44 protein-coding genes and 3 pseudogenes (1 of these 47 only partly in view) are annotated in these 48,595 nt (G+C 42.9%); 26 read left to right on the top strand and 21 right to left on the bottom strand.

Annotated elements, in window-relative coordinates:
- The 17 genes and pseudogenes from BHV72_RS19350 to BHV72_RS19270 form a co-directional block, all read right to left on the bottom strand.
- Positions 1-90, bottom strand: a pseudogene (locus tag BHV72_RS19350) (50S ribosomal protein L20); the annotation flags it as partial.
- A 99-nt stretch (positions 91-189) separates the two neighbouring features.
- Positions 190-387, bottom strand: coding sequence for a 50S ribosomal protein L35 (rpmI, locus tag BHV72_RS19345; protein ID WP_004326827.1), 198 nt, complete (start codon positions 385-387; stop codon positions 190-192).
- Positions 388-455: 68 nt separating this feature from the next.
- Positions 456-1,058, bottom strand: coding sequence for a translation initiation factor IF-3 (infC, locus tag BHV72_RS19340; protein ID WP_005677896.1), 603 nt, complete (start codon positions 1,056-1,058; stop codon positions 456-458).
- A 50-nt stretch (positions 1,059-1,108) separates the two neighbouring features.
- Complete coding sequence (gene thrS, locus BHV72_RS19335; protein WP_005677895.1) at positions 1,109-3,049, bottom strand: threonine--tRNA ligase; 1,941 nt, start codon at positions 3,047-3,049, stop codon at positions 1,109-1,111.
- Positions 3,050-3,131: 82 nt separating this feature from the next.
- Positions 3,132-5,165, bottom strand: coding sequence for a tetratricopeptide repeat protein (locus BHV72_RS19330; RefSeq protein WP_032837645.1), 2,034 nt, complete (start codon positions 5,163-5,165; stop codon positions 3,132-3,134).
- A 76-nt stretch (positions 5,166-5,241) separates the two neighbouring features.
- Positions 5,242-5,796 (bottom strand): peptide deformylase, encoded by a 555-nt coding sequence (def, locus tag BHV72_RS19325; RefSeq protein ID WP_005677893.1) that lies wholly within the window; start codon positions 5,794-5,796, stop codon positions 5,242-5,244.
- 44 nt (positions 5,797-5,840) lie between these two features.
- Positions 5,841-6,257 carry a Holliday junction resolvase RuvX gene (gene ruvX / locus BHV72_RS19320; protein ID WP_005677892.1) on the bottom strand — a complete coding sequence of 139 codons (417 nt, stop codon included), beginning with the start codon at positions 6,255-6,257 and terminating at the stop codon, positions 5,841-5,843.
- Positions 6,258-6,331: 74 nt separating this feature from the next.
- Entirely contained in the window at positions 6,332-7,474 is a 1,143-nt protein-coding gene (locus tag BHV72_RS19315) for an OmpA family protein (RefSeq protein ID WP_286857651.1), read from the bottom strand.
- A gap of 316 nt (positions 7,475-7,790) precedes the next feature.
- Positions 7,791-8,759, bottom strand: a complete 969-nt coding sequence (locus BHV72_RS19310; RefSeq protein WP_005680643.1) for a PCMD domain-containing protein — start codon at positions 8,757-8,759, stop codon at positions 7,791-7,793.
- 18 nt (positions 8,760-8,777) lie between these two features.
- Positions 8,778-9,884 (bottom strand): cholesterol-responsive sulfotransferase, encoded by a 1,107-nt coding sequence (locus BHV72_RS19305; protein WP_005680642.1) that lies wholly within the window; start codon positions 9,882-9,884, stop codon positions 8,778-8,780.
- 6 nt (positions 9,885-9,890) lie between these two features.
- On the bottom strand, positions 9,891-11,351 hold the full coding sequence (cysN, locus tag BHV72_RS19300) for a sulfate adenylyltransferase subunit CysN (RefSeq protein WP_005677887.1): 1,461 nt from the start codon (positions 11,349-11,351) through the stop codon (positions 9,891-9,893).
- A 12-nt stretch (positions 11,352-11,363) separates the two neighbouring features.
- Complete coding sequence (gene cysD, locus BHV72_RS19295; RefSeq protein WP_005677885.1) at positions 11,364-12,272, bottom strand: sulfate adenylyltransferase subunit CysD; 909 nt, start codon at positions 12,270-12,272, stop codon at positions 11,364-11,366.
- 27 nt (positions 12,273-12,299) lie between these two features.
- The gene (gene cysC / locus BHV72_RS19290) at positions 12,300-12,908 is read right to left on the bottom strand and encodes an adenylyl-sulfate kinase (protein ID WP_286857643.1); all 609 of its coding nucleotides are present in this window, start codon (positions 12,906-12,908) and stop codon (positions 12,300-12,302) included.
- A 16-nt stretch (positions 12,909-12,924) separates the two neighbouring features.
- Entirely contained in the window at positions 12,925-14,478 is a 1,554-nt protein-coding gene (locus BHV72_RS19285; protein WP_005677882.1) for an SLC13 family permease, read from the bottom strand.
- Positions 14,479-14,489: 11 nt separating this feature from the next.
- On the bottom strand, positions 14,490-15,314 hold the full coding sequence (gene cysQ, locus BHV72_RS19280; protein ID WP_182316913.1) for a 3'(2'),5'-bisphosphate nucleotidase CysQ: 825 nt from the start codon (positions 15,312-15,314) through the stop codon (positions 14,490-14,492).
- Positions 15,315-15,565: 251 nt separating this feature from the next.
- Positions 15,566-16,060 carry an SPOR domain-containing protein gene (locus tag BHV72_RS19275; protein WP_005680639.1) on the bottom strand — a complete coding sequence of 165 codons (495 nt, stop codon included), beginning with the start codon at positions 16,058-16,060 and terminating at the stop codon, positions 15,566-15,568.
- 115 nt (positions 16,061-16,175) lie between these two features.
- Positions 16,176-16,949: an SDR family oxidoreductase gene (locus BHV72_RS19270; protein ID WP_005677877.1), complete on the bottom strand. Its 774-nt coding sequence runs from the start codon at positions 16,947-16,949 to the stop codon at positions 16,176-16,178.
- Between the two features lie 200 nt (positions 16,950-17,149).
- Between BHV72_RS19270 and BHV72_RS19265 the strand changes: the two genes are divergently transcribed.
- From BHV72_RS19265 to BHV72_RS19255, 3 genes are read left to right on the top strand one after another with little or no spacing between them, the layout of a single operon-like run.
- Positions 17,150-17,359 carry a YtxH domain-containing protein gene (locus BHV72_RS19265; RefSeq protein ID WP_005677876.1) on the top strand — a complete coding sequence of 70 codons (210 nt, stop codon included), beginning with the start codon at positions 17,150-17,152 and terminating at the stop codon, positions 17,357-17,359.
- 32 nt (positions 17,360-17,391) lie between these two features.
- Positions 17,392-17,754: a phage holin family protein gene (locus BHV72_RS19260; RefSeq protein ID WP_005677875.1), complete on the top strand. Its 363-nt coding sequence runs from the start codon at positions 17,392-17,394 to the stop codon at positions 17,752-17,754.
- 3 nt (positions 17,755-17,757) lie between these two features.
- Complete coding sequence (locus BHV72_RS19255) at positions 17,758-18,015, top strand: hypothetical protein (RefSeq protein ID WP_005677874.1); 258 nt, start codon at positions 17,758-17,760, stop codon at positions 18,013-18,015.
- A gap of 564 nt (positions 18,016-18,579) precedes the next feature.
- Here the strand turns inward: BHV72_RS19255 and BHV72_RS19250 are convergent.
- Positions 18,580-19,510 (bottom strand): annotated as a pseudogene (locus BHV72_RS19250) (type I phosphomannose isomerase catalytic subunit).
- Between the two features lie 255 nt (positions 19,511-19,765).
- Here BHV72_RS19250 and BHV72_RS19245 point away from each other — a divergent pair.
- From BHV72_RS19245 to galK, 3 genes are read left to right on the top strand one after another with little or no spacing between them, the layout of a single operon-like run.
- The gene (locus BHV72_RS19245) at positions 19,766-20,863 is read left to right on the top strand and encodes an aldose epimerase family protein (RefSeq protein WP_005677872.1); all 1,098 of its coding nucleotides are present in this window, start codon (positions 19,766-19,768) and stop codon (positions 20,861-20,863) included.
- A gap of 51 nt (positions 20,864-20,914) precedes the next feature.
- The gene (locus BHV72_RS19240) at positions 20,915-22,225 is read left to right on the top strand and encodes a sugar MFS transporter (protein ID WP_005677870.1); all 1,311 of its coding nucleotides are present in this window, start codon (positions 20,915-20,917) and stop codon (positions 22,223-22,225) included.
- A 45-nt stretch (positions 22,226-22,270) separates the two neighbouring features.
- Positions 22,271-23,425, top strand: coding sequence for a galactokinase (galK, locus tag BHV72_RS19235; protein WP_005677869.1), 1,155 nt, complete (start codon positions 22,271-22,273; stop codon positions 23,423-23,425).
- 109 nt (positions 23,426-23,534) lie between these two features.
- Here the strand turns inward: galK and BHV72_RS19230 are convergent, their stop codons facing one another.
- A complete protein-coding gene (locus tag BHV72_RS19230) occupies positions 23,535-25,517 on the bottom strand; it encodes an alpha-L-arabinofuranosidase family protein (RefSeq protein ID WP_005677868.1) in 1,983 nt (660 codons plus the stop codon).
- A gap of 290 nt (positions 25,518-25,807) precedes the next feature.
- Between BHV72_RS19230 and BHV72_RS19225 the strand changes: the two genes are divergently transcribed.
- From BHV72_RS19225 to rpiB, 10 genes and pseudogenes are all read left to right on the top strand, one after another.
- On the top strand, positions 25,808-26,017 hold the full coding sequence (locus tag BHV72_RS19225; RefSeq protein ID WP_122133951.1) for a hypothetical protein: 210 nt from the start codon (positions 25,808-25,810) through the stop codon (positions 26,015-26,017).
- A gap of 25 nt (positions 26,018-26,042) precedes the next feature.
- Positions 26,043-27,737: a sodium:solute symporter gene (locus tag BHV72_RS19220; protein ID WP_005680632.1), complete on the top strand. Its 1,695-nt coding sequence runs from the start codon at positions 26,043-26,045 to the stop codon at positions 27,735-27,737.
- Positions 27,738-27,765: 28 nt separating this feature from the next.
- Positions 27,766-28,443, top strand: a complete 678-nt coding sequence (locus tag BHV72_RS19215; protein WP_005677865.1) for an NUDIX hydrolase — start codon at positions 27,766-27,768, stop codon at positions 28,441-28,443.
- Between the two features lie 5 nt (positions 28,444-28,448).
- Positions 28,449-29,132, top strand: coding sequence for an L-ribulose-5-phosphate 4-epimerase (locus BHV72_RS19210; protein WP_005677864.1), 684 nt, complete (start codon positions 28,449-28,451; stop codon positions 29,130-29,132).
- A gap of 36 nt (positions 29,133-29,168) precedes the next feature.
- On the top strand, positions 29,169-30,695 hold the full coding sequence (araA, locus tag BHV72_RS19205; RefSeq protein ID WP_122133950.1) for an L-arabinose isomerase: 1,527 nt from the start codon (positions 29,169-29,171) through the stop codon (positions 30,693-30,695).
- Positions 30,696-30,716: 21 nt separating this feature from the next.
- Complete coding sequence (locus BHV72_RS19200; RefSeq protein ID WP_122133949.1) at positions 30,717-32,315, top strand: xylulokinase; 1,599 nt, start codon at positions 30,717-30,719, stop codon at positions 32,313-32,315.
- Between the two features lie 148 nt (positions 32,316-32,463).
- Positions 32,464-34,866 carry a beta-L-arabinofuranosidase gene (locus BHV72_RS19195; RefSeq protein WP_286857627.1) on the top strand — a complete coding sequence of 801 codons (2,403 nt, stop codon included), beginning with the start codon at positions 32,464-32,466 and terminating at the stop codon, positions 34,864-34,866.
- A 6-nt stretch (positions 34,867-34,872) separates the two neighbouring features.
- A pseudogene (locus BHV72_RS19685) lies at positions 34,873-35,124 on the top strand (alpha-L-arabinofuranosidase C-terminal domain-containing protein); the annotation flags it as partial.
- Between the two features lie 142 nt (positions 35,125-35,266).
- Positions 35,267-37,276 carry a transketolase family protein gene (locus BHV72_RS19185; protein ID WP_005677861.1) on the top strand — a complete coding sequence of 670 codons (2,010 nt, stop codon included), beginning with the start codon at positions 35,267-35,269 and terminating at the stop codon, positions 37,274-37,276.
- Positions 37,276-37,710, top strand: a complete 435-nt coding sequence (rpiB, locus tag BHV72_RS19180) for a ribose 5-phosphate isomerase B (RefSeq protein WP_005677860.1) — start codon at positions 37,276-37,278, stop codon at positions 37,708-37,710. The genes BHV72_RS19185 and rpiB overlap by 1 nt, the downstream gene beginning before the upstream one ends.
- A 623-nt stretch (positions 37,711-38,333) precedes the next feature.
- On the opposite strand, the gene BHV72_RS19175 is transcribed toward rpiB, so the two are convergent.
- Positions 38,334-38,813 (bottom strand): DUF456 domain-containing protein, encoded by a 480-nt coding sequence (locus BHV72_RS19175; RefSeq protein WP_005677859.1) that lies wholly within the window; start codon positions 38,811-38,813, stop codon positions 38,334-38,336.
- A gap of 288 nt (positions 38,814-39,101) precedes the next feature.
- Here BHV72_RS19175 and BHV72_RS19170 point away from each other — a divergent pair, with 288 nt between their 5' ends.
- From BHV72_RS19170 to BHV72_RS19125, 10 genes are all read left to right on the top strand, one after another.
- Positions 39,102-39,383 carry a tetratricopeptide repeat protein gene (locus BHV72_RS19170; RefSeq protein WP_122133948.1) on the top strand — a complete coding sequence of 94 codons (282 nt, stop codon included), beginning with the start codon at positions 39,102-39,104 and terminating at the stop codon, positions 39,381-39,383.
- Between the two features lie 53 nt (positions 39,384-39,436).
- Positions 39,437-39,664, top strand: coding sequence for a 4Fe-4S dicluster domain-containing protein (locus BHV72_RS19165; RefSeq protein WP_004297419.1), 228 nt, complete (start codon positions 39,437-39,439; stop codon positions 39,662-39,664).
- An 11-nt stretch (positions 39,665-39,675) separates the two neighbouring features.
- The gene (locus tag BHV72_RS19160; RefSeq protein ID WP_005677854.1) at positions 39,676-40,758 is read left to right on the top strand and encodes a 3-methyl-2-oxobutanoate dehydrogenase subunit VorB; all 1,083 of its coding nucleotides are present in this window, start codon (positions 39,676-39,678) and stop codon (positions 40,756-40,758) included.
- Between the two features lie 196 nt (positions 40,759-40,954).
- The gene (locus BHV72_RS19155) at positions 40,955-41,704 is read left to right on the top strand and encodes a thiamine pyrophosphate-dependent enzyme (RefSeq protein WP_286857544.1); all 750 of its coding nucleotides are present in this window, start codon (positions 40,955-40,957) and stop codon (positions 41,702-41,704) included.
- Between the two features lie 20 nt (positions 41,705-41,724).
- On the top strand, positions 41,725-42,267 hold the full coding sequence (locus tag BHV72_RS19150; RefSeq protein ID WP_005677849.1) for a 2-oxoacid:ferredoxin oxidoreductase subunit gamma family protein: 543 nt from the start codon (positions 41,725-41,727) through the stop codon (positions 42,265-42,267).
- A gap of 79 nt (positions 42,268-42,346) precedes the next feature.
- The gene (locus BHV72_RS19145; RefSeq protein WP_122133947.1) at positions 42,347-44,398 is read left to right on the top strand and encodes a putative porin; all 2,052 of its coding nucleotides are present in this window, start codon (positions 42,347-42,349) and stop codon (positions 44,396-44,398) included.
- 17 nt (positions 44,399-44,415) lie between these two features.
- Entirely contained in the window at positions 44,416-45,252 is an 837-nt protein-coding gene (locus tag BHV72_RS19140; protein WP_005677846.1) for a transporter substrate-binding domain-containing protein, read from the top strand.
- Between the two features lie 69 nt (positions 45,253-45,321).
- Positions 45,322-46,308 (top strand): Gfo/Idh/MocA family protein, encoded by a 987-nt coding sequence (locus tag BHV72_RS19135; protein WP_005677845.1) that lies wholly within the window; start codon positions 45,322-45,324, stop codon positions 46,306-46,308.
- A 194-nt stretch (positions 46,309-46,502) separates the two neighbouring features.
- Complete coding sequence (locus BHV72_RS19130; RefSeq protein WP_122133946.1) at positions 46,503-46,973, top strand: nucleoside deaminase; 471 nt, start codon at positions 46,503-46,505, stop codon at positions 46,971-46,973.
- A 40-nt stretch (positions 46,974-47,013) separates the two neighbouring features.
- On the top strand, positions 47,014-47,823 hold the full coding sequence (locus BHV72_RS19125) for a hypothetical protein (protein WP_005677843.1): 810 nt from the start codon (positions 47,014-47,016) through the stop codon (positions 47,821-47,823).
- A gap of 120 nt (positions 47,824-47,943) precedes the next feature.
- Here the strand turns inward: BHV72_RS19125 and BHV72_RS19120 are convergent, their stop codons facing one another.
- Positions 47,944-48,595, bottom strand: partial view of an OmpP1/FadL family transporter gene (locus BHV72_RS19120; protein ID WP_022043364.1) — the 3' portion only. The gene runs 998 nt beyond the window's last position; 652 of the gene's 1,650 nt are visible here — the last part of the coding sequence; the start codon falls outside the window, past its right edge; it ends in the stop codon at positions 47,944-47,946.

Genomic DNA, 48,595 nt, shown 5'->3' with positions numbered 1-48,595 from the left:
ATTCTTTCTTGCACCAAAGTAACCTCTGGTCAATTTCAAAATTTTCTTTCTTCTTGCTTTTGAAGCAACATGATTTACTGATCTTGGCATAGTTTTACTGTTTTTGAATGTTAGCGCCGCTACTTCACGCAGCGAACTTCAAGCTAATGCATTCGGTTAATACTTTAATAATACTTTGTACGCTTTTGATTACTTCATTGCTAAGAGTTCCTTAACCTGGCTTACATTTGTTGTATCAACAGTTGTAGAGTAGCACAGATTTCTTTTTCTCTTTTTGGTTTTCTTAGTCAAAATGTGACTGTGAAAAGCGTGCTTTCTTTTGATTTTACCTGTTCCGGTAAGGGTAAACCTTTTTTTAGAACCGGAGTTAGTCTTCATCTTTGGCATCTTACTTGTTTTTAAATTATTAAATATATAATGGTAACGCACTATACCTGCGCGTTACGCACCTTTTCTTATTCCGCGTCCGTTTTCGGCATTTCCGCTTTCTGTGCAGGAGCAGCAGGTTTCGCAACAACAGGCTTTTTCGGAGCTTCTTTCTTTTTCGGTGAAAGCTGAATAGTCATACGCTTTCCTTCGAGTACCGGCATTTGATCTACTTTCGCATAATCTTCCAAGTCATTGGCAAAACGAAGTAGCAAAACTTCACCTTGTTCCTTAAAAAGAATAGAACGGCCCTTGAAGAACACGTATGCTTTTACCTTATCTCCGTCTTCCAAAAATCCCTTGGCATGCTTCAACTTGAAGTTATAATCATGGTCATCTGTCTGAGGTCCGAAACGGATTTCCTTTACATTGACCTTCACCTGCTTCGCTTTCTGTTCCTTCTGACGTTTCTTTAACTGATAAAGAAATTTAGAATAATCAATAACACGACAAACAGGGGGTTGAGCATTAGGAGAAATTTCCACTAAATCCAACTCTTTCTCTTCAGCCAGTTTCAAGGCCTGAAAGATAGGATATACTTTTGGTTCAATATCGTCGCCCACAATGCGGACTTCTTTGGCACGAATCTGTTCGTTGATTCTGTATTGCCCTTTTAGAGTGTCATTCTTCATTAAAAACGTTTACTTCCTAGTTTGATATTTATCATGAAACGGCTGCAAAGTTACCATTTATTTATCATATTCTGAACTTCTTCGTTCAAAATTTTAGCAAATTCTTCAAATTTCATGGTTCCCTTGTCACCTTCGCCCTGTCTACGAACAGAAACTTCTCCGTTTTCTGCTTCTTTTTCGCCTACAATCAGCATATAAGGGATGCGTTTCATCTCATTATCACGGATCTTACGCCCGATTTTCTCATTACGATCATCTACAATCGCGCGAATCTCGTGTGTTTTCAAATACATCTTTACCTGCTCTGCATAATCGTTGAACTTTTCACTAATCGGCAGAATAACTACCTGTTCAGGAGTCAGCCACAACGGGAACTTACCGGCAGTATGCTCAATCAATACAGCAACGAAACGTTCCATAGAGCCAAACGGAGCGCGATGAATCATAACCGGACGGTGCTTCTGGTTATCAGAACCCATATATTCCAGTTCGAAGCGTTCCGGCAAGTTATAATCTACCTGAATAGTCCCTAACTGCCAACGACGCCCAATCGCATCTTTTACCATAAAGTCGAGCTTAGGGCCATAGAAAGCAGCTTCACCATATTCAATCTTGGCAGGTAATCCTTTTTCTTCACAAGCTTCAATAATAGCTTGTTCCGCCTTCTCCCAATTATCATCGCTACCGATATATTTCTCACGGTTCACTTTATCACGCAGTGATATCTGAGCTTCAAAATTCTGGAAGTTCATAGAACGGAATACAATAGAGATAATATCCATCACACGGAGGAATTCATCTTTCACCTGGTCCGGACGGCAGAAAATATGCGCATCATCCTGTGTAAAACTACGCACACGAGTCAATCCATGCAACTCACCACTCTGCTCATAACGGCAAACAGTACCAAATTCAGCAATACGCAACGGAAGATCCTTGTAAGAGCGCGGGAAGTTCTTATAAATCTCGCAGTGATGCGGGCAGTTCATCGGTTTCAGGAAATATTCCTCACCTTCTTCCGGAGTATGGATAGGCTGGAATGCATCCTTACCATATTTAGCATAGTGGCCGGATGTCACATACAATAGCTTATTACCAATCGGTGGAGTTATTACTTCCTGATAGTCATAACGAGTCTGAATGCGACGTAAGAAATCTTGCAGACGTAAACGCAATGCAGTACCCTTCGGGAGCCACATCGGGAGCCCCTTACCTACCGTTTCAGAGAACATGAACAATTGCATTTCCTTACCAATCTTACGGTGGTCGCGTTTCTTGGCTTCTTCCAGTAATGCCAAATACTCATCCAGCATTTTCTTTTTCGGGAATGTGATGCCATAAATACGAGTCAGCATCTTACGGTCTTCATGTCCACGCCAATAAGCACCCGCTACCGAAGTCAACTTGATAGCCTTAATCGGAGCAGTCGTCATCAAGTGAGGGCCACGGCAAAGGTCAGTAAATGCACCTTGTGTATAAGTAGTGATATGACCGTCTTCCAATTCGGAAATCAATTCACATTTATATGTTTCGCCACGGTCGCCAAACATTTTCAAAGCATCCGTTTTTGCAATGCTTTTTCTAACAACCGCCTCTTTCTTTGCAGACAGTTCTAACATTTTAGCTTCAATAGCAGGAAGATCGCTTTCCTTAATCACCGCTTCTCCCGGATCCACATCATAGTAGAATCCATTTTCGATAGCCGGTCCGATACCGAACTGGATGCCCGGATAAAGTTCCTGTAATGCTTCGGCCAACAAGTGAGCACTTGTGTGCCAGAATGCATGTTTACCTTCTTCATCATCCCATTTATAAAGTACAAAATCAGCATCTTCATTAATAGGACGTCCTAAATCATAAGTCTCGCCGTTCACGCCACATGCCAGTACATCCTGTGCCAAGCGCGAGCTGATACTTTCAGCAATCTGTAAACCGTTTACTCCTTCGTTGTACTCACGAACAGAGCCATCGGGAAATGTTATTTTTATCATAATATGATTATGTTATATTTTCACAATTTGAACGCAAAAGTAACTAAATCTTTTGAGTTTTCTATTTTTTATCAAAAAAATGTTATTCCGTTTGATCTGTAAAACGTTTGATTACATTATAAGCGGAAACGATACCCAATTCTCCGGCTTTGCTCAAATCAGAAATACCCAGTTTATTATTACCCAAGAAGATATGAGTAAGTCCGCGGTTGAAATAAGCGTCAGCAAAATCAGGATTCAGTTCAATAGCCTTATTATAATCTGCAATAGCCGACCGATAATCCTTCAGCATGGCAGACACATTGGCACGATTATAATATGCATAAACAAAATCCGGAGCAAGATTAATCACCTTATCCAAATCTTTTCTTACCACCTCATAATCTACCGCAGTTATCTCTTTACGTGCATTATCACCAGGAACATCTGTATCGGCAGTTTGTTCAGCCTTCTGATATTCCAACTGCTTGCAACGGATAAGCGCACGCATAAAATATGCAGGGAAGAAATCACCGTCCAACAAGATTGTCTGTGTCAAATCGGAAACCGCACTTGAGAAATCCTGTACCAAATAAAAATCAATTGCACGGGCAAAACGTTTTGAAGCATTCTTCTCATCATCCACGATAGCTGATGTATGCGTATCAATCAAAGCAAAATGGAATTTCACTTGTTCTTCTGTCAACGGAGCTTCCATATTCGTAATACGAAGACGCTTTGGAAGTACACCCGAGCGATTCAGCTCTTCCACATATTTGTGGAAATTCACCGACCGTTTCACATCACTCATCTTCTCATAATAAGTCAAAGCGAACATAGGCTCCAGTGTAATATTCACATTCTTATCCTGCACACGTCCACGATAATCACTTGTATAGCGCTGTTCAGCTTCAGAATCATCAGCTATCACTATCTTCCGATAGTTATTCATATTCTTATCTGATTTCTTACGGGTTCTATCTTTATCATCCCCTTCACTGTCCTGATCCGGATTCTGGTTTTGGGCTACATCTTTATTCGTCACTCCGTTCTGTTTATCCAGTTGAGCCTTCAAGAGTTTAAATTCATCCTGTTCAGCACCCTTCCGGTCCCCTATTTTCTTTCGGGCTTCAGCACGCTGATAATATCCGGCAAGGAAATTCGGGTGTTGGTTGATAACAGTTGAATAATCCTGTATAGCTCCACGATAATCTCCCGTCTGTGCACGAAGCAGACCACGATTAAAGATTGCCATCATATTATCCGGCTCCATTTTTATAACAAAGTCGAAATCTTCAATAGCACGGTTATCATCTCCTACCCTTGCACGCAACAAACCACGGTTATAGTGCCCGATAAAATTATTCGGATCAATATCCAATGCCAAGTCATAATCGCTCATGGCTCCCCTCAGGTTATTCTGATGAAATCTGGCCAATGCGCGATTAATATAATTCCCGGCATTCTTAGCACTCAAATGAATAGCACGATCGAAATCAGATTCCGCTTCCCCGTATTTTGACTGTTGCAACTTGACGATCGCTCTTGCTGCCCATGCGTCCGGATCGTATTTATCCAGTTCAAGAGCTTTATTGAAATCATTCAATGCGGCAATAGTGTCTTTTTGCTGTAAAGAGACCTCTCCTCTCATCAGGTAAGCGCGAGTATAACGCGGAGATACTTTCAGCAAACTCTCCAAATCTTCTTTTGCCGAATCATAATCTTTCTTCTGAATATGTGATAATGTCAGATTATGCCACAAAGTAATGTTCTCCGGATCATAATGCAGCGCTTTCTGATAGTCTTCAATAGCACCGTCAAATTTACTCTGCCGGATTCTCGCCAGACCACGAATCTGATAAGCACCAACCACAAACGGATTACGTTGAATAGCCGCGTCACAATCCGCTTCCGCTCCCTGAAAATCTTCCAGATTCAGCTTGGCCAGTGCTCTGAAGAAATAAGGTTCATACAGATAAGGCTTAGCATTAATTACCTGGTTAAAGTACTGGATAGAAAGTACATAGTCCTCAAAATAAAGAGCGTTCCGGGCTATGGTCATCACCCGGTCCGTATTTATCTGAGCACACACCAATGTGGGGAACAGCATTAAAACTGTTAGTATTTTTTTAATCATCGACATTTTCTACTTGTAAACGAAGCAAAAATAATGCTTTTCGCTTACTTAACAGGGATATAAACGTTTTTTATCTTTATTTCACCTGTTTCATCTTATAGGAACTACGTGCTTTCCCTTTCAACATCGTATTCAATTTGCCTTTTATCATTTGTTTACGAAGTGCAGAGATATGGTCGATAAACATTTTACCGTCCAAATGGTCGAATTCATGTTGCATCACACGTGCCAGATAACCTTCCACTTCTTCTTCATGCTCCACAAAATCCTCGTCCATATATTTCACACGAATTTTATTTCCTCTTTTCACGGTCTCATGAATACCGGGAAGACTCAGGCAGCCTTCTTCCATACTCACTTCCTCACCTCCTATTTCCAAAATATGAGGATTAATATAAGCTTTATTAAAACCTTTAAATTCCGGATAATCTTCTGAAAGCGGGTCCAATGTAATCGTAACCACACGAATGGGTAAACCGATCTGCGGAGCAGCCAATCCTACGCCATCGGCATGCACCATTGTTTCAAACATGTTCGCTATCAATTCTTTCAGATTCGGATAATCCGGGGTAATGTCCTCTGCCACCTTTCTCAATACAGGCTGGCCATATACATAAATAGGTAAAATCATATTTTTATACTCTACTAAAAATTAAGTTATTCTATGTTCTTCTACTAAAAACGTTTACTCTCCAAATATGTTTGCAAAATAATAGTCGCACTTATTTCATCCACCAACGCTTTATTCTGGCGATCTTTTTTCTTCAGCCCTGCTTCCTGCATTGTGCGATGCGCCAGAACCGATGTAAAACGTTCATCCACATATTCAACCGGAATATCCGGGAAGCGTTTTTTCAATGAACGAACAAAGGGTTCTATGTTTTTCATATTTTCCGAAACCTCATTGTTCATTTGCCTGGGTAAACCGACAATGATCCGTTCTACCGGCTCTTTTGCGATATAATCACCGATAAAATTCAGAAGTTCATGCGTCGGCACTGTTGTCAGGCCATTGGCAATCAACTGCATCGTATCGCTGACAGCTATCCCCGTACGCTTTCTTCCATAATCTATTGCTACTATCCTGCTCATGGGGCACAAAAATACAAAAAAAGACGCTTCCTATGAAAGGAAACGTCTCTTTTATTCTATTATTTAGATGTATATTATTCTTCAACAATAGCTACACGGCTCAGTTTAGCGTCATCATAGAACATATTACCTACGCCACCCTTGTAGTCAACCTTCAACTGAGAAGCAGGAACTCCGAATTCGTTAACCATCAGGTCGCGAACAGCTTCAGCTCTCTTCTTACTCAACTTCATGTTGTATTCAGCAGAACCAGTACCCTTGTCAGCATATCCTGTTACAGTAAATGTCTTGTCAGGATTAGCCTTGATACCCTTAGCCATAGCTTCGATATTCATGTATTCTCTCTTGCTGATATTGCTCTTTCCGATGTTGAATACAACAACAAGACGTGGAACAAATCCGCCTTCTTTCTTAACGATAACTTCCGGTTTCTTGTTACGTGCTTCAACCAAGTCACGTTTCAGAGATTCATTTTCACCTTTCAAAGCATTTACTCTGTCTCTCATGTCATTCAACTGACTTTCCGGAACCATTGGTACAGTAGGAACAGCATTCCAGCCGCGTTTCTTGAACTTATAAGTAACACCTACTGTCACGCCGCCCATTCCTTCTTTGCTAGCGCCACCAAATGCATTTTTCATCAAAAGGCCACGCAATTCTACATTAAGGTCTAAAGCAGGAGACAAGCGGAAACGGTTGATCAAACCGGCATTTATACCCAAATTCTTCTCACGAGGTTCTGACCATGACACAGCCAAACCAGCTCCTACATAAGGAATAAATGAATAAATACGATCTTCATTGTATCCGCACAACATGTTAGAAAGGTTGAACAGAACATCACCATGGAAATTAGCCATATTCCATTTCTGTTTGTAATATCCGTTAGAATATGTACCACCTTTTGCATACATAGCGTCAGCAGAAGGAGCTGCTCCCTTAGCTTGAAGACCATTGTATGCAAGACGCAATCCGATTCCCGGAGTAAACCACTTACCTACGGCAATATCAAGTGCCGGAGCAAGACGTTTTCCGAAATCAGCTTTACCGTCATTGTCGCCAAAATACATTTGTGCGCCAATACCACCACTAATAAACCAGTTAGCACCGAAGCGATTTGTTTCTACGGTATAGCTCTTCGCTGCATTTTCTTTTTCCTGAGCAGGCAGACATACAGAAGCCGCTGCCAATAAAATAAACAATAAACCCTTTTTCATCTCAATTTATTTTAGTAAATAATATATTTCTATATTTTGTCTTACAGGAAATCAACCGACTCCCAAACGTCTCATGCCTGACAAAGAGACAATAAGCAACTTCCTTTTCTTGAAATTTAATGCAAATATAGATATTTAATATAACACAAGCAAAAAAACGCGTAAAAAATCATTCCCACACAAAAAAATAAGGAATGATAAAAGTGTTATATAACTCCGAAAGAAGACGAAAGGCATTTATTACCAAAGAATTAAAACAAAAAAAATAGCCGGCGATAATTGCATCACCAGCTATTTTATTTCTTTAATATTATATCTAATAAACCAGTTTCACATTATCAACCCATAATGAATTACCCGGCGAACCGATATAAGCTCCTCCATGACTGGACGTAAACTGTATATATATATGTGTAGGCACATCATCTTCATTTCCCCAGGCAACTTCATGAATAGGAACGCTTTCCCCTTTACTGTTTACCGTATAGTTTTCGGTAACTTGTAATCGCATCATATGCGCTTTATATTCAGGGCGCCCTGTAATATCACCATACATAATCTCATACGAAGCATTATTTTTCCAGTCGGTAGAATGATAATAATAAGTCACCATAGTCCCTATCCGTTTGGCATAAACATTTCCGTTCGCATCTTCCCAACGTTTTTGCAAAAACAGAATAGCTGCCGGATAATCTTTTCCGGGCACATCCGTAATCTTACTGAAACCGGTAGCACGGATACGATTCTCCCTGTCCGACATCTTCACTTTATAATCAAATTGAAGTGCCACCGGTTTTTTAGTAAACGGCACGCCACATTGCAACATCTTCTGCGGATTCTTAGTACCCTTAATAGGTTCATGCACCGTCCCTGTAAAAATAGAACCTGCCGCCAACACAGTGATATTAACAAGCCCCAACACTTTCACACTTTCCATGCGTGTATCCAGACGTGCACAATACCCTTCTCCCCTTTTTTCCGGGAAAACAGACGTATTTGTTTTTGTAATTCCCGCTACCTTTGCCATTACATTCGAAGTACCCCACGGTGAACCACCCATGTTTTTATAAACCTGATCTCCTTGAATTACAGCCGTCGGTGCAATCTCATACACATTCTTCGTATTTCCTCCGATAATTCCCGATTCCTTTATCTGCCGGTCTACCCATTGGTCCATATCTCCAAAAGGAAACATTTCCACTTTATGCTGTGCCAGCAAAGACAAGGAAGAAATAAATGCGACAAAAGTTGTCACCACCAGGCGATGAACGATTTTCTGAATCATTAATACCTTTCCTTTCTTTTATAAATTATAATCCCATTGTTTCAAAGCAAAACCCCAGTTTTCTTCTACCAATCGAATTGTCCGGTCATCATATTTATATTTATTCTTTTTATATCCTTTCTTACCGCCGACATATTTTTCAATATCTCCACGCGCTTCGGCAAATCCGGGAATAGAGAGTGACTTATAAATATCCTCCGTCATTCCCATTGCATCGGCTTCGAAATCCTCAAACTTCACTTCCCTCAGATTACCCTCAGGAATAAACTGCTTGTCCGATTCATATTTATGATAGAGTTTCGCATAGATAGAAAGGATATTTTCCTCTAATTGTTCATTTCCGATATCCTGCAATTTTAACGGTTGGATCGTATTTGTAAAGAAACTGCGTGTAGATTCAAATACCGTATACGGATTGCGCATCAGATAAATAAACTTGGCATTCGGGAACATTTTCACCAGTTCCCTCACTCTACCGGTATGAGGCGGATTCTTGCTAAGGAATTGCGTGCCATGAGTATTCCACAAAGAAATCTTTATCAGCTTCGTAAATACTTCTTCAAACACCTTCAACTCCGCATCCGAGATATTGTCAAACAACAGATACTTGTCAGCATATTCCTGTTGATATTTCGGCAAGAACCAAAAATTATAATAAGTATAAGGCATCATGTTTGCCAGTGCAAATTCTTCTTCCTGCGGCAGGTCTACTGCCAGCTCCATGTTGTCCGTCGGACGTTTATCCGGCATCAGCCAACTCATATTCTTCTTGAAGAAAGGCTGTCCCCACATCATCAAATGAGGAAACACGGTCTGATAGGTCGTATTATAGCCAAAATGCTTATCACAGGAGAATACATTGTGCACAAAAGTAGTTCCGCTCCGCCAGTGCCCCAAAATAAACACCGGATCATGCTCCAGCGGTTGATTCGCCAACAACTTCTCATAACGTTTGTCCTGCAATGAGGCCAATGGAGAAAGCAATCGGCATACAGCCTTTGTCAATCGGTACTTACCCTTATAGGCTGCATCAATTTCACGACCGGCAGTAATTGCTTTAAAAGTTTTCCAGTCGGCACCTACCAATGTATTGATCGGAAGTTTATTAAATTCGAGTAATCCCATACTTTCTTATTTTATTATTTTCACGGCAAAACCCTGGCGTTCCAGTTCTTTCACCGCCTTTTCTACTGCTTCATAATGTTCGGGGGCGATTCCCAACTTCGACAGATCCAATACAGGAATATCATCCGTATTGCTCATATCCTTCATTTCCACCCGATCGATAATCATACCTACCGCAGAAGTATTGTTGGTAATCGGGTCGATCAGGATAAATGAGCCACATGATTTATTCTTCTTATAAGGATCAAAGAACAACTCTTTCGCGGTTGTCAGCACCACGCAGGCAATCTGATTCAATTGCAAAGGCAGAGTCTCTTTTGTCAACTGTCCATTGTCCGGCGACAGATGTTCCATTGTGTTCACATCCACCTTATACTTAATCGTATCAATGCGCGTACGACTCAGATTTGTTGTCTGTTTGATAAAGAACGATTTATTTATATCCATTGGCTCCTCATCCATCCATACCAACATTGCTTCAAAGTTACGGTCAACAATCGGCAAGTTATCGGGATGTACCAGCATTTCACCACGGGATACATCAATTTCATCTTCCAGTGTCAGTGTAACCGACTGTGGAGGGAAAGCATAGTCCAACTCACCGTCATAAGTCACGATACTCTTCACTTTGGACGTCTTTCCTGAAGGCAACGCCATTACCGTATCCCCCTTACGAACAATACCCGAAGCCACCTTACCACAAAAACCTCTAAAATCCAAATTCGGACGCAGCACATACTGCACCGGGAAACGAAAATCCTCCAAATTATGGTCATTGTCAATATGAACAGTTTCAAGGAAATCAAGTAAAGAAGTCCCCTTGTACCACGGAGTACGCTCCGACTTATCCACTACATTATCACCGTCCAATGCGGAAAGCGGAATACAGTTTACATCAGGGATTCCCAGTGGAGATACAAATTTCTTATACTCCGCAACAATCTCATTGAAACGCTCTTCCGAAAAATCCACCAAGTCCATTTTATTGACCGCCAATACCACATGTTTGATACCCAGTAAAGACACCAGGAAAGTATGGCGGCGAGTCTGTGTAATCACTCCTGTGCGTGCATCCACCAGAATAATTGCCAGATTTGCCGTAGAGCCACCGGTAATCATATTACGGGTGTACTGCTCATGTCCCGGAGTGTCCGCAATGATAAATTTACGTCCATTGGTGGAGAAGTAGCGATAAGCCACATCAATTGTAATACCTTGTTCGCGTTCAGCCTTCAATCCATCGAGCAGCAATGCATAGTCGATATGCTCACCTGCATTTCCTACACGTTTACTGTCGCGTTCCAGTGCATCCAACTGGTCCTCATACAATTTCTTGCTGTCAAACAGCAAGCGACCGATCAATGTCGATTTTCCATCATCCACCGAACCGGCTGTCAACAGCCTCAGCAAGTCTTTCTGTTCATCTTTGTCCAGAAAAGCCTTTATATCTAATTTATTATCTGCCATCACTAATTACAATTAAAAGTATCCTTCACGTTTCTTCTGTTCCATACTCGCGTCCTGATCAAAGTCAATCACACGAGTCGTCCGTTCACTCTTGGTAGTAGTCATCATCTCCTCCACGATTTCTTCAATCGTAGCGGCACCACTTTCCACAGCACCCGTCAGCGGCCAACAACCTAATGTACGGAAGCGAACCATCTTCATTTCAATCCGGTCGCGATATTTTTCCGGCAGACGATCATCATCCGCCATTATCAGGTTGCCATCCATTTGCACCACCGGACGTTCTTTCGCATAATATAACGGAACAATCGGAATATTCTCCAAACGGATATACTGCCATATATCCAATTCCGTCCAGTTACTCAACGGGAACACACGGATACTTTCTCCTTTATGTACGCGGGCATTATAAATATCCCACAATTCCGGACGTTGATTTTTCGGGTCCCACTGGTGAAACTTATCCCGGAAAGAGAAGATACGTTCTTTCGCACGCGATTTTTCCTCATCACGGCGTGCACCGCCAAAAGCAGCGTCAAACTTATACTTATCCAGTGCATGAAGCAACGCCTGTGTTTTCATCAAGTCCGTATGCACTTTACTTCCATGTGTAAAAGGTCCTACCCCTGCATGAAAAGCCTCCATATTACTTTCTACGATCAGGTTCCATCCATATTTCTTCGCATACTCATCACGGAACTGAATCATCTCCTTGAATTTCCATTTCGAATCAATATGCATCAACGGGAATGGTACTTTACCCGGATAAAACGCTTTTTCAGCCAAGCGTACCATTACAGAAGAATCCTTTCCAATACTATAAAGCATCACCGGATTCTCAAATTCCGCCGCCACTTCGCGGATGATATGAATAGACTCGGCTTCGAGTTCTTTCAAGTGGCTTAATTTATATTCTTCCATTACTAAAATAATGATTTTATTCTTCTACTAAACACTTCTTTTTACTTTGGGCAAAACCAGCTCCAACAAGCAATTCACCGATTCTTCCAGTGTCAGTTTGGAAGTATCCAATGACAATGCCGGATGTTCGGGAACCTCAAACGGTGCAGAAATTCCGGTAAAATTCCGAATTTCCCCCTTACGTGCCTTGGCATAAAGCCCTTTCACATCTCGTTTCTCGCACTCCTCCAACGGGGTACTCACAAAAATCTCCAGAAAGTCATCCTTACCGATAATATTTGTAGCCATTTCCCGGATATCGTTATTAGGACTGATGAATGCCGCAATTGTAATAATGCCACTATCCAAAAAGAGCTTTGAGACCTCAGCTATGCGACGGATATTCTCCACCCGGTCAGTTTCGGAAAATCCGAGGTTATTATTGATACCACTACGAATATTATCCCCGTCAAGGATACGGCAAAGCAATCCTCGCTTATGAAGTTCACGCTCCAGTGCGATAGCAATCGTACTTTTGCCCGATCCGCTCAATCCGGTAAACCAGATCATCACACTATGTTGCCCCAAAAGTTCCTCTTTGTCCTGCCGTGTCATCATGCGGTCAAATATAGGATATATATGATTCTTTTCTTCCATTTATAAATTCGTTTTATTAAAAGTTCCAGATCATCGGAATCAGAATAACAGAGATTATAAAGGTTATGATATTGAGCGGCAAACCGATACGAACAAAGTCCATAAATTTATAGTTGCCGATACCTTGCACAATCAGATTAGTCTGATAACCGATAGGTGTAGAGAAACTGGCTGAAGCAGCCATACAGATCACAACAAAGAAAGGCGTCGGACTGACTCCCAACTGCGCTGCAATCGACAGGGCCAATGGGAATGCCAATGCTGCCGCCGCATTATTCGTAATCAACTCCGTAAACAGGTTCGTGATGATAAACAACATGGCAAGCAACACGTGCGGACCGTAATCATCGCTCAACCCGATAATGAACTTCGCAACACTATCAGCCACTCCCGAATTCACCATAGCCTTACTGATTGCAAATGCACAAGCAATCGTAATCAAGATATCCCACGAAATGTATTTTGTATATTTACGGGCAGGAAACAGGTTCGTCCACGCCATAACAATGGTGGTGATAGACACAAAAAAGAACATATCCAGTTTGATATCCGGAAACATCTCTTTTGTCACCGGCAATTCACCGATCGTAGCACCGACAATCATCAGCACCAATAAAATCAGAGCTAGCCAGCGTTTTTTCTTTCCTGCGGTATCAGGGTCATTTCCGTTTGTCAGCAACACAAACACAGAAGACTCCCCCCATGTAGGAATAAAGGTATCATCAGCCATTACAACAAGCGTATCTCCTTCACGTAGCACCACTTCATTCAGATTAGTTACGAACCGCTGTCCGCTACGTGTCTTGATCTCCTTTACTTCCGCTCCATAATGACGCTGGAAATTAAAATCACTCAACTTCTTATTGATACCGGGGAAACGTGCCCCTAACACCGCTTCCACCCGATGCAATTTCTCCCCCTCTTCCATTTCCTCATCCGGCACAGCCGTATCAGGACGAGCATCCGGCAAAAGTCGTTTGGAGAAAAGGAAAAGATAAACAATTCCGGCAACAGCAATAAAAATGCCGACCTTTCCCAGTTCAAACATGGAGAAACCTTCAAAACCGGCTTCTAAAATCATTCCGTGCACTACCAGATTGGTAGAAGTACCGATCAACGTACAAATACCACCAAGAATAGTCACATAAGAAAGAGGAATCAGGAATTTTGTTGCCGGGAGATTAACCGATTTCGCCCAATGTTTGATAATCGGGGCGAAGATAACCACAACAGGAGTATTATTCAGGAAAGCGGAAATGAAAGCCACCGAAGGTAAGATACGCAACTGTGCTTTAAACACCGACGTCTTGCCCTGTGGAAGCAATTTCTTTATCACTTGCCCTAATGTACCCGATTGGCGGATACCTTCACTTACCAGAAACAGTAGGGCAACGGTAATCATGCCCTTATTACTGAACCCTTCCAGCATTTCTTTCGGGGTCAGAATACCGGCACACAAAAACAAGACCACTACCGAAAAAAGTATCATGCCCGGACGCATTTTGTCAGCGACCAAAGCAGCTACCATTCCTAATAACGACAACAGTACAAATACAATTTCAAATGTCATATAAACATTAATTAGTGTTTTCTTTTTGGCTCGACGATAAACCACGGATTCAATAAATCCTCCTTGTTATATCGTAGAGGTTCGTCCTTTCCGGCTTGATACACTTCCATTCCGGCGGCACGCGCTATCGCATGTCCGGCAGCTGTATCCCACTCCATTGTCGGAGCGAAACGCGGATACACATCCGCACTACCTTCTGCAACCAGACAGATTTTAATGGAACTTCCACTTGATATCAGTTCGACACTGCCATGTTTCTTCTTCAAGTCAGCGATATATGTTTCCGTTTCAGGTGACAGGTGCGAACGTGAAGCAACAACAATAAAATGATCACGTACATCCTCTAAAGGCATCAGCTCCGACTCTTTTATCATCTGTTGTAATGTCGTCCCTTTCCCTACCGGAGCGACAATACCGGAGCACTTATAGGCTCCTATACCTTCCACAGCAAAGTAAAGCACTCTCTTTACAGGCACATAAATAACGCCTAACACAGGTACTGAATTCTGCACCAGGGCTATATTTACCGTAAATTCTCCATTGCGTTTAATAAATTCCTTTGTTCCATCCAGAGGGTCAACAATCCACAAAGTATCCCATTTGCGGCGAACCTCATAATCCAGATGCTTTCCTTCTTCACTAAGAACAGGAAAAGGAGTATCGTTCAAAATAGTCACAATCGCTTCGTGCGCTTTCCTGTCTGCTATTGTCAGAGGAGAATTATCAGCCTTTCTCTCTATCTCGAAGTCCGATGCCGGATCATCATAAATAGAAAGTATTTTTTCACCGGCTTTCAATGCTGCATCGATAGCAGCCATTACATATTTTTGTTCCATTTAATTCCTTTATTAACACCTCACTAATATCAAGGCTGTAAATCCTCTAAATTAAGAGTTGACAAAAGTAAAAACTTTCTTTGCTATAAAAGTTTCCCCACCTACATTTATAACTTCTTTTAGTAGAATGATAAAAATATCTAAACGAAACATCATTTTCTCTCTCAACAAAAAAGCAGTAACTTCCCAGTTACCGCCTTCTTATTCGGAAAAAACGTTGGTTCTTCCCAATATATATTACCAAAAAGAAATCAATATACACGATACAGCAACCAAGCGCCTTGGAAATCCGAACGATTCGGATACTTAGCCTTGAAAGCATCGCGAGCGTCAGCAGCAGCAGCCTTATCAGCAAATGAGCTAACTATTACACGATACATTGCCTTATCAGCGTTAAATGCGATTGTAGCCTGATAACCTTGTGCATCCAGCCAATCTTTCAATCCTTCGGCATTTGCTTTTACACCAAAGCTACCGGCCACTACACTATAATCTTTCAAACCGTCATTACCGGAAACAACTGTCACCTTTTCCTGACGTACACCCGATGTATCTGCTACTTTAGGTGTTGTCACAGGAGCTGCCACTACCGGAGTCACCTCAACCGGAGCTTCCACTTGCGGTTCTGCCAGTTCTTGCTGTTTTGCTTTCTCGTAAGCCTTCTTATAGGCGCTTTCGCTGGATTTACAAGATGCAAAAGCAAGCACCAAGCACACTCCCATTCCTAATACGACCAATTTTCTCATATTCCTATACTCTGTTTTAATTAATAATTCATGTTCTCGTCTATCAATATTCAGTTTCGGGCAACAAAATAATAGAAATTTTATCATCCGGCAAAGAAATCCGGCGAAAAAACGCTTATTCGGACTTTTTCTTATAAGAAATCGTTCCTGTTGCCTGATTAGTCGGCATTAAAAGCACTTCCGCAATCTGAATATGTTCGGGAGCCGAAGCAGCGAAGTAAACTGTCTCAGCCACATCCTCTCCGGTCAACGGGCGAATTCCTTTGTAGAAATTATCAGCCGCCTGCTTGTCACCCCGGTAACGCACCACCGAGAAGTTGGTTTCCACCATACCCGGTTTGATATTCGTCACTCTCAGCGGAGTATCCACCAGATCAATCCGAAGTCCGTCCGAAAGGGCCTTTACAGCAGCCTTAGTCGCACAGTACACACTTCCCCCGGGGTAAGCCGCATCACCTGCAATAGAACCGATATTGATCACATGCCCCCGCCCGCGTTCTATCATACCGGGAACCACAAGACGCGTCATCGTCAACAATCCCTTTATATTCGTGTCAATCATGATGTCCCACTCGTCCAGACTACCCTCGAACTCTTTATCCACTCCGATCACCAGTCCGGCATTGTTAATCAACAGATCAATCGTTTTCCAGTCCGCCGGCAAGTTTTCCAGTGCAGCCTTCACCTGTTCACGGTCACGTACATCACAAATAAGCGGCCTTGTCACCAGTTTAGGACACTCCATTTCCAACTCATATATCAGCTTCTCCAACTTTGAAGTATCACGGGCATTCAAAATCAAATTCCAACCTTCTTTGGCAAACTTACAGGCACAAGCTTTACCAATTCCGCTAGTTGCGCCAGTAATTAAAACAGTTTTTATTTCCATTATGTTTAAATTATAAATACTGAATGACAAAAGTACGCCTTAACTTCCATTGGTTAGTCTCCAAAGTCCGTTAAATAAGATTAAACCATAAAAGAAAAAAAGAAATATAAAACTATGCACTTTTTTTTAGTTTTACTGAACAACCTTAGAAGAAAAATGTTATATTTGTTGTATCATAATCATTTTAAACATTATACATTATGAAAGGATTGAATGTTTTAGCAGCTTTTTTGGGTGGTGCAGCCGTAGGCGCAGCCCTTGGTATTCTATTTGCTCCTGAAAAAGGAGAAGATACCCGTCACAAGATCGCCGAGATTCTTCGTAAAAAAGGGATTAAGCTCAACCGTAGTGAAATGGAAAATCTCGTGGACGAGATTGCAGCCGAAATGAAAGGAGAAATAGCAGAGTAAGTGAGTAACCAAGGATTTAAAACAGAGCGACCATGTTTGCAGACGATAAAAGTATTGAGAATTTTCAGCAGTTATTTTTCGAGTTCAAGAAATATTTAGAACTTCAAAAAGAATACACCAAATTAGAGTTAACGGAAAAACTGACTATCCTGTTTTCAACGTTAATCATGGTATTAGTACTTATCATCTTAGGCATGGTAGCCCTGTTTTACCTGCTTTTTGCTCTGGCTTATGTATTAGAACCATTGGTAGGCGGCCTCATGGCAAGTTTTGCCATTATAGCAGGCATCAACGTTCTGCTCATCGCTCTTGTTATTATTTTCCGCAAGCAACTCATCATATCTCCTATGGTGAACTTCCTTGCCAATTTATTTTTAACTGATTCAAATAAATAAATTATGAGTGCGCAAACACCACAGAAATTCACATTAGAAGAAATATCCCTACGCAAAAAGAAGCTTTTGAATGAGATACATGCCCAGAAAAAAGCAATGACAGCCACAACACGCGAGATATTTGCCCCCATTGCTCCGGCTAACAACAAGGCAGATGCTATCATGCGTTCATTCAATACGGGCATGGCTATATTCGACGGTGTGATGTTGGGGGTCAAAGTTATGAGGAAGGTGCGCACGTATTTCAGGAATTTAAGATAATTCGATCTTCTCATTAAGTAGAAGTATATACTTCAGTAACACATTTCAATGTGAGCGAGTACAGTAAGTACACTTTTTCAGGCTTTCCCCTACACACGCACACATGTTATAGTAATATAGAAAAAAACGAATAAAACGGCGGAAACTCATAACAACCGTTGTCTATTACCCTTCAAACAAGTTATTCCGAATTTTTAGCTATTATAGAAAATAGATACTTGACATAAGTATTTTGGAAACTGAACTTTAAATTACATTATTAGGTTCTTCTTCAAATTTAGTGGTAATTTGAAGAAGAACTCATTATTATATACATGCGTGTGTGTGTATGTGGAAAAGCCTGAAAAGGTGTATTTACTGTATTTATGTCTGCAAAATGAAGCGGCGTTATTTAACTGCTAAAGCATAGCTTTAGAGATTGTAAAGCTATGCTTTAGCAGTCATGAAGCACAGCTTTCTAAAATTCTTCCGAAATATGAGATATTATAAAAAAGGCTTCCAACCCGTGGAAGCCTTATGCTTGTCGAAGTAACAGCTTCATCTCAATGAAGCTGAAATATCCTTTTATACGTAAGTCTCCAGCAACTTCACGTTTGCACTTTCAGGAGTAATAGTAATATCCTGAGTGGTAGCGGGGAGCAAAATAGACTCTCCGGCATTTACTGTCAGTTCGTTGCCTTCATTGTCCACCATTTTGCATGAGCCTTCCATGCAAATAAAAATAACGAATGAATCGAGTTCCGAATAGTCACAACTGATTTCTTCGGTCATGTCATACAAAGAAGTGGTGAAATAAGGGCAGGCAACCAACTCTACCGGTTCATCCTTCAACGGTTCGTATTTGGTACGATAATCATCCAATACTTCGTAGTTGATAGCTTCACGGGCCAAATCGGTGTGGAGTTCACGTGTTTTGCCGTTCGCATCTTTACGGTTGAAGTCGTAGATACGGTAAGTGATGTCGGAAGTTTGCTGAATTTCAGCGATGAACGCCCCCGCACCAATGCTGTGTACACGTCCCGCAGGAAGGAAGAAAACATCTCCCGGATGAATCTCGTACTCTTGCAGCACATCGGTAATCGTATTGTTCAATACGCGTTCTTTATATTCTTTCGGAGTAATCTGTTCAGAAAATCCCGAACGCAATTTAGCTCCTTTGTCAGCATCTACCACATACCACATTTCTGTTTTACCCATTGAGTTGTGACGTTTTTTCGCAAGGTCATCGGCCGGGTGTACCTGAATGGACAAATCCTGCTTGGCATCAATAAACTTAATGAGTAATGGAAATTTGTTTCCGAAACGGGCATAATTCGCTTCACCTACCAGTTCCTCGCGATACCTTCTCACCATGTCGGCAAGGGTTAAACCTGCCGGAAATCTCCCAGCTTTCTCCTACTCCTTTCAAGTCTGAATTCAAATGCTTGAACGGAATAATTTTGTCGCCCCCCCAAAGCGTCTGCTTCAGAATTGGTTCGAATTTTAATGGATACATTTTTGTTTTTCTTGTTATAAACTTAGATTAAATTCGCTCGGATTGCATGAATCCGGGAGCAAACATACAAAAAATAGTTTAGTTTTAAGAAAAGGACGATAAAAATCTTTTTGAAAAAAAACATACCAAAAAGAATAGGAACATTAAAGTAATAACGCTAAACTTTCCTAAAGCACCTGCTATATTTAGTCCGAATAATTTGTGAGTAAGAAAGAATTTGCCTTTATTTGCAGGAAAATTTTAATAATACCAGACATGAATAACACATTCCCAACAGAGGGAAATCTTTCAGGGCTCAGCCGGAAAGATTTTCAAAAGGATATAAATGATAAAAAAACAGATTTATTTATCCTTAAAAACAAAAAGGGAATGGAAGTGGCCGTAACGAATTACGGGTGCGCCATTCTTTCGATTATGGTACCGGACAAAAACGGTAAGTATGCTAATGTGATTCTCGGACACGACAGCATTGACCATGTAATCAACAGCCCGGAACCTTTCCTGAGTACAACTATCGGACGTTATGGCAACCGTATCGCCAAAGGAAAATTCACTTTGTTCGGCGAAGAACATGAACTCACAATCAACAACGGCCCTAACTCCTTGCACGGAGGACCTACCGGTTTCCACGCCCGTGTATGGGACGCAATCCAGATTGATGAAAGCACCGTGCAATTCAATTATGTTTCTGCCGACGGCGAAGAGGGATTCCCCGGTAATCTGGAAGTAGAAATGACCTACCGACTGGAAAATGAAGTGAATGCACTGACTATCGAATACCGCGCCACTACTGACAAAGCAACGGTTGTAAACCTCACTAACCACGGTTTCTTCAACCTCGCCGGCATCTCCAATCCGACTCCTACCGTCAACAACAACATCGTTACTATCAACGCTGATTTCTATACACCTATCGATGAAGTTTCTATCCCAACCGGAGAAATCGCCAAAGTGGAAGGAACTCCTATGGACTTCCGCACTCCGCATACCGTAGGCGAACGTATCGACGATAAATTCCAGCAATTGATATTCGGTGCCGGATACGACCACTGCTACGTATTGAACAAAACAGAAAGCGGTTCGCTCGACCTCGCCGCTACCTGCAAAGATCCTGAAAGCGGCCGTATCATGGAAGTATACACTACCGAAGCAGGCGTGCAACTTTATACAGGCAACTGGCTGAACGGATTCGAAGGCGCACACGGCGCTACATTCCCGGCAAGAAGCGCTATCTGTTTTGAAGCACAATGTTTCCCGGATACTCCTAACAAACCGCATTTCCCGTCGGCTACCCTGCTGCCGGGTGATGAATACCAACAAATCACAGTTTACAAATTTGATGTAGAAGAATAACAACTAAAAAATAACTAACCTAATTTTATAAACTAACATTTTTTTTGAACCATGACACAAGAAAAAAAGAATGGAAAAATCATTGCAATCATTACGATGATTTTCCTTTTCGGTATGATTTCATTTGTTACCAACCTCGCTGCTCCTATGGGTATCGTGTTGAAAAACCAGTTCGACGTATCGAACGCACTAGGTATGCTAGGAAACTTCGGAAACTTCATCGCGTATGCAGTAATGGGTATTCCGAGCGGCATCTTGTTGCAACGCGTTGGATATAAGAAGACTGCACTGATCGCAGTAGCTATCGGTTTTGTAGGCGTAGGTATCCAGTTCTTATCCGGCCATTCAAGCCCGGAAATGGCTTTCGCCGTTTATTTGATCGGTGCATTCGTTGCAGGTTTCTCTATGTGTTTGCTCAACACTGTAGTAAACCCGATGTTGAACAAATTGGGTGGTGAAGGTAACAAAGGTAACCAACTTATCCAGGTGGGTGGCTCTTTCAACTCTGTAATGGCTACCATTACTCCGATGTTCGTTGGTATCCTGATCGCCGGTTCTATCGAAAAAGCTACTATTTCCCAGATTTTCCCTGTAATGTATACAGCAATGGCCGTGTTTGCTTTCGCATTCTTCGTACTTTTATTTGTACGTATTCCGGAACCGAATGCTGCTACCACAACAGAACCGATCAGCACATTGATGAAAGGTGCTTTGAAGTTCCGCCACTTTGTATTAGGTGCTATCGCTATCTTTGTATACGTAGGTATTGAAGTAGGCGTACCGGGTACTCTGAACCTGTTCCTTACCGACCCTGTAGAAAAAGGCGGTGCCGGCATTGCTTCTACTATCTCCGGTTTCGTGGTAGGAACTTATTGGTTCCTGATGTTGGTCGGTCGTCTGGCAGGTGCTTCACTTGGCGCTAAAATCTCCAGTAAAGCGATGCTTACTTTTACATCTGCTCTGGGATTAATTTTAGTATTCCTTGCTATCTTCTCCTCCACAGGAACATTGGTTAACTTGCCCGTACTCCAACAAGGTGAGACAGGCGGTTTGTCATTCGGTTTTGCCGAAGTTCCTATCAACGCAATGTACCTGGTATTAGTCGGTTTCTGTACTTCTATCATGTGGGGTGGTATCTTCAACCTTGCTGTAGAAGGATTGGGTAAATATCTTGCTGCTGCTTCCGGTCTGTTTATGGTACTGGTTTGCGGTGGAGGTATCCTGCCTGTACTTCAGGGCTGGGTAGCTGATGTTGCCGGTTTCATGCCAAGTTACTGGGTAATCATTGCTGCTTTGGCATATTTGCTGTACTACGGTCTGGTAGGTTGCAAAAATGTCAATAAAGATATTCCGGTAGAATAATCTATTACTGAACTCAATTTATTCACCTTATAAAATTAAATTATCATGGATATAGAACACGTAAGAAGTCGCTTCATTAAACATTTCGATGGTACTACAGGATTTATATATGCCTCTCCGGGACGTATTAACCTGATTGGCGAACACACTGACTACAACGGCGGATTCGTATTTCCGGGTGCAGTAGACAAAGGTATGATTGCCGAAATCAAACCGAACGGTACTGATAAAGTAAGAGCTTATTCTATCGACTTGAAAGATTATGTAGAATTCGGTCTGAACGAAGAAGACGCTCCACGCGCAAGCTGGGCAAGATATATCTTCGGTGTATGCCGTGAAATGATTAAACGCGGCGTAGACGTAAAAGGATTCAATACTGCTTTCTCCGGTGATGTGCCTCTGGGTGCAGGTATGTCTTCTTCTGCTGCCTTGGAAAGTACGTATGCTTTTGCATTGAACGAACTGTTCGGTGAAAACAAGATTGATAAGTTCGAACTGGCTAAAGTGGGTCAGGCTACTGAACACAATTACTGTGGTGTGAACTGCGGTATCATGGACCAGTTTGCTTCCGTATTCGGTAAAGCAGGCAGCTTGATCCGTCTGGATTGCCGTTCACTGGAATATCAGTATTTCCCATTCCACCCGGAAGGCTATCGTCTGGTTTTAATGGATTCAGTTGTTAAACACGAACTGGCTTCTTCTGCTTACAACAAACGCCGCCAGAGCTGCGAAGCTGCTGTTGCCGCTATCCAGAAGAAACATCCGCACGTTGAATTCCTGCGCGACTGTACTATGGAAATGTTGGAAGAAGCTAAGGCTGACATCAGCGATGAAGATTATATGCGTGCAGAATACGTAATCGAAGAAATCCAACGCGTACTCGATGTTTGCGATGCTCTGGAGAAAGATGATTACGAAACTGTAGGTCAGAAGATGTACGAAACTCATCACGGCATGAGCAAGCTGTACGAAGTAAGCTGTGAAGAACTCGACTTCCTGAACGACTGCGCTAAAGAATACGGTGTAACCGGTTCACGCGTTATGGGTGGCGGATTCGGCGGTTGTACTATCAACCTTGTTAAAGACGAATTGTATGACAACTTCGTTGAAAAGACAAAAGAAGCATTCAAAGCTAAATTCGGCAGAAGCCCGAAAGTGTATGACGTGGTAATCGGTGACGGTTCACGCAGATTGGAATAAGAAATTATCCGATATAAATAATCAAGAAGGGCGGTTTCCATTACGGAAGCCGCCCTTTCTTTTCAATTAACAATTAAGACTTAAATCTATTATCTAACAAACCTTATCGTCATTTCTTTGTAAATTTATAAACAGCAAAAGTATTCGGTTCCTGCTCGGTTGTAAACACATGACCTTCAACAGACACCGCAGTTTCTTGAGGAGTGATGGCAAAAGGTTGTTCAAGCGTATTATCCTTATCCAAATCAAGTGAACGAAGCTTGATGCAGCGGCCATTCGATAATACGTCTTGTTTCTTCAATCCGGCAAAGTTCAAAGAGATTGACTGGGCAGTATTTGAAGTATTGGCAACCTTTACAATCAGTTCATTCTTGTCCTTATCGTATACGGCACTGGCAAAAAGCCCATTCTGCCCTTCGGCTCCTGTCACACTTTTCTTGTTCATGGTAAGCGGAAGCACATTAGTTCCTTTATTTTGAGCATACAGTTGCTGTACATAGTAGCTTACAGTACGCACGGAATTCAGGTTGTCAAACCAGATCATATCCGGGCGCCACTGCCAACCTTCCACATGGGCGAAAAGAGGAGCATAGGTAGCCATATGCACAATATCTGCGTTACGCTCCAATCCGGTCATAAAAGCGGCTTCAAGCAGAGCAGCATTGAAATGATTCCATTTCTTGCCCTTTCCGTGGCAGGCATATTCGCCGGCAAAGACTTTCGGCCCCTTACGGTCGTAATTATCATAACGCGCCCCCTGAGCCAGAAACCAGCTTTCGGGCCGATAAAAATGTTCGTCTACCAAATCGGCTTTCAGACGCTTCATTTCAGGCCATAGGTAATCAAAGTCTTTTCCTTCGGAATTCGGGCCGGAACTTCCTACAATCTTGATTTCCGGATGAACTTTGCGAATAGCTTTGATAAACGGTTCGAGGCGTTCGGGGTACTCTTCTCCCCACTGTTCGTTCCCAATACCGATAAATTCCAGATTGAAAGGCGCCGGATGTCCCATATCGGCACGTACTTTTCCCCAAGTTGTATTTATATCACCATTGGCAAATTCTATAAGGTCGAGCGCATCCTGAATATAACTATCCAAGTCGCAAACAGCGACATGAGCCTTCGGGTCACTATTCTGATATTGACAGGACAATCCGCAATTCAAAATAGGAAGCGGTGCCGCCCCCATTTCTTCGGACAACAGGAAGTATTCATAAAATCCCAATCCGTAGCTTTGGTAATAATCAGGGAAGAAACGGTGGGTAAACGTATATTGCCAGCGATTCTCATTCAAAGGACGATTCTCTACCGGACCTACCGACTTCTTCCAGTCATAACGGGTTGCCAAATCCGTCCCTTCCACAATACAACCGCCGGGGAAACGGAAGACTCCCGGATGAATATCTGCCAACGCTTGGGCCAGATCTTTACGAAGTCCGTTTTCATGCCCTTTCCAGGTATCTACCGGAAAAAGAGAAATGTGTTCCAAATCTACGGTTCCTTTAGAGGTAAGGAAAATGCGGAGCACTGCTTTAGGATTTGTGGCACCGGGTTTCAGAATTATCTGATATTTTTTCCATTCTTTTGAATCAATCGCAAGACTCTGTGTGGCAAAAGCCTGGTGCTCGCCCATTGATTTGGTATCGACCAATTCAATACGTAATGTTGCTTTCGTACCTCCCTGTGGCAATCGTGCCCAGACGGAGAAACGATACTCCTCTCCTTCTTTGACGCCGACACCGAAGAAACCTTCGTTGTCAAGTCCGGTATGTTTATGCCCATGTCCCGGGTCGGAAAGGCGTACATAATGAGGATTGCGTTCAAAAGGGCCGTCATCCTGCAATGTTACTTTTCCATAAGTCTTCCACCCCATTAGGTGTTGGGGGAACTCGAATGAACGGTTCTTGACCAATTCGGCATAAAGTCCGCCGTCAGCAGCATAATTAATATCCTCAAAAAAGAGCCCGTACATGGTAGGTTGGATTTCTGCTCCCAACTTTCGGGTTTGAATCACCATTTCATTGGTTTGCGCATGAAGTGCCATTCCGGCAGACAAGGCTAATACAGCCAAGATTTCTGTGTATCTTCTCATGGTTCTTAATAAAAAAAATTATATCTAGTTATGAATGCAAAGATAATCAGAATCCTAATTCACTCTTTGCCCGATCCCACCATTAACAGGCGTTTATCAGTCAAAAAGGACCAATTTCCATTCATTTGCATGATTTCCCAGCTATGACACGTCATTTATAATACGAATTCATATAAAAATGTACCTTTTATGCTGCACAACATACAAGAGTGTATTTGATACACCAAAACAAAGTGTTACTTTTACACTCAAAACAAGATAAGTATCTCATTTACATTAAAAATAAAACCATGAAAAAACATTTCTTACTTGCAGGAATTGCCGTGCTAATGCTAGTTGCACGCAATAACAAGCCGGCTTCCGAGCTGACTTCCCCGGAAAGCGGTATCACAGTAGAAGTATACACCAACGAACCGGGTATTCAGGTCTATACAGACAATTTCCTCCCGGGACAAACTTATAACAGTGAATGTATTTTCAAATTTTCCGTAGAGAAATAATATTAACTTATAAATCAGATTTATTGTGGAAGCATTAGATTGGCTAGTAATCGGAGTCTTTTTTCTGGCTCTTATCGGTATTATAGTTTGGGTAGTCAGACAAAAGCAGAATGACTCTGCAGATTATTTTTTGGGTGGACGCGACGCAACATGGCTCGCGATCGGTGCCTCTATTTTCGCATCAAACATCGGTTCGGAACACTTGATCGGTCTGGCCGGAGCCGGAGCCTCAAGTGGTATGGCTATGGCACACTGGGAAATTCAAGGTTGGATGATTTTGATTCTGGGGTGGGTATTCGTTCCTTTCTACACACGAAGCATGGTATATACCATGCCGGAATTTCTGGAACGCCGTTACAATCCCCAATCACGTACAATCTTGTCGGTTATCTCTTTGGTTAGTTATGTATTGACTAAGGTAGCTGTTACGGTATATGCCGGAGGCCTGGTATTCCAACAGGTATTTGGTATCAAAGAATTGTGGGGTATCGACTTTTTCTGGATTGCTGCCATAGGGCTGGTGGTATTGACCGCACTCTATACGATCTTCGGAGGTATGAAATCGGTACTTTATACTTCCGTTCTTCAAACCCCTATCCTATTGTTGGGTTCATTAATCATACTTGTTCTCGGTTTTAAGGAATTAGGCGGTTGGGACGAAATGATGAGAGTTTGCGGAGCAGTTACCGTTAATGATTACGGTGATACAATGACAAACTTGATCCGTAGCAATGATGACGCGAATTTCCCCTGGCTGGGTGCTTTGATCGGTTCTGCCATTATCGGTTTCTGGTACTGGTGCACTGACCAGTTTATCGTACAACGCGTGCTCTCCGGAAAGAACGAAATGGAAGCCCGCCGTGGTACTATCTTCGGTGCTTACCTGAAACTGTTGCCTGTATTTCTGTTCCTGATTCCGGGTATGATTGCGTTCGCATTACACCAGAAATATATCGGTGCCGGTGGTGAAGGTTTTCTTCCGATGCTCGAAAACGGAACCGCAAATGCCGACGCTGCATTCCCGACATTGGTAGCCAAATTACTTCCTGCCGGTGTGAAAGGTCTGGTGGTATGTGGTATTCTGGCTGCTTTGATGAGTTCTCTGGCTTCTTTGTTCAATTCGTCAGCGATGTTGTTTACTATCGACTTCTACAAACGTTTCAGACCGCAGACTTCGGAAAAGAAACTGGTCGGTATCGGACAGGTTGCTACTGTGGTAATCGTTATCCTGGGTATCCTCTGGATTCCTATCATGCGTAGCGTAGGCGATGTACTTTATACCTACTTGCAAGACGTTCAATCAGTATTGGCTCCGGGCATTGCCGCAGCCTTCTTACTGGGCATCTGCTGGAAACGTACTTCTGCGCAAGGAGGTATGTGGGGATTGATTTCCGGTATGGTGATCGGTCTGACCCGTCTCGGTGCAAAGGTATATTACAGCAATGCAGGTGAAGTGGCAGATTCTACATTCAAATATTTGTTCTATGATATGAACTGGCTGTTCTTCTGCGGTTGGATGTTCCTGTTCTGCATTATCGTTGTGATTGTAGTCAGTCTGGCAACAGAAGCTCCCACTGCCGAAAAGATTCAGGGACTGGTATTCGGTACAGCTACTAAAGAACAAAAGGCTTCCACACGTGCAAGCTGGAATCACTGGGATATTATCCACACGGTGATCATCCTGGCTATCACGGGGGCATTCTACTGGTATTTCTGGTAATTAAATAAAAACTCATATCAACAAAACAATGAATAACTATTATAGCTCAAATCCGACCTTCTACATCGGTATCGACTGCATTATCTTTGGTTTTAGCGAAGGCGAAATAAGCCTGTTACTGCTGAAAAGAAACTTCGAACCGGCAATGGGCGAATGGTCATTAATGGGAGGATTCGTACAAAAAGACGAAAGCGTGGACGACGCAGCCAAGCGTGTATTGGCAGAACTTACGGGATTAGAGAATGTATATATGGAACAAGTGGGAACCTTCGGAGCCATTGACCGCGATCCGGGAGAACGGGTTATCTCTGTTGCTTACTATGCATTAATCAACATCAACGAGTATGACCGCAAACTGGTTCAGAAGCACAATGCCTACTGGGTGAACATCAACGAACTTCCGGAATTAATCTTCGACCACCCGCAAATGGTGGAGAAAGCACGGAAACTGATGCAACAGAAAGCATCGGTAGAGCCGATCGGGTTCAATCTGCTACCGAAACTCTTTACGTTATCCCAACTGCAAAGCTTATACGAGGCCATTTACGGCGAAGCAATGGACAAGCGAAATTTCCGCAAACGTGTTGCCGAAATGGATTATATAGAAAAGACTGATAAAATTGACAAACTGGGTTCCAAACGTGGTGCCGCCTTGTATAAGTTTAACAGCAGGGCATATCGCAAAGACCCGAAATTCAAATTATAATCAATATGCTGGAAGAACTAAAAGAAAAAGTATTTCATGCCAATCTTGAGTTGGTAAAGCATGGATTAGTCATCTTCACCTGGGGCAATGTTTCTGCTATCGACCGTGAAACGGGACTGGTAGTAATCAAGCCCAGTGGCGTAAGTTATGATGATATGAAAGCAGAAGATATGGTAGTAGTGGATTTGGAAGGCAAAGTCGTCGAAGGGCGGCTGAAGCCTTCCTCCGATACCCCTACTCACGTAGTACTTTACAAAGCATTCCCGGAAATCGGAGGAGTCGTACACACCCACTCTACTTATGCTACCGCATGGGCACAAGCCGGATGCGACATTCCGAATATAGGAACAACTCATGCCGATTATTTCCACGACGCTATCCCCTGTACGGCCGATATGACGGAAGCAGAAGTAAAAGGGGCCTACGAACTGGAAACCGGAAATGTTATTGTGAAACGTTTTGAAGGATTGAATCCCGTACATACACCGGGAGTACTGGTCAAAAACCACGGTCCTTTCTCCTGGGGAAAAAACGCACAGGATGCAGTACACAACGCGGTAGTTATGGAGCAAGTAGCCAAAATGGCAAGTATCGCTTATACCGTAAATCCGAATTTAACAATGAACCCGCTGCTGATAGAAAAGCATTTCAGCCGCAAGCATGGTCCGAATGCATATTACGGACAATAAACAACTAAAATTATAACTTAAAAATTAAATAGAGATATGAACGCATTTGATCAATATGAAGTATGGTTCGTAACAGGAGCACAGCTTTTGTACGGAGGTGACGCAGTAATCGCAGTAGACGCACATTCTAACGAAATGGTAAATGGATTGAATGAATCCGGTAAACTACCTGTAAAAGTAGTGTATAAAGGAACAGCCAATTCTTCTAAAGAAGTGGAGACTGTTTTCAAAGCAGCCAATAATGATGAAAAATGTATTGGTGTCATCACATGGATGCATACTTTCTCTCCGGCAAAAATGTGGATTCACGGTTTGCAACAGTTGAAGAAACCGTTGATGCACCTGCATACTCAGTTCAATAAGGAGATCCCCTGGGACACAATGGATATGGACTTCATGAACTTGAACCAATCGGCTCACGGTGACCGCGAATTCGGCCATATCTGCACCCGTATGCGTATCCGCCGTAAAGTGGTGGTAGGTTACTGGAAAGACGAAAACACGCTGCACAAGATCGCTGTCTGGATGCGTGTATGTGCAGGCTGGGCAGATTCACAGGACATGCTGATTATCCGTTTCGGCGACCAGATGAATAATGTGGCTGTAACCGACGGAGACAAGGTAGAAGCCGAGCAACGTATGGGTTATCACGTAGACTATTGTCCGGTAAGCGAACTAATGGAATACCACAAAGAAATCAAAGCCGCTGATGTGGATGCATTGGTAGCGACGTATTTCAAGGAATACGATCATGAATCTTCTCTGGAAGACAAATCGACGGAAGCTTATCAGAAAGTATGGAACGCCGCAAAAGCAGAATTAGCTCTCCGCGCTATCCTGAAAGCTAAAGGGGCCAAAGGCTTCACTACCAACTTTGACGACTTGGGCGACCTGGAACATAATGGTTTCGACCAAATCCCGGGACTGGCTTCTCAACGCCTTATGGCAGAAGGTTATGGATTCGGCGCTGAAGGTGACTGGAAATCGGCTGCTCTTTATCGTACCGTATGGGTGATGAATCAGGGACTTCCGAAGGGATGTTCTTTCCTCGAAGACTATACATTGAATTTCGACGGTGCTCAAAGTTCTATCCTGCAATCGCACATGTTGGAAGTTTGTCCGCTCATCGCAGCCAACAGACCGCGTCTGGAAGTACACTTCCTCGGCATAGGTATCCGCAAGAGCCAGACTGCCCGCCTTGTATTCACCTCAAAAGTAGGTACAGGATGTACTGCTACCGTAGTGGATCTGGGCAACCGTTTCCGCCTGATTGTAAACGATGTGGAATGCATCGAACCGAAACCGCTTCCTAAATTACCGGTTGCTTCCGCACTTTGGATTCCGATGCCCGACTTTGAAGTAGGTGCAGGTGCATGGATTCTCGCCGGTGGAACTCACCACTCTTGCTTCTCTTACGACCTGACAGCCGAATATTGGGAAGATTATGCTGAGATCGCAGGGATTGAAATGGTACATATCAACAAAGATACCACAATCAGCTTCTTCAAGAAAGAACTGCGCATGAATGAGGTTTATTATATGTTGAATAAAGCACTTTGCTAAACCTTAAATAGTGATTTCGACATGAAATTAGATGCTAAATCAACAATAGAAACAGGCAAAGCCATTCTGGGTATAGAGCTCGGTTCAACACGAATCAAAGCAGTTCTGATAGACCGGAAAAACAAGCCTATTGCCCAAGGCAGCCACACTTGGGAAAATCAGTTAGTCGACGGGCTTTGGACGTACAGTATTGAATCCATTTGGTCCGGATTGCAAGATTGCTACGCTGACCTTCGTTCGAATGTGAAGAAGTTATATGACGGCATAGAAATCGAGAGTCTGGCGGCTATCGGCGTCAGTGCCATGATGCATGGTTATATGCCATTCAACGAGAAAGAGGAAATTCTCGTGCCTTTCCGTACTTGGAGAAACACCAATACAGGCCGGGCGGCAGCAGAACTATCGGAGCTATTTGTCTATAACATCCCTCTGAGGTGGAGCATTTCCCACTTGTACCAAGCTATCCTGAACAACGAAACGCATGTCAAAGACATCAAATTCCTGACAACCCTTGCAGGTTATGTACATTGGCAAATAACAGGTGAAAAAGTATTGGGCATAGGAGATGCATCGGGAATGCTCCCCATAGACCCGGCTACCAACAACTATTCTGCTGAAATGGTGGAGAAGTTCGACAATCTGATTGCTCCTAAAGAATATAACTGGAAACTTGAGGATATTTTGCCCAAAGTACTGTCGGCAGGCGAAAACGCCGGTGTCCTTACACCGGAAGGCAGCAGAAAGCTCGACGTATCCGGCCATTTGAAGGCAGGAATACCGGTCTGTCCGCCGGAAGGAGATGCCGGTACCGGCATGGTTGCAACCAATGCAGTCAAGCAGCGTACCGGAAACGTATCGGCAGGTACTTCCTCATTTTCCATGATTGTATTGGAGAAAGAGTTGTCAAAACCCTACGAAATGATCGACATGGTTACAACTCCTGACGGAAGCCTCGTAGCCATGGTACACTGCAACAACTGTACATCCGACCTCAACGCATGGGTCAACCTGTTCAAAGAATATCAGGAACTCCTGGGTATCCCCGTAAATATGGATGAGATTTACAGCAAGCTCTACAATATTGCCCTCACAGGTGATACTGACTGCGGAGGTCTCCTCTCATACAATTACATTTCAGGAGAACCTGTAACGGGACTTGCCGAGGGAAGACCATTGTTTATACGTTCGGCAAATGATAAGTTCAGCCTGGCAAACTTTATGCGGACTCATTTATATGCCTCGGTCGGAGTTCTCAAGATTGGCAACGATATCCTGTTCAACGATGAAAAAGTCAAAGTAGACAGAATTACAGGACACGGAGGACTATTCAGAACAAAGGGAGTAGGCCAAAGAATACTTGCGGCAGCTATCAATTCACCGATTTCAGTCATGGAAACAGCCGGTGAAGGCGGCGCCTGGGGTATTGCCCTATTGGGTTCTTACCTTGTGAACAATGATAAGAAACAATCCCTTGCCGATTTTCTGGATGAAAATGTATTTGCCGGCGACGCGGGTATCGAGGTATCACCTACGCCCGAAGATGTAGCCGGCTTTAACGCATACATCGAAAGCTACAAGGCAGGATTGCCTATTGAGGAAGCAGCCGTCAGATTCAAATAAAATTTTCTGCCAAAGTCAAACAAGTTTGCAAAACGCCCGCTAATTGTGCGGGCTGATTTTGCAAGCTTGTTAAATCGATGCTAAAAGTTAGCGGGCATTTTACAGGCTCGTTATATCGACGCTAAAAATCATTATTACTCTAACTATTATGAAAGCCACCTCGCTCATACTCGCATTTATCTTATCCACCTCACTGGCTAAAGCACAAAACGCTCCACAGGTATCTTACTTCCCTCTACAGAATGTGAAACTATTGGATAGTCCGTTTCTGCAAGCCCAACAGACTGATTTACATTATATACTTGCTTTAAACCCCGACCGCCTGCTCGCCCCTTTCCTTCGTGAAGCAGGACTAACGCCTAAAGCCCCAAGCTATACCAACTGGGAAAATACCGGATTGGACGGACATATCGGCGGACATTATATTTCTGCCTTGTCCATGATGTATGCCGCCACCGGAGATACTGCTGTTTACAATCGCCTCAACTATATGTTGGATGAGTTACACCGTGCACAACAAGCTGTCGGCACAGGATTTATCGGAGGAACTCCGGGAAGTCTCCAACTCTGGAAAGAAATTAAAACAGGCAATATCCGTGCCGGAGGTTTCGACCTTAACGGCAAATGGGTGCCTCTTTATAATATACACAAAACTTATGCCGGATTGCGTGATGCCTATCTCTACGCAGGTAGCGAACTCGCCCGCCAAATGCTGATTGACTTCACCGACTGGATGATTGACATCACTTCCGGTCTCAGCGACGAACAAATGCAAGATATGCTTCGCAGCGAACATGGAGGATTGAATGAGACTTTTGCAGATGTAGCAGAGATTACAGGCGATAAGAAATATCTGGAACTGGCCCGCCGATTTTCACACAAAATCATTCTTGACCCGCTTATCAAAGATGAAGACCGACTGACAGGTATGCACGCCAATACGCAAATACCGAAAGTTATCGGATATAAACGGGTAGCCGAACTTTCACAAAATGATAAAGATTGGAATCATGCAGCCGAATGGGATCACGCCGCCCGCTTCTTCTGGAATACGGTTGTCAATCACCGTTCCGTATGTATCGGAGGAAACAGTGTACGCGAGCATTTCCACCCGACAGATAACTTCACATCCATGCTCAATGATGTGCAAGGACCGGAAACCTGTAATACTTACAATATGCTCCGGCTGACTAAAATGCTTTATCAGAACTCCCAAAATCCATATAATGCGAATGAACCGGACCCCAATTACGTGAACTACTACGAACGTGCACTCTATAACCATATCTTAGCGTCACAAGAACCGGACAATGGCGGATTTGTTTATTTCACCCCCATGCGTCCCGGACATTACCGGGTTTACTCACAGCCGGAAACCTCGATGTGGTGTTGCGTAGGTTCAGGACTGGAAAATCACACCAAGTATGGTGAGTTTATTTATGCACATCAGAAAGACACGTTATATGTCAACCTCTTTATTCCGTCACAGCTGACCTGGAAAGAACAGGGGCTCACTTTGACACAAGAAACCCGTTTTCCCGATGACGGAAAAGTAACGTTACGAATTGATGAAGCCCCTAAAAAGCAACAAACTTTAGCAATACGCATGCCGGAATGGGCTAACCAATCCAAAAGTTATTATGTCAAAATCAATGGGAAAAGGAAGGTTATTATCACGGGAAAAGGAAGTCACTATCTTCATTTCTCCCGCAAATGGAAAAAAGGAGATGTAGTTACTTTCAACTTGCCGATGAGAGTCAGCGTGGAACAGATCCCCGACAAGAAAGACTATTATGCCTTCTCATACGGTCCTATCGTCCTTGCAGCTTCCACAGGCACCGAACATCTTGACGGTTTATATGCAGACGACAGCCGTGGCGGACACATTGCTCATGGCAAACAAATACCTTTGCAGGAAGTACCGGCGTTGATCGGAACTCCCGATTCAATCCGTAATTCTATCCATAAGAACAACGGAGACCGGTTATCATTCAGCTTCAACGGAAACGTTTATCCGGCACAAAACAAGCCTTTGGAACTTGTCCCATTCTTCCGTTTACACAATACCCGTTATGCTGTCTACTTCCGCCAGGCAAGCGAAGAACAGTTCAAAGCTATTCAGAAAGAAATGGCAATGGCTGAACAAAAAGCCACCGAACTGGCTAATCAGACGATTGACCTGATTTTCCCGGGAGAACAGCAACCGGAGTCCGATCATAGCATCCAATATGAGCAAGCAGAAACCGGAACTGATAACGACCGTCATTTCCGCCGTGCCAAAGGTTGGTTCAGCTATCATCTGAAAGTAAAGAAAGAAGCCGGCCGCCTGATGATTACAATACGGAAAAACGATCGTAACAAAGTTACCATTCTACTGAATAATGAGAAGTTAACAGTTCATCCTGCTATCAGCGAAACAGACAAGGACGGTTTTATCACTCTCTCCTATCTGTTGCCCCGAAAACTAAGTACAGGTAGCTGCCCGATACGCTTTGTCCCCGACGGAACCGAGTGGACACCTGCTATTTACGAAATACGGTTACTCAACTAAATCGCTCTTCCGATCGACCTGGAATGCGAAAAGGTAAATGTACGCGACAACCGCACAGGAAATCACGGTTAATCCGGGAAATATAAAAGCAAAAAAGCAGTCGGCGAAATCCTTACTTCGGCAAATCTGACTGATCACAATTCTTTTGAAAATCCTAATATTGTAAAACCGGCACCCTTCAAAGAGGTAAAAATCAATAAAGGCACAATGAAGGTGAAACTTCCTGCTAAATCTATTGTTACATTAGAGTTACAGTAATTTAAGGGCAAATACTTATTGTACCACAAACAAAAAGACTGTTGAATTGGTAATAAAAAAGATAGCACTTTAGGATTGTTAAATCCACATAAAGAGTTATCTTTGCCAACAATCTGACAGAAATCAATTAAATTTTAATGATATGAACGATAATAAACTTATGAATCGTGCAGCGGATAACATCCGTATTCTCGCTGCTTCAATGGTTGAAAAAGCCAATTCCGGTCATCCGGGTGGTGCCATGGGTGGTGCTGACTTTATAAATGTACTCTTTTCTGAGTTTCTAGTATACGATCCTGAAAATCCCCGCTGGGAAGGACGTGACCGTTTCTTTCTCGATCCGGGTCACATGTCTCCCATGCTCTATTCCACATTGGCATTGACAGGTAAATTCACATTGGATGAATTGAAAGAATTCCGTCAATGGGGAAGCCCTACTCCGGGACATCCTGAAGTAGACATCATGCGCGGTATAGAAAATACTTCCGGTCCGTTGGGGCAGGGACACACCTTCGCAGTAGGTGCCGCTATTGCTGCCAAATTCCTCAAAGCCCGGTTCAACGAGGTGATGAACCAGACAATCTATGCTTACATCTCCGACGGTGGTATCCAAGAAGAAATTTCTCAAGGTGCCGGACGCATTGCCGGTGCACTGGGTCTAGACAATCTGATTATGTTCTATGACTCCAACGACATCCAGCTTTCTACCGAAACGAAAGATGTGACCGTTGAAGACACTGCCATGAAATATGAAGCATGGGGCTGGAACGTACTTAGCATCAACGGTAACGATCCTGACGAAATCCGTGCCGCTATCAAAGAAGCACAGGCTGAAAAAGAACGTCCGACGCTGATTATCGGTAAGACTGTAATGGGTAAAGGTGCACGTAAGGCAGACGGCAGCAGCTACGAAGCCAACTGTGCTACTCACGGTGCTCCGCTCGGTGGCGACGCTTATGTAAATACAATCAAGAACCTGAATGGTGATCCGGCCAACCCGTTCGTCATTTTCCCGGAAGTAGCCGAACTGTATGCCAAACGTGCAGAAGAACTGAAGAAAATCGTAGCAGAAAGATATGCAGTAAAAGCCGAATGGGCAAAAGCAAATCCAGAACTGGCCTGCAAACTGGAAGCTTTCTTCTCCGGAAAAGCTCCGAAAGTAGACTGGTCTGTTATCGAACAAAAAGCAGGTGGCGCAACCCGCGCAGCCTCTGCAACTGTATTGGGAGCACTTGCTACACAAGTAGAAAACATGATTGTAGCTTCTGCCGACCTTTCCAACTCCGACAAGACGGACGGTTTCCTGAAGAAAACACATTCTTTCAAGAAAGGTGATTTCAGTGGGGCATTCTTCCAAGCCGGTGTATCCGAATTGTCAATGGCTTGTATCTGTATCGGTATGTCACTTCATGGGGGTGTTATCGCTGCTTGCGGTACCTTCTTCGTATTCTCCGATTACATGAAACCTGCCGTACGTATGGCTGCCCTGATGGAACAACCGGTGAAATTCATCTGGACACACGATGCATTCCGTGTGGGTGAAGACGGTCCTACTCACGAACCGGTAGAACAGGAAGTACAGATCCGTTTAATGGAAAAACTGAAAAACCATAAGGGACACAATTCTATGTTGGTACTCCGTCCGGCAGATGTAGAAGAAACCACAATCGCATGGAAACTGGCTATGGAAAATATGTCTACTCCGACAGGATTGATTTTCTCTCGTCAGAACATCGCTAATCTTCCGGCTGGAACTGATTACGAACAAGCCACCAAGGGTGCTTATATCGTAGCTGGTTCAGATGAGAACCCGGACGTTATCCTGGTAGCTTCCGGTTCGGAAGTTGCTACACTGGTGGCCGGCACTGAATTACTTCGCAAAGACGGTATAAAGGTACGTATCGTATCTGCTCCTTCCGAAGGGTTGTTCCGTAGCCAGCCTAAAGAATATCAGGAATCAATCCTTCCGTCAGAAGCTAAAATCTTCGGTCTGACTGCCGGTTTGCCTGTCACTCTTCAAGGTCTGGTAGGTTGCCACGGTAAGGTTTGGGGATTGGAATCTTTCGGTTTCTCCGCTCCTTATAAAGTATTGGATGAGAAACTTGGATTTACTGCTGAAAACGTATATAACCAAGTAAAAGCAATGCTCTAATGAAAACAATCGGATTAGCATGCGACCACGCCGGTTTTGAACTGAAAGAATATGTTCGCGGTTGGCTGGAAGCAAAAGGCTGGGCTTACAAAGACTTCGGAACAAACTCTACCGCAAGTGTAGACTATCCGGACTATGCTCATCCGCTGGCCCTTGCAGTAGAATCGGGTGAATGTTATCCCGGTATCGCTATCTGCGGCAGTGGAAACGGAATCAATATGACGCTGAACAAACATCAGGGAGTTCGTGCCGCACTCTGCTGGAATGCAGAAATAGCGCACCTCGCCCGTCAGCACAATGACGCCAATATCCTGGTAATGCCGGGTCGCTTCATCAGTACTGAAGAGGCGGACATGATTCTGACAGAGTTCTTCTCCACACAGTTTGAAGGGGGACGCCACCAGAACCGTATAAATAAGATTCCAATAAAATAAGCCTGAAAAGACTTACAAAATAAGGCAGCTATTATTATTCGGGGGATCACCTCAAATAAAATAGCTGCCTCTATTTTTTTTGAGTAATCCAAGCGTATATCCGGGAAATATGTATTCAATATTTACCACTTAAATGTCCCAAAAACATTCATTTGTTTTTTCGCTTTCATAATCCATTGAAAATAGTTTATCCTTCATACACAAACTTTTTTTAAGTTTATAATAAAAACATTCATCGTTTATTATAAACGGGTATAGAGTTTATTATAAACTTTCAAAAGGCATTGCAGTAGCTTATATTAGAATTTACACAACAAAAAAGGCTGCAAAACCTGTAATAGATTGCAGCCTTAAGCCTTTGAAGGGATTAGTTATACCCTAAATTCCAGAAGTATCACCTAGGACATCTGTTGTAATATTACACTTTATTATAATTAAATATAGACGCTTATATGGATTACTTTCTTTCATTTTCAAATTTTAATTTATAGTTTTACTGCACGTAACTTCTACAAATATACAACATAAAAATGCGTTTGTCAAGTCCTTTTCATTACTGACTGCATACTTGATGTAGAAAAAGAAACGCTTAGCGTACAAAAACACAGTTTTTTCTATCAGTATCACTTGATAAATCCGAGGATAAACTGATAGCAAAAGTAACCGCAGACAACAAACTTCAACAAAGTGCCCAGTATAAATCCGATTAATGAGCCTACTCCTGATTTGAGTGCTTGCGAGAACTCTTTATTGCCAAGCAATTCACCAATCACTGCTCCCAGAAACGGACCGAGAATAACACCCCAAGGCAAGAAAAGAAGTCCGACAAGGGTCCCGATTATGCATCCCCAATTTCCCCATTTACTACCACCACTATACTTACTGCCAAGCATCGGAGTAAAGTAGTCCAACACCTGCACCACGGCTACAATCAACAGCCAGATTATCAACTGTGTCGGAGTATAGTGTACCTTATCTGTAAAATGAAGAAATACCAGTCCCAAATATGCTATGGGAGGACCGGGGAGGAACGGAAGCACACAGCCGGCCAACCCGGCTATCATGCAGAGGGCGCTTACTATAATCAGAATAACATCCAGCATAACCTATCTTATTTAATATATGCACAAAAATACGGTATCTTTCAATATATACAAGGACATATCAAAACTTTATATCATCCTTACCTCTTCACTTTCTTCCGTACCTTTGTAATCTACTGTGACCTACAACCACCCCAAACGTGAAATACAGGTCAATCAAACCACTTTTAATTATTTATTCATCTAATATGCAATAAACTCAAAACGTTGCAAATTTCCGTCCACGTTTGCCCCATTTACATAAATAAAAACTATCTTTGCGTTTCAGAATCCCGAAAGACGAAAGAAATGGAGCAAATAGACAACCTAAAAGAGCTTATCAATCAAGGGGACGTGGACACAGCGATTGAGCAATTGGACCAGCTTCTCCAAGACACTTCTGTCGAAAAAGAGAAAGATACTCTTTACTATTTACGGGGAAATGCCTACCGGAAAAAAGGAGATTGGAAACAGGCACTGGATAATTACCAGTTTGCCATTGATATCAATCCGGAAGGTCCTGCCGTTCAGGCAAGAAAAATGGTAATAGATATCCTCAACTTCTACCACAAGGATATGTTCAATCAATAAAAGATATGTTTAATCAGTAATCGAACTCAAAGATAACGTAATAAATAAAGATTATGGCAAAAATCAAAGGAGCAATCGTAGTCGACACGGAGCGTTGCAAAGGATGCAACCTGTGCGTAGTGGCGTGTCCGCTCGATGTAATCGCCCTCAACAAAGAGGTCAATATGAAAGGCTATAACTATGCCTGGCAAGTGAAAGAAGATACCTGCAACGGATGTAGCTCGTGTGCAACGGTTTGTCCGGACGGATGTATATCTGTGTATAAAGTAAAAGTAGAATAAAAGAAAAGAATATGGCAGAAGAAGTTGTATTAATGAAAGGAAACGAAGCTATCGCCCATGCAGCTATCCGTTGCGGTGCGGACGGTTACTTCGGTTATCCTATTACTCCCCAATCGGAAGTGTTGGAAACGCTTGCCGAACTGAAACCGTGGGAAACAACCGGCATGGTAGTACTCCAGGCGGAAAGTGAAGTGGCAGCTATCAATATGGTATATGGAGGCGCAGGTAGCGGAAAAATGGTGCTGACGTCTTCTTCAAGTCCCGGTGTAAGTCTGAAACAGGAAGGAATCTCCTACATCGCAGGTGCCGAACTTCCTTGTCTGATTGTCAACGTAATGCGTGGCGGTCCCGGACTGGGTACTATCCAGCCGAGTCAGGCAGATTATTTCCAGACAGTAAAAGGCGGTGGCCACGGTGATTACAAATTGATTGCTCTTGCTCCGGCGTCCGTACAGGAAATGGCGGATTTCGTTGCGTTGGGATTCGAACTGGCATTCAAATACCGTAACCCAGCTATCATCCTCGCTGACGGTGTGATCGGACAAATGATGGAAAAAGTGGTTCTTCCGGCGCAGAAACCACGCCGTACGGAAGAAGAAGTGATAGCACAATGCCCATGGGCTGCTACCGGAAAAGCTAAAGGCCGTAAGCCGAACATTATCACTTCTCTGGAACTGAAACCGGAGGCTATGGAAATAAACAATCTCCGTTTCCAGGCTAAATACCGTGAAATTGAAAAGAACGAAGTACGCTTCGAAGAAATAAACTGCGAAGATGCAGAATATCTGATTATTGCTTTCGGTTCAATGGCACGTATCGGTCAAAAAGCCATGGAGCTGGCACGCGAAAAAGGTATCAAAGTAGGTATCCTTCGTCCTATCACATTATGGCCGTTCCCGACAAAAGCAATTGCTGCTTACGCTGACAAAGTGAAGGGTATGCTTGTTACAGAACTGAATGCCGGACAAATGATTGAAGATGTCCGCCTGGCTGTGAACGGTAAAGTAAAGGTAGAACATTTCGGACGTCTCGGCGGTATTGTTCCCGACCCGGACGAGATTGTAACTGCTTTGGAAGAAAAAATAATCAAATAACGAAACGATGAATCCTGATAAAATAAGAAACGTACTGAACATCCTTTTTATGATATTGGCTCTTGCGGCTATTATCACCTACTTTGTTGTAGGAAAGGAAGACTTTAAAATGTTTATCTACGTATGCGGCGCGGCAATCTTTGTCAAGCTAATGGAGTTTTTTATACGGTTCACCAACAGATAAGGAGAAGAAGTTATGACTAAAGAAGAAATAATCAAACCCGAGAATCTGGTTTACAAGAAACCGACTCTGATGAACGATAATGCCATGCACTACTGCCCGGGTTGCAGTCACGGCGTGGTACACAAGCTCATAGCCGAAGTGATAGAGGAAATGGGCATGGAAGATAAAACGGTGGGAATCTCTCCGGTAGGATGTGCAGTTTTCGCCTACAATTATCTGGACATTGACTGGCAGGAAGCAGCACACGGACGTGCGCCTGCTGTGGCAACTGCCGTGAAACGCCTATGGCCGGATCGTCTCGTTTTCACATACCAGGGTGACGGTGACTTGGCTTGTATCGGTACAGCCGAAACGATCCACGCATTGAACCGTGGCGAGAATATCACGATTATCTTTATCAACAATGCAATCTACGGTATGACCGGCGGACAAATGGCGCCGACTACACTGGTGGGAATGAAAAGTTCCACTTGTCCTTACGGACGTGACGTCGAGCTCCACGGTTATCCGCTGAAAATCACCGAAATCGCTGCCCAACTGGAAGGAACAGCTTACGTAACCCGCCAGTCCGTACAATCCGTACCGGCGATTCGTAAGGCGAAGAAAGCGGTCCGTAAAGCATTCGAGAATTCAATGAGCGGTAAAGGTTCTAACTTAGTGGAAATCGTTTCTACTTGTAGCTCAGGCTGGAAGATGACTCCGGAGAAGGCTAACAAATGGATGGAAGAACATATGTTCGGTGATTTAAAAGATAAAGAATAACGCTAAAAGTCAACAGAACAATGAAAGAAGAAATAATTATAGCAGGATTCGGTGGACAAGGCGTATTGTCTATGGGTAAGATCCTGGCTTATTCGGGGCTAATGGAAGGCAAAGAAGTAAGCTGGATGCCGGCATACGGTCCCGAACAACGCGGTGGAACAGCCAACGTTACAGTAATTGTAAGCGACGACAAGGTTTCTTCACCCATTTTGAGTAAATATGATACTGCTATCATTCTGAACCAGCCTTCACTCGAAAAGTTTGAAAATAAGGTGAAGCCCGGTGGTATCCTGATTTATGACGGCTACGGAATTATCAACCCTCCTACCCGCAAGGATATCAAGGTATATCGTATCGATGCCATGGACGCAGCCAACGAGATGAATAACGCCAAAGCATTCAACATGATTGTACTTGGCGGTTTATTAAAACTCCGCCCGATTGTGACATTGGAAAATGTAATCAAGGGATTGAAGAAAACTCTTCCGGAACGCCATCACCACTTGATTCCGATGAACGAAGAAGCAATCAAGAAAGGTATGGAATTAATCCGTGAGGTTTAATTAACAGATAATGTGCAACATAATTTTCAATTATCCATTATCATTAAATCAATTAAAGTAAGTATCTTTGCCTCCAATTATGAGACGAATCTTACTATTATATATATTACTTTCCGTTGTAGGGCTGACAACTGTCCATGCGCAGTTTAATCCCGGTCGTCAACAAATCGACGAAAACGGATATGACCAATACGGTAACCAGGTAGACCCTGCAATGATTCCGGACAGACTGGATAGTGCAAACGTTGAAGTAAAGGGATTACCACCTACCTTATATATGTGGCGGATCAAAAACCAGTTGGGCGACCGGACGATAATCCCTGCCGACACCGCCTATCACCACTTTCAGAACACGAATCTCACGGAAGGAATCACCGGACATTACAATTATCTCGCCAATATGGGGTCGCCCCGTATGTCACGCATCTTCTTTGACCGCCGTTATCCGGAGCCGACCATTTTCATGGAACCTTTTTCCAGTTTCTTTGTCCGTCCCACAGAATTTAATTTTACGAACAGTAACGTTCCCTATACCAATCTGACGTATCATAAAGCCGGTAATAAGATAAATGGAGAAGAACGTTTCAAATCCTACTTCTCTGTAAACGTAAACAAGAAGTTGGCCTTCGGTTTCAACATTGATTATTTATACGGACGGGGATACTACAACAATCAGAATACTGCATACTTTAACGCTGCAGTTTTCGGCAGCTATATCGGAGACAGATATCAGGTGCAAGGAATATACAGTAACAACTATCTGAAGACTAATGAAAACGGAGGTATCACCGATGACAGATATATCACCGCTCCGGAGGAAATGGCCGAAGGACGAAGGGAATACGAATCAACCAACATTCCTACTGTATTGAGCGAAACAACCAACCGTAATCATGACTTTTATGTATTCCTGACTCAACGTTATAATCTAGGATTCAAACGTGACATTCCGCAGGCTGAAAACGACACGACTCCCGCCAAACAGGAGTTTGTACCGGTGACGAGTTTTATACACACCATTCAGGTAGAACGGGCACGCCATGGCTTCAATTCTTATGACGAAGTAGCGGACGGATATTATCAGAACACATATTTTGATAAGGACAATAAAGCGTTCGTAAGAGACAGTACTACTTATGTAGGAATCAAGAATACAATCGGCATCGCTTTACTGGAAGGTTTCAACAAATATGCAAAAGCCGGATTGACCGCATTCGCTTCTTACAAAATCAGTAAATATACGCTGATGAATAAGGACGGAGGACCATTACCCGACAAATACAATGAAAACGAGATATTCGTCGGAGGAGAGTTATCCAAACGGGAAGGGAATATTCTTCACTATCACGCAATCGGTGAAGTGGGACTTGCAGGAAAAGCAATCGGACAGTTCAATGTAAAAGGAGATATAGACCTGAATTTCCCGTTATGGAAAGATACCGTCAGCCTTATTGCCCGCGGTGAGGTCAGCAACCAGCTTGCACCTTTCTATATGCGTCATTACCATTCCAAACATTTCATGTGGGATAATGATATGGATAAGGAGTTCCGTACACGTATCGAAGGGGAACTAAGTATTGCACGCTGGAAAACCCGGCTAAGAGCGGGAGTAGAAAACATCAAGAACTATACGTATTTCAACCAACAGGCAACGCCCGAACAGAAAAGCGGAAGCCTTCAAGTATTATCGGCAAGCCTCAACCAGGACTTCAAGCTCGGGATCTTCCATTTAGATAATGAAGTAACCTGGCAGAAATCCAGTGACCAGACTGTGCTGCCCTTGCCCGATCTTTCTTTGTATCATAACTTTTATATGCAGTTTAAATTAGCAAAGAAAGTGCTTAGCGTGCAATTAGGTGCCGACGTGCGATATTTCACGAAATACAATGCACCCGCCTATATGCCGGCTATCCAAAATTTCTACCTGCAACCGGAAGAAGGCAAAGTTGAGATAGGCGGTTATCCGATTGTGAATGTCTATGCAAACCTGCATCTGAAACGTACACGTTTCTATGTGATGATGTATCACGTGAACCAAGGAATAAGCAGACCTGATTATTTTCTGTCTCCTCACTATCCTATCAATCCACGTGTCCTGAAATTCGGACTTTCATGGAATTTCTATGATTAACAAAACCTTTATGGCTTATGGAGACACGCCCGAAACTGAGACTATTCAGATATTTAGTGCCTGTTATCATTATATTGGCACTTATTTTCACTTTCCGATATTGCGGAAAACAAGAAAAACCCTTAGGGCATCCGCGTGATTATGCCGCCATTGCCAAAGAAGGAATACTACGTGTAGCTACCGAATACAACTCAATCAGTTTTTATGTGGACGGTGACACTATCTCCGGCTTCCATTATGAACTGATACAGGCCTTTGCCCGTGATAAAAGACTGAAAGCAGAAATCACCCCAGTCATGAGTTTCGAAGAACGGCTGAAAGGACTGAGTGAAGGGCGTTATGATGTTATTGCTTATGGAATATTGGCGACTAGCAAATTAAAAGATTCCCTGCTTCTCACCTCTCCCATTGTCCTCAACAAACAAGTCCTGGTTCAACGCAAAGAGAATGGAGAAAACGATTCACTCTATATCCGTAACCAACTGGATTTAGCCCGGCGGACACTTCATGTCGTAAAAGGTTCGCCTTCTATCTTGCGTATTCAGAACTTAGGAAATGAAATCGGAGACACCATTTACATAAAAGAAATAGAAAAATATGGCCCCGAACAATTGATTTCACTAGTAGCACACGGAGACATTGACTATGCAGTTTGTGACGAAAGCATTGCACGGGCAGTAGCGGATTCCTTGTCGCAGATTGATATCAATACGGCTATCAGCTTTACACAGTTCTACTCATGGGCAGTCAGCAAGCAATCCCCCGTTTTACTCGATAGTTTGAATACGTGGCTGGATAAGTTCCAAAAGAAATCAGAATATCAAAAGATTTATAAAAAATACTATAATCAATAAAGTTGCTCTTGACAAAAAATAGTTTTATCTTTGGGCTTTGTTAAAACAGACACAATAGGTATTACAATTATGAGTGAAAAGATAATTAAATGGGGATTCATCGGTTGCGGCGAAGTCACCAAAACGAAAAGTGGTCCTGCTTTCCAAAAAGTAGAACATTCGGAAGTCGTAGCTGTAATGAGTCGCGACGGTGCAAAGGCAAAAGCCTATGCCAAAGAAAGAGGTATCAAGAAATGGTATGACGACGCACAGGAACTGATAGACGATCCGGAAGTAAATGCTATATATATCGCCACTCCTCCTTCTTCTCATGCTACTTATGCTATTATGGCAATGAAAGCAGGTAAGCCTGCATACATTGAAAAGCCAATGGCACAGACATACGAAGAGTGTACCCGTATCAACCGTATTTCGCAAGAAACAGGCATTCCTTGTTTCGTTGCTTACTACCGACGTTATCTCCCGTACTTCCAAAAAGTAAAAGAGCTTGTAGAAAACGGTTCTATCGGTAACGTTATCAATGTACAGATACGTTTCGCACAGCCACCACGCGATCTGGACTATAACCGTGAAAATCTTCCCTGGCGTGTACAAGCGGACATTGCCGGAGGCGGTTACTTCTACGATCTTGCCCCGCATCAGATAGATTTATTGCAGGATATGTTCGGTTGCATTCTCGAAGCAAATGGTTACAAGAGCAACCGCGGAGGACTTTATCCCGCCGAAGATACCTTAAGTGCCTGTTTCCAGTTCGACAACGGATTGGTAGGTAGCGGCTCCTGGTGTTTCGTAGCGCACGACTCGGCCCGCGAGGATCGTATAGAAATCATCGGAGACAAAGGAATGATTTGTTTTTCTGTCTTCACCTACGAACCTATCGGACTGCATACCGAACGCGGACGCGAAGAAATCTGTATCGGTAACCCGGAACATGTACAACAGCCTCTTATCCAAGCGGTGGTAGACCATCTATTAGGTAAATCTATCTGTTCCTGCGACGGTGAAAGTGCCACACTGACCAACTGGGTTATGGACAAGATTCTCGGAAAGCTTTAAACGGATATTTCCTACCGTTTTATCAGTATTCAAGATCCCGAACTTTATCCGTTCTCTTTCGGCGTCTGCTGGTACTGGTAGAAAATTAAAGGAAATCGTTCCTTGGTATATTGTTAGTTTTTTCTATCTTTGTAGAAAGATGTTATTTCTGAAAAGAAGTAAATAGGATAAAACTAACAATATTTTTTATTGCCATGACTAAAGAAGAACTAATGCGGAAAGCAATAGAGCTTTCAAAAGAAAATGTCGAAAATGGTGGAGGCCCTTTCGGTGCTGTTATCGCCACCAAAGATGGAGTGATTATCGCTACCGGTGTAAACCGCGTCACAACGTCTTGTGATCCTACTGCACATGCCGAAGTTAGTGCAATACGTGCCGCAGCCGCCAAACTGGGAACATTTGATCTTAGCGGATATGAGATATACACCTCCTGCGAACCTTGTCCCATGTGCTTGGGTGCTATTTATTGGGCACGACTGGACAAGATGTACTACGGTAACAACAAAACCGACGCCAAAAATATCGGTTTTGACGATTCTTTTATCTACGACGAACTGGAACTGAAACCAGAAGACAGAAAACTTCCCTCCGAAATTTTACTACCCAATGAAGCTATTACCGCCTTTGAGGCTTGGGCAGCCAAAGAGGATAAAATAGAATATTAGATTTCTCTTTTTTATTATTAACTAATTAACAACCCTGCAAATGAAAAGAAAAAACCTTCTAGTTTTTCTAACAGCAGCATGCCTGTTTGGTTGTCAACAACAAGACAACCTGCAAGACCCCAGTAAAGAAGCTATCGACTTCTCTACTTCTATCGACAACCAAAGCATCACTGACTTGCTTACTCGTAACAGTGCCGCTTTATCGCTTCCCGTAAAGAATAGCTTCTCAACTGGAGATGTAATCTCAATGTCAGTTTCCAATCAAGACTATCTTCCGTTTGCCCTAGGCGTAGATAGTCAGACATGGGACGAGATAGACACAGACGTTGAATCTGTTACATTCTATGCTCATTACCCCGAATTGACTGACGAAGCTGCTACCAGAGCATTGGGAAAACGTTACCGCAGTATAAAGGGAGGAAAAGAACATCTATTCGGAATAGCTCAAGCCATTCGCGGAACTAAAAACGTAGCCTTAAAGTTCAAACGAATGACTGTACCCGTCATCTTACTTGACGAGGACGGCAGACCGTATAACGGTAAAGCAAGTATCAAACTTCGTTTGAGAAACAGAGGTATTCAAGATCTTTTTAACGGAAAGGTTGAGTTGGACAAGAGCGCGGAAGCCGAGGATATCAATATCAAAAAGGTATCTGACGGAGAATTAACCAACTTAATCCCGCAAGAAACGATCAAAGCTGGAGAAGTAATTGGAGAAGTATCCATAGAGGGAGAAAAACAAGAAATCGTAGCAAATCAGGATGTTGAAGTAAGTGCCGGAAATGCAATTGTCATGAGGTTCGCCCGCAACCGTGTCATCTTTGACGGACACACTCCATTGCGTAGATAACGCAGACAAGTAAAAACGAACATAAATAAAAATCCCTGGAACTGCCGTAGACACTCAGCATTCCTGGGATTTTTCACACACAAAAGTTATTATTGAAATTGAAAACTGTTCTTAATTAGTTTAGAAGCGCATACCTACGGTTAATAGTACTTGACTACGTGTATTAGTTACTTTAGTGGCCGGAGGAGTTACCATAGTCCACTCACCTTGAGTTAACTCAAATTCATTATAAAATGGATAAAAGTTCTCTTTATATGTAGACAACTGATAAGCTAAATCTGCATAAAACATTTTTCCTCTATATCCTATTCCTAATGTATAATTACTCTGTGATCTCTTATTAGAAAAATCAGTATCAGTTATAAGAGAATTGGAAGGAATATATTTCACAGCCTCATCTCTAAATACAGCAGAACTATAATTATATCCTAAACGAAAAGCAAACTCTGGAATTACCTTATACTCAGCTCCAATACGGAATGTATGTTCACCTTTCAAACAGTTCTTTACTTCAGCATTCTCAAATTCCATATCCCCACCGCCATCATTACTTGAATACTTAAATTTCATTGTAGAATAATCTTCATATTCATATTCCGCACCTAATGCTAAAGAAGTTCCGACAGTATATCCTAAACTAACGTTATATTTCCATGGTGTTACCAATCGATAATCCCGCTTCATATCCCCTACATAATCATAGGTATCTACAATTATACGTTTTAATTCATCAGTTTTTGCATCTCTATAATCATTGGTTACTATTGCACTC

This window comes from Bacteroides sp. 43_46 (assembly GCF_001915455.1).
GTDB classification, from domain to species: domain Bacteria; phylum Bacteroidota; class Bacteroidia; order Bacteroidales; family Bacteroidaceae; genus Bacteroides; species Bacteroides caccae.
Note: the sequence above shows the minus strand (reverse complement) of the source record. Positions and strands in the feature narration are given on the sequence as shown.

Coding starts and splice junctions, on each gene's coding strand:
- rpmI (WP_004326827.1), bottom strand. CDS start 387: ATGCCAAAGATGAAGACTAACTCCGGTTCTAAAAAAAGGTTTACCCTT.
- infC (WP_005677896.1), bottom strand. CDS start 1,058: ATGAAGAATGACACTCTAAAAGGGCAATACAGAATCAACGAACAGATT.
- thrS (WP_005677895.1), bottom strand. CDS start 3,049: ATGATAAAAATAACATTTCCCGATGGCTCTGTTCGTGAGTACAACGAA.
- BHV72_RS19330 (WP_032837645.1), bottom strand. CDS start 5,165: ATGATTAAAAAAATACTAACAGTTTTAATGCTGTTCCCCACATTGGTG.
- def (WP_005677893.1), bottom strand. CDS start 5,796: ATGATTTTACCTATTTATGTATATGGCCAGCCTGTATTGAGAAAGGTG.
- ruvX (WP_005677892.1), bottom strand. CDS start 6,257: ATGAGCAGGATAGTAGCAATAGATTATGGAAGAAAGCGTACGGGGATA.
- BHV72_RS19315 (WP_286857651.1), bottom strand. CDS start 7,474: ATGAAAAAGGGTTTATTGTTTATTTTATTGGCAGCGGCTTCTGTATGT.
- BHV72_RS19310 (WP_005680643.1), bottom strand. CDS start 8,759: ATGATTCAGAAAATCGTTCATCGCCTGGTGGTGACAACTTTTGTCGCA.
- BHV72_RS19305 (WP_005680642.1), bottom strand. CDS start 9,884: ATGGGATTACTCGAATTTAATAAACTTCCGATCAATACATTGGTAGGT.
- cysN (WP_005677887.1), bottom strand. CDS start 11,351: ATGGCAGATAATAAATTAGATATAAAGGCTTTTCTGGACAAAGATGAA.
- cysD (WP_005677885.1), bottom strand. CDS start 12,272: ATGGAAGAATATAAATTAAGCCACTTGAAAGAACTCGAAGCCGAGTCT.
- cysC (WP_286857643.1), bottom strand. CDS start 12,908: ATGGAAGAAAAGAATCATATATATCCTATATTTGACCGCATGATGACA.
- BHV72_RS19285 (WP_005677882.1), bottom strand. CDS start 14,478: ATGACATTTGAAATTGTATTTGTACTGTTGTCGTTATTAGGAATGGTA.
- cysQ (WP_182316913.1), bottom strand. CDS start 15,314: ATGGAACAAAAATATGTAATGGCTGCTATCGATGCAGCATTGAAAGCC.
- BHV72_RS19275 (WP_005680639.1), bottom strand. CDS start 16,060: ATGAGAAAATTGGTCGTATTAGGAATGGGAGTGTGCTTGGTGCTTGCT.
- BHV72_RS19270 (WP_005677877.1), bottom strand. CDS start 16,949: ATGGAAATAAAAACTGTTTTAATTACTGGCGCAACTAGCGGAATTGGT.
- BHV72_RS19265 (WP_005677876.1), top strand. CDS start 17,150: ATGAAAGGATTGAATGTTTTAGCAGCTTTTTTGGGTGGTGCAGCCGTA.
- BHV72_RS19260 (WP_005677875.1), top strand. CDS start 17,392: ATGTTTGCAGACGATAAAAGTATTGAGAATTTTCAGCAGTTATTTTTC.
- BHV72_RS19255 (WP_005677874.1), top strand. CDS start 17,758: ATGAGTGCGCAAACACCACAGAAATTCACATTAGAAGAAATATCCCTA.
- BHV72_RS19245 (WP_005677872.1), top strand. CDS start 19,766: ATGAATAACACATTCCCAACAGAGGGAAATCTTTCAGGGCTCAGCCGG.
- BHV72_RS19240 (WP_005677870.1), top strand. CDS start 20,915: ATGACACAAGAAAAAAAGAATGGAAAAATCATTGCAATCATTACGATG.
- galK (WP_005677869.1), top strand. CDS start 22,271: ATGGATATAGAACACGTAAGAAGTCGCTTCATTAAACATTTCGATGGT.
- BHV72_RS19230 (WP_005677868.1), bottom strand. CDS start 25,517: ATGAGAAGATACACAGAAATCTTGGCTGTATTAGCCTTGTCTGCCGGA.
- BHV72_RS19225 (WP_122133951.1), top strand. CDS start 25,808: ATGAAAAAACATTTCTTACTTGCAGGAATTGCCGTGCTAATGCTAGTT.
- BHV72_RS19215 (WP_005677865.1), top strand. CDS start 27,766: ATGAATAACTATTATAGCTCAAATCCGACCTTCTACATCGGTATCGAC.
- BHV72_RS19210 (WP_005677864.1), top strand. CDS start 28,449: ATGCTGGAAGAACTAAAAGAAAAAGTATTTCATGCCAATCTTGAGTTG.
- araA (WP_122133950.1), top strand. CDS start 29,169: ATGAACGCATTTGATCAATATGAAGTATGGTTCGTAACAGGAGCACAG.
- BHV72_RS19200 (WP_122133949.1), top strand. CDS start 30,717: ATGAAATTAGATGCTAAATCAACAATAGAAACAGGCAAAGCCATTCTG.
- BHV72_RS19195 (WP_286857627.1), top strand. CDS start 32,464: ATGAAAGCCACCTCGCTCATACTCGCATTTATCTTATCCACCTCACTG.
- BHV72_RS19185 (WP_005677861.1), top strand. CDS start 35,267: ATGAACGATAATAAACTTATGAATCGTGCAGCGGATAACATCCGTATT.
- rpiB (WP_005677860.1), top strand. CDS start 37,276: ATGAAAACAATCGGATTAGCATGCGACCACGCCGGTTTTGAACTGAAA.
- BHV72_RS19175 (WP_005677859.1), bottom strand. CDS start 38,813: ATGCTGGATGTTATTCTGATTATAGTAAGCGCCCTCTGCATGATAGCC.
- BHV72_RS19170 (WP_122133948.1), top strand. CDS start 39,102: ATGGAGCAAATAGACAACCTAAAAGAGCTTATCAATCAAGGGGACGTG.
- BHV72_RS19165 (WP_004297419.1), top strand. CDS start 39,437: ATGGCAAAAATCAAAGGAGCAATCGTAGTCGACACGGAGCGTTGCAAA.
- BHV72_RS19160 (WP_005677854.1), top strand. CDS start 39,676: ATGGCAGAAGAAGTTGTATTAATGAAAGGAAACGAAGCTATCGCCCAT.
- BHV72_RS19155 (WP_286857544.1), top strand. CDS start 40,955: ATGACTAAAGAAGAAATAATCAAACCCGAGAATCTGGTTTACAAGAAA.
- BHV72_RS19150 (WP_005677849.1), top strand. CDS start 41,725: ATGAAAGAAGAAATAATTATAGCAGGATTCGGTGGACAAGGCGTATTG.
- BHV72_RS19145 (WP_122133947.1), top strand. CDS start 42,347: ATGAGACGAATCTTACTATTATATATATTACTTTCCGTTGTAGGGCTG.
- BHV72_RS19140 (WP_005677846.1), top strand. CDS start 44,416: ATGGAGACACGCCCGAAACTGAGACTATTCAGATATTTAGTGCCTGTT.
- BHV72_RS19135 (WP_005677845.1), top strand. CDS start 45,322: ATGAGTGAAAAGATAATTAAATGGGGATTCATCGGTTGCGGCGAAGTC.
- BHV72_RS19130 (WP_122133946.1), top strand. CDS start 46,503: ATGACTAAAGAAGAACTAATGCGGAAAGCAATAGAGCTTTCAAAAGAA.
- BHV72_RS19125 (WP_005677843.1), top strand. CDS start 47,014: ATGAAAAGAAAAAACCTTCTAGTTTTTCTAACAGCAGCATGCCTGTTT.